Annotated in this window: 56 protein-coding genes and 1 pseudogene (2 of these 57 only partly in view); 29 read left to right on the top strand and 28 right to left on the bottom strand. The window is 60.9% G+C overall.

Annotation, left to right across the window (positions count from 1 at the left end; all coding sequences use genetic code 11):
* Positions 1-552: the 3' portion of a thioredoxin-disulfide reductase gene (gene trxB, locus BLW22_RS24485; RefSeq protein ID WP_025858049.1), read on the top strand. Its footprint begins 411 nt before the window's first position; only the last 552 of its 963 coding nucleotides appear in the window; its start codon lies beyond the left edge, outside the window; it ends in the stop codon at positions 550-552.
* Between the two features lie 96 nt (positions 553-648).
* Here the strand turns inward: trxB and BLW22_RS24480 are convergent, their stop codons facing one another.
* Genes BLW22_RS24480 through BLW22_RS24455 form a run of 6 tightly spaced genes read right to left on the bottom strand, consistent with a single transcriptional unit; the run spans position 649 to position 3,586 of the window.
* Positions 649-990, bottom strand: coding sequence for a HopJ type III effector protein (locus BLW22_RS24480; protein WP_065925976.1), 342 nt, complete (start codon positions 988-990; stop codon positions 649-651).
* Positions 983-1,279: a DUF1244 domain-containing protein gene (locus tag BLW22_RS24475; RefSeq protein ID WP_027607644.1), complete on the bottom strand. Its 297-nt coding sequence runs from the start codon at positions 1,277-1,279 to the stop codon at positions 983-985. The genes BLW22_RS24480 and BLW22_RS24475 overlap by 8 nt, the downstream gene beginning before the upstream one ends.
* 23 nt (positions 1,280-1,302) lie before the next feature.
* On the bottom strand, positions 1,303-1,674 hold the full coding sequence (gene folX / locus BLW22_RS24470) for a dihydroneopterin triphosphate 2'-epimerase (RefSeq protein WP_003194073.1): 372 nt from the start codon (positions 1,672-1,674) through the stop codon (positions 1,303-1,305).
* Between the two features lie 2 nt (positions 1,675-1,676).
* The gene (gene folE / locus BLW22_RS24465; protein ID WP_025858052.1) at positions 1,677-2,237 is read right to left on the bottom strand and encodes a GTP cyclohydrolase I FolE; all 561 of its coding nucleotides are present in this window, start codon (positions 2,235-2,237) and stop codon (positions 1,677-1,679) included.
* A 20-nt stretch (positions 2,238-2,257) separates the two neighbouring features.
* The gene (gene folM, locus BLW22_RS24460; protein ID WP_065925977.1) at positions 2,258-2,968 is read right to left on the bottom strand and encodes a dihydromonapterin reductase; all 711 of its coding nucleotides are present in this window, start codon (positions 2,966-2,968) and stop codon (positions 2,258-2,260) included.
* Between the two features lie 57 nt (positions 2,969-3,025).
* The gene (locus BLW22_RS24455) at positions 3,026-3,586 is read right to left on the bottom strand and encodes a putative antibiotic biosynthesis monooxygenase (RefSeq protein ID WP_065925978.1); all 561 of its coding nucleotides are present in this window, start codon (positions 3,584-3,586) and stop codon (positions 3,026-3,028) included.
* Positions 3,587-3,800: 214 nt separating this feature from the next.
* On the opposite strand from BLW22_RS24455, the gene BLW22_RS24450 reads away from it, so the two are divergent.
* A complete protein-coding gene (locus tag BLW22_RS24450) occupies positions 3,801-4,760 on the top strand; it encodes a MerR family transcriptional regulator (RefSeq protein WP_074847603.1) in 960 nt (319 codons plus the stop codon).
* A gap of 2 nt (positions 4,761-4,762) precedes the next feature.
* Here the strand turns inward: BLW22_RS24450 and BLW22_RS24445 are convergent, their stop codons facing one another.
* Both BLW22_RS24445 and BLW22_RS24440 read right to left on the bottom strand, forming a co-directional pair.
* On the bottom strand, positions 4,763-5,368 hold the full coding sequence (locus BLW22_RS24445; protein ID WP_065925980.1) for a hypothetical protein: 606 nt from the start codon (positions 5,366-5,368) through the stop codon (positions 4,763-4,765).
* A gap of 59 nt (positions 5,369-5,427) precedes the next feature.
* Positions 5,428-5,895 (bottom strand): PAS domain-containing protein, encoded by a 468-nt coding sequence (locus BLW22_RS24440; RefSeq protein ID WP_065925981.1) that lies wholly within the window; start codon positions 5,893-5,895, stop codon positions 5,428-5,430.
* A gap of 129 nt (positions 5,896-6,024) precedes the next feature.
* On the opposite strand from BLW22_RS24440, the gene BLW22_RS24435 reads away from it, so the two are divergent.
* Positions 6,025-6,480: a flavodoxin gene (locus BLW22_RS24435; protein ID WP_065925982.1), complete on the top strand. Its 456-nt coding sequence runs from the start codon at positions 6,025-6,027 to the stop codon at positions 6,478-6,480.
* Here BLW22_RS24435 and BLW22_RS24430 read toward each other — a convergent pair.
* Complete coding sequence (locus BLW22_RS24430) at positions 6,461-7,357, bottom strand: LysR family transcriptional regulator (protein ID WP_074847602.1); 897 nt, start codon at positions 7,355-7,357, stop codon at positions 6,461-6,463. The two genes, BLW22_RS24435 and BLW22_RS24430, sit on opposite strands and share 20 nt — an antisense overlap.
* Positions 7,358-7,455: 98 nt before the next feature.
* Here BLW22_RS24430 and BLW22_RS24425 point away from each other — a divergent pair, with 98 nt between their 5' ends.
* The 8 genes from BLW22_RS24425 to BLW22_RS24385 all read left to right on the top strand — a co-directional run bounded on the left by BLW22_RS24425 (position 7,456) and on the right by BLW22_RS24385 (position 17,821).
* Positions 7,456-7,842, top strand: a complete 387-nt coding sequence (locus tag BLW22_RS24425; protein ID WP_065926023.1) for a CidA/LrgA family protein — start codon at positions 7,456-7,458, stop codon at positions 7,840-7,842.
* Positions 7,832-8,518, top strand: coding sequence for an LrgB family protein (locus tag BLW22_RS24420; RefSeq protein WP_065947207.1), 687 nt, complete (start codon positions 7,832-7,834; stop codon positions 8,516-8,518). Before BLW22_RS24425 ends, BLW22_RS24420 begins: the two co-directional genes overlap by 11 nt.
* Positions 8,519-8,671: 153 nt before the next feature.
* On the top strand, positions 8,672-9,454 hold the full coding sequence (locus tag BLW22_RS24415) for a class II aldolase/adducin family protein (RefSeq protein ID WP_074847601.1): 783 nt from the start codon (positions 8,672-8,674) through the stop codon (positions 9,452-9,454).
* Positions 9,454-10,356, top strand: a complete 903-nt coding sequence (locus BLW22_RS24410) for an alpha/beta fold hydrolase (RefSeq protein ID WP_074847600.1) — start codon at positions 9,454-9,456, stop codon at positions 10,354-10,356. The genes BLW22_RS24415 and BLW22_RS24410 overlap by 1 nt, the downstream gene beginning before the upstream one ends.
* Before the next feature lie 237 nt (positions 10,357-10,593).
* Entirely contained in the window at positions 10,594-11,505 is a 912-nt protein-coding gene (locus BLW22_RS24400) for an SDR family oxidoreductase (RefSeq protein WP_074847598.1), read from the top strand.
* A 481-nt stretch (positions 11,506-11,986) separates the two neighbouring features.
* Complete coding sequence (locus BLW22_RS24395; protein WP_074847597.1) at positions 11,987-13,768, top strand: DUF1302 domain-containing protein; 1,782 nt, start codon at positions 11,987-11,989, stop codon at positions 13,766-13,768.
* Positions 13,769-13,794: 26 nt separating this feature from the next.
* The gene (locus BLW22_RS24390) at positions 13,795-15,153 is read left to right on the top strand and encodes a DUF1329 domain-containing protein (RefSeq protein ID WP_027607629.1); all 1,359 of its coding nucleotides are present in this window, start codon (positions 13,795-13,797) and stop codon (positions 15,151-15,153) included.
* Positions 15,154-15,319: 166 nt separating this feature from the next.
* On the top strand, positions 15,320-17,821 hold the full coding sequence (locus tag BLW22_RS24385; RefSeq protein ID WP_074847596.1) for a LuxR C-terminal-related transcriptional regulator: 2,502 nt from the start codon (positions 15,320-15,322) through the stop codon (positions 17,819-17,821).
* Here the strand turns inward: BLW22_RS24385 and BLW22_RS24380 are convergent.
* The gene (locus BLW22_RS24380) at positions 17,818-18,690 is read right to left on the bottom strand and encodes a helix-turn-helix domain-containing protein (protein WP_065947204.1); all 873 of its coding nucleotides are present in this window, start codon (positions 18,688-18,690) and stop codon (positions 17,818-17,820) included. The genes BLW22_RS24385 and BLW22_RS24380 overlap by 4 nt on opposite strands.
* A 138-nt stretch (positions 18,691-18,828) precedes the next feature.
* Here BLW22_RS24380 and BLW22_RS24375 point away from each other — a divergent pair, with 138 nt between their 5' ends.
* On the top strand, positions 18,829-19,740 hold the full coding sequence (locus tag BLW22_RS24375) for a DMT family transporter (RefSeq protein ID WP_065925991.1): 912 nt from the start codon (positions 18,829-18,831) through the stop codon (positions 19,738-19,740).
* A gap of 66 nt (positions 19,741-19,806) precedes the next feature.
* On the opposite strand, the gene norR is transcribed toward BLW22_RS24375, so the two are convergent.
* Positions 19,807-21,351, bottom strand: a complete 1,545-nt coding sequence (norR, locus tag BLW22_RS24370) for a nitric oxide reductase transcriptional regulator NorR (RefSeq protein ID WP_074847595.1) — start codon at positions 21,349-21,351, stop codon at positions 19,807-19,809.
* Positions 21,352-21,498: 147 nt separating this feature from the next.
* Between norR and hmpA the strand changes: the two genes are divergently transcribed.
* The 9 genes from hmpA to ptaA all read left to right on the top strand — a co-directional run bounded on the left by hmpA (position 21,499) and on the right by ptaA (position 31,057).
* The gene (gene hmpA, locus BLW22_RS24365; protein ID WP_065925993.1) at positions 21,499-22,680 is read left to right on the top strand and encodes an NO-inducible flavohemoprotein; all 1,182 of its coding nucleotides are present in this window, start codon (positions 21,499-21,501) and stop codon (positions 22,678-22,680) included.
* 198 nt (positions 22,681-22,878) lie between these two features.
* Positions 22,879-23,385, top strand: coding sequence for a disulfide bond formation protein B (locus BLW22_RS24360; protein ID WP_074847594.1), 507 nt, complete (start codon positions 22,879-22,881; stop codon positions 23,383-23,385).
* Positions 23,386-24,177: 792 nt separating this feature from the next.
* Complete coding sequence (cyoA, locus tag BLW22_RS24350; protein ID WP_027607622.1) at positions 24,178-25,119, top strand: ubiquinol oxidase subunit II; 942 nt, start codon at positions 24,178-24,180, stop codon at positions 25,117-25,119.
* Positions 25,120-25,122: 3 nt separating this feature from the next.
* Positions 25,123-27,141 carry a cytochrome o ubiquinol oxidase subunit I gene (gene cyoB, locus BLW22_RS24345; RefSeq protein ID WP_065925995.1) on the top strand — a complete coding sequence of 673 codons (2,019 nt, stop codon included), beginning with the start codon at positions 25,123-25,125 and terminating at the stop codon, positions 27,139-27,141.
* A 3-nt stretch (positions 27,142-27,144) separates the two neighbouring features.
* Positions 27,145-27,771, top strand: a complete 627-nt coding sequence (locus BLW22_RS24340) for a cytochrome o ubiquinol oxidase subunit III (RefSeq protein ID WP_010206435.1) — start codon at positions 27,145-27,147, stop codon at positions 27,769-27,771.
* Positions 27,771-28,112, top strand: coding sequence for a cytochrome o ubiquinol oxidase subunit IV (cyoD, locus tag BLW22_RS24335; protein ID WP_010206434.1), 342 nt, complete (start codon positions 27,771-27,773; stop codon positions 28,110-28,112). Before BLW22_RS24340 ends, cyoD begins: the two co-directional genes overlap by 1 nt.
* Positions 28,113-28,123: 11 nt before the next feature.
* Positions 28,124-29,011 (top strand): heme o synthase, encoded by an 888-nt coding sequence (gene cyoE / locus BLW22_RS24330; protein WP_027607620.1) that lies wholly within the window; start codon positions 28,124-28,126, stop codon positions 29,009-29,011.
* A gap of 104 nt (positions 29,012-29,115) precedes the next feature.
* Positions 29,116-29,814, top strand: a complete 699-nt coding sequence (queC, locus tag BLW22_RS24325; protein WP_065925997.1) for a 7-cyano-7-deazaguanine synthase QueC — start codon at positions 29,116-29,118, stop codon at positions 29,812-29,814.
* A 160-nt stretch (positions 29,815-29,974) separates the two neighbouring features.
* Positions 29,975-31,057 (top strand): pyoverdine biosynthesis transaminase PtaA, encoded by a 1,083-nt coding sequence (gene ptaA, locus BLW22_RS24320; RefSeq protein WP_074847593.1) that lies wholly within the window; start codon positions 29,975-29,977, stop codon positions 31,055-31,057.
* 50 nt (positions 31,058-31,107) lie between these two features.
* Here the strand turns inward: ptaA and BLW22_RS24315 are convergent, their stop codons facing one another.
* The 5 genes from BLW22_RS24315 to BLW22_RS24295 all read right to left on the bottom strand — a co-directional run bounded on the left by BLW22_RS24315 (position 31,108) and on the right by BLW22_RS24295 (position 37,602).
* Positions 31,108-31,824 (bottom strand): hypothetical protein, encoded by a 717-nt coding sequence (locus tag BLW22_RS24315; protein ID WP_065925999.1) that lies wholly within the window; start codon positions 31,822-31,824, stop codon positions 31,108-31,110.
* 101 nt (positions 31,825-31,925) lie between these two features.
* Complete coding sequence (locus tag BLW22_RS24310; protein ID WP_065947202.1) at positions 31,926-33,176, bottom strand: 2-aminoadipate transaminase; 1,251 nt, start codon at positions 33,174-33,176, stop codon at positions 31,926-31,928.
* A gap of 148 nt (positions 33,177-33,324) precedes the next feature.
* A complete protein-coding gene (locus BLW22_RS24305) occupies positions 33,325-34,326 on the bottom strand; it encodes a diguanylate cyclase domain-containing protein (RefSeq protein ID WP_074847592.1) in 1,002 nt (333 codons plus the stop codon).
* A 135-nt stretch (positions 34,327-34,461) separates the two neighbouring features.
* A complete protein-coding gene (locus BLW22_RS24300; RefSeq protein ID WP_065926002.1) occupies positions 34,462-36,360 on the bottom strand; it encodes an alkaline phosphatase D family protein in 1,899 nt (632 codons plus the stop codon).
* Positions 36,361-36,813: 453 nt separating this feature from the next.
* Positions 36,814-37,602, bottom strand: a complete 789-nt coding sequence (locus BLW22_RS24295) for an MlaA family lipoprotein (protein ID WP_065926004.1) — start codon at positions 37,600-37,602, stop codon at positions 36,814-36,816.
* A gap of 164 nt (positions 37,603-37,766) precedes the next feature.
* Here BLW22_RS24295 and BLW22_RS24290 point away from each other — a divergent pair, with 164 nt between their 5' ends.
* Together BLW22_RS24290 and BLW22_RS24285 are read left to right on the top strand one after the other, a co-directional pair.
* On the top strand, positions 37,767-38,477 hold the full coding sequence (locus BLW22_RS24290) for a response regulator (RefSeq protein WP_074847591.1): 711 nt from the start codon (positions 37,767-37,769) through the stop codon (positions 38,475-38,477).
* Positions 38,474-39,793, top strand: coding sequence for an ATP-binding protein (locus BLW22_RS24285; RefSeq protein ID WP_074847590.1), 1,320 nt, complete (start codon positions 38,474-38,476; stop codon positions 39,791-39,793). Before BLW22_RS24290 ends, BLW22_RS24285 begins: the two co-directional genes overlap by 4 nt.
* Positions 39,794-39,815: 22 nt before the next feature.
* On the opposite strand, the gene BLW22_RS24280 is transcribed toward BLW22_RS24285, so the two are convergent.
* The 3 genes from BLW22_RS24280 to BLW22_RS24270 all read right to left on the bottom strand — a co-directional run bounded on the left by BLW22_RS24280 (position 39,816) and on the right by BLW22_RS24270 (position 43,247).
* Entirely contained in the window at positions 39,816-42,059 is a 2,244-nt protein-coding gene (locus tag BLW22_RS24280; protein WP_074847589.1) for an ATP-binding protein, read from the bottom strand.
* Positions 42,056-42,670: a biliverdin-producing heme oxygenase gene (locus tag BLW22_RS24275; RefSeq protein WP_065926008.1), complete on the bottom strand. Its 615-nt coding sequence runs from the start codon at positions 42,668-42,670 to the stop codon at positions 42,056-42,058. The genes BLW22_RS24280 and BLW22_RS24275 overlap by 4 nt, the downstream gene beginning before the upstream one ends.
* Positions 42,671-42,866: 196 nt before the next feature.
* Positions 42,867-43,247 (bottom strand): response regulator, encoded by a 381-nt coding sequence (locus BLW22_RS24270; protein WP_065926009.1) that lies wholly within the window; start codon positions 43,245-43,247, stop codon positions 42,867-42,869.
* A gap of 198 nt (positions 43,248-43,445) precedes the next feature.
* On the opposite strand from BLW22_RS24270, the gene BLW22_RS24265 reads away from it, so the two are divergent.
* On the top strand, positions 43,446-43,988 hold the full coding sequence (locus BLW22_RS24265; RefSeq protein ID WP_235865605.1) for a 3-demethoxyubiquinol 3-hydroxylase: 543 nt from the start codon (positions 43,446-43,448) through the stop codon (positions 43,986-43,988).
* Positions 43,989-44,030: 42 nt separating this feature from the next.
* On the top strand, positions 44,031-44,405 hold the full coding sequence (locus tag BLW22_RS24260; protein ID WP_065926010.1) for a c-type cytochrome: 375 nt from the start codon (positions 44,031-44,033) through the stop codon (positions 44,403-44,405).
* Here BLW22_RS24260 and BLW22_RS24255 read toward each other — a convergent pair whose 3' ends face one another.
* Genes BLW22_RS24255 through BLW22_RS24235 form a run of 5 tightly spaced genes read right to left on the bottom strand, consistent with a single transcriptional unit; the run spans position 44,406 to position 49,128 of the window.
* The gene (locus tag BLW22_RS24255; protein WP_074848239.1) at positions 44,406-46,427 is read right to left on the bottom strand and encodes an LTA synthase family protein; all 2,022 of its coding nucleotides are present in this window, start codon (positions 46,425-46,427) and stop codon (positions 44,406-44,408) included.
* A complete protein-coding gene (locus tag BLW22_RS24250) occupies positions 46,427-47,026 on the bottom strand; it encodes a hypothetical protein (protein WP_065926011.1) in 600 nt (199 codons plus the stop codon). The genes BLW22_RS24255 and BLW22_RS24250 overlap by 1 nt, the downstream gene beginning before the upstream one ends.
* Positions 47,026-48,294, bottom strand: coding sequence for a sialidase family protein (locus BLW22_RS24245; protein ID WP_065926012.1), 1,269 nt, complete (start codon positions 48,292-48,294; stop codon positions 47,026-47,028). The genes BLW22_RS24250 and BLW22_RS24245 overlap by 1 nt, the downstream gene beginning before the upstream one ends.
* Positions 48,295-48,316: 22 nt before the next feature.
* Complete coding sequence (locus BLW22_RS24240) at positions 48,317-48,862, bottom strand: cytochrome b/b6 domain-containing protein (RefSeq protein WP_074847588.1); 546 nt, start codon at positions 48,860-48,862, stop codon at positions 48,317-48,319.
* Positions 48,862-49,128, bottom strand: a complete 267-nt coding sequence (locus tag BLW22_RS24235) for a PepSY domain-containing protein (RefSeq protein ID WP_065926014.1) — start codon at positions 49,126-49,128, stop codon at positions 48,862-48,864. Before BLW22_RS24235 ends, BLW22_RS24240 begins: the two co-directional genes overlap by 1 nt.
* 147 nt (positions 49,129-49,275) lie before the next feature.
* Here BLW22_RS24235 and BLW22_RS24230 point away from each other — a divergent pair, with 147 nt between their 5' ends.
* The 3 genes from BLW22_RS24230 to BLW22_RS24220 all read left to right on the top strand — a co-directional run bounded on the left by BLW22_RS24230 (position 49,276) and on the right by BLW22_RS24220 (position 51,978).
* On the top strand, positions 49,276-49,938 hold the full coding sequence (locus BLW22_RS24230) for a response regulator (protein ID WP_065926015.1): 663 nt from the start codon (positions 49,276-49,278) through the stop codon (positions 49,936-49,938).
* On the top strand, positions 49,935-51,287 hold the full coding sequence (locus tag BLW22_RS24225; protein ID WP_065947194.1) for a sensor histidine kinase: 1,353 nt from the start codon (positions 49,935-49,937) through the stop codon (positions 51,285-51,287). The genes BLW22_RS24230 and BLW22_RS24225 overlap by 4 nt, the downstream gene beginning before the upstream one ends.
* 124 nt (positions 51,288-51,411) lie before the next feature.
* Positions 51,412-51,978, top strand: coding sequence for a hypothetical protein (locus tag BLW22_RS24220; protein ID WP_074847587.1), 567 nt, complete (start codon positions 51,412-51,414; stop codon positions 51,976-51,978).
* Between the two features lie 228 nt (positions 51,979-52,206).
* Here BLW22_RS24220 and BLW22_RS24210 read toward each other — a convergent pair whose 3' ends face one another.
* The 3 genes and pseudogenes from BLW22_RS24210 to BLW22_RS24200 form a co-directional block, all read right to left on the bottom strand.
* On the bottom strand, positions 52,207-52,452 hold the full coding sequence (locus tag BLW22_RS24210; protein ID WP_370737660.1) for a colicin E3-like toxin immunity protein: 246 nt from the start codon (positions 52,450-52,452) through the stop codon (positions 52,207-52,209).
* A 19-nt stretch (positions 52,453-52,471) separates the two neighbouring features.
* Positions 52,472-53,626 (bottom strand): annotated as a pseudogene (locus BLW22_RS24205) (S-type pyocin domain-containing protein).
* A gap of 301 nt (positions 53,627-53,927) precedes the next feature.
* Positions 53,928-54,551 carry a hypothetical protein gene (locus BLW22_RS24200; protein WP_027607593.1) on the bottom strand — a complete coding sequence of 208 codons (624 nt, stop codon included), beginning with the start codon at positions 54,549-54,551 and terminating at the stop codon, positions 53,928-53,930.
* A gap of 214 nt (positions 54,552-54,765) precedes the next feature.
* Between BLW22_RS24200 and BLW22_RS24195 the strand changes: the two genes are divergently transcribed.
* On the top strand, positions 54,766-55,458 hold the full coding sequence (locus tag BLW22_RS24195) for an EndoU domain-containing protein (protein WP_065926018.1): 693 nt from the start codon (positions 54,766-54,768) through the stop codon (positions 55,456-55,458).
* Positions 55,459-55,520: 62 nt separating this feature from the next.
* Here the strand turns inward: BLW22_RS24195 and BLW22_RS24190 are convergent, their stop codons facing one another.
* Positions 55,521-55,615 carry the 3' end of an RNA polymerase sigma factor gene (locus BLW22_RS24190; protein WP_065926019.1) on the bottom strand. It continues 484 nt past the right edge of the window, so only the last 95 of its 579 coding nucleotides appear in the window; the start codon falls outside the window, past its right edge; it ends in the stop codon at positions 55,521-55,523.

Genomic DNA, 55,615 nt, shown 5'->3' with positions numbered 1-55,615 from the left:
ACCTGTGACGGGTTCTTCTACCGCAACAAGCCGGTCGCCGTGGTCGGTGGCGGCAACACGGCCGTGGAAGAGGCGCTGTACCTGGCCAACATCGCCAGCACCGTGACCCTGGTTCACCGTCGCGAGACGTTCCGCGCCGAGAAGATCCTGATCGACAAGCTGCACGCCCGTGTCGCCGAAGGCAAGATCATCCTCAAGCTCAACGCCACCCTGGATGAAGTCCTGGGCGACAACATGGGTGTGACCGGTGCTCGCCTGAAAAACAACGACGGCAGCTTCGACGAGCTGAAAGTCGACGGCGTGTTCATCGCCATCGGCCACACCCCGAACACATCGTTGTTCGAAGGCGTGCTGGAAGCCAAAGACGGTTACCTGGTGGTGCAAGGCGGTCGTGAAGGCAACGCCACCGCGACCAACATCGAAGGCATCTTCGCTGCCGGCGACGTGGCCGACCACGTCTACCGCCAGGCCATCACCTCGGCCGGCGCCGGTTGCATGGCGGCCCTGGACGCCGAGCGTTACCTCGACGGTTTGAAGGACGCTGCGTTCTAAATTGTTGAAATAAAAAAACCGGCTGCGAGGCCGGTTTTTTTATGGGTGCAATTTAAATCTGGGAGGGACAAGCCCTCTCTCACATTTGCATCTGACTCAGGATTTGCGGGTCAGTGGCTGGGCGGCGAATTTCACACCTGCCAACCCATGGGCAATCAACGCGCGGATATTGCCATGGTCACTGCCCTCAGGCGTGGCCACCACCGAGCGGTAATGCTCGCCAAACGCCAGCAGCGCTTCCTGGTCGCTCAAGCCTTCCAGCAGCGCCAGGCCCAAGGTCTTGCACGAACCTTCGTTCTGCCCGGCAGCGTTTTCCACATCGCCGTTGGTGAAGGCCTGCGGCTGGTAATCGTAACCGGCAGCGACAAACGCCAGGGTGTCGGCAAAAACGTGTGCGCCGCTGTCGAGGCTGGCGCGCAGGGTGTTCAAATCAGTCATGGGTCTTTCCTTTGGCGAACGCCGCCTGTTGTTCGGCGCTGGCTTCTTGCTGGTATTGGGCTTTCCACTCGGCGTACGGCATGCCGTACACCACTTCACGGGCGTCATCGAGGCTCAGCTCGATCTGGCGCTCGTCGGCCTCGGCCTTGTACCACTTGGACAGGCAGTTACGGCAGAAACCGGCGAGGTTCATCAGGTCGATGTTCTGCACATCCTTGCGGCTGTCCAGGTGCGCCACCAGGCGGCGGAAGGCGGCGGCTTCGAGTTCGAGGCGTTGTTGATCGTTCATAGGGCTCACTGACAATTCAGGGGTTAGCGGCTGGCCGCCAGGGTAATCGACACCGACTCGGCAAAGCGCAGCGCATGGGGCTTGTCCACTTCGACTTCGGCGTACAGCACCGATTCGTTGCTCATCACCAGGTCCAGCAGTTCCTGGGTCAGGCGCTCCAGCAAGGCAAAGCGGTTGCCTTCCACGTGGGCGATGATGGCCTTGGTGATGGTGCGGTAGTTCAGCGCGTGGTCGATGTCGTTGTCGCGCACGGCTTCCTGGGCGGCATACAGGATGGTCAGGTTGATCAGCACATCCTGCTTGTTGAGGATTTCGTCCTCATTGATACCGATGAAGGTGCGCAGGCACAGGTCCTTGACCCGGATGCGCGCCATGCCTGGTTGAAGTTGTGGCATTGCTACTTGCTCCGTCCAATCAGTTGCAGGAACTCCATGCGCGTGGTGTTCGACTCGCGGAACGCGCCGAGCATCACCGAGGTGTTCATGGTTGAATTCTGTTTTTCCACGCCGCGCATCATCATGCACATGTGCTTGGCTTCGATCACCACGGCCACACCGGCGGCCTGGGTCACGTCCTGGATGGCGTCGGCGATTTGCCGGGTGAGGTTTTCCTGGATCTGCAGGCGCCGGGCGAACATGTCGACGATACGCGCCAGCTTCGACAGGCCCAGCACCTTGCCGGTCGGAATATAGGCCACGTGGGCCTTGCCGATAAAGGGCAGCAGGTGATGCTCGCACAGCGAATACAGCTCGATGTCCTTGAGGATCACCATCTCGTCGTTGTCGGAGGCGAACAGTGCGCCATTGACGATTTCCTCGAGGTTCTGTTCATAGCCATGACACAGGTACTGCATGGCCTTGGCGGCACGCTTGGGGGTGTCGAGCAAGCCTTCGCGTTCCGGGTCTTCGCCCAGGCCCTTGAGGATCTCGCGGTAATGGTGGGGCAGAGATAAGGTCATACAACATCCTCACAAACGGCTTACTTGATATGCCGCCCGCCGTTGACGGTCAGGGTGGTACCGGTGACATAGGGGTTGTCCAGCAGGTAACGCACACTCTGGTAGATCACCTCGGGACCAGGCTCGATGCCCAGGGCCGACTTGGCCAGCACCTTGGTGCGATAGGCCGCGTCGTCGCCTTCGTTGAACATCACCATCGCCGGGGCGATGCCGTTGACCTTGATCAGCGGCGCAAACTGCGTGGCGAACGACAGCGTGAGGCTCTCGAGCCCGGCCTTGGTGGCGCAGTAGGCGATGTGCTGGCGGCTGCCCTTGCGCACCACGTCATCGCTGATATGCACGATGTCGGCAGGTGTCGAGCGTTGCAGCAAGGGTGAACAATGCAGGTTGATCAGGTACGGCGCAAGCATGTGCACGCTGAACATGTCGGTAAAGGCACGGCTTTCGTCGCCCGGCGCCTCTGCGACCCAGGCCGAAGCGTTGTGGATGATCGCACGCAGGCTTTGGGTTTGGCTGTTCAGTTCAGCGATAAACGCGAGAATTCCGGCTTCGGTGGAGAAGTCGGCAAACACGCCGACTGCGCCACGCTCACGCAGGGCCTGCACGCCGGGGCGTTCGCTGCGGTAGCTGAAAATCACCGGCTGGCCTTCGTCCAGCAGGCGCTCGGCGCAATGCAGGCCGACACGCTGGCCGGCGCCGGTGATCAGGATCGGGGCGTTCGTTGCAGTCATGGGAGGCTCGCGTCGCTGGCAGGCGCAAATCATACCAGCGACGGGCCGCCCCTGTACTCACGCCGCCGCTTCGGAGGCCTTGCGCGGGGCTGGCGCTGGGTGCAGCCAGTTCGCCAGCAGGTGGGTCGACAGCGGAATGAACCAGTACACCATCAAGGGCGTGAGTGCCATTGTGCTGACCAGCACACGTGGCCCCAGTTCGAATTCACTGAGCAGCGGCCCCAGGACGAAGTTGAACAGCAGCGACACCGGGAAAAACGCCAGCCAGATCGCCACCGCCTGCTTCCAGCGTGGCGGACGCGCACCCGCTGCGCCAAACCAGCCATCGATGCCCCGTACACGGTGCTCGGACGGGTCGGCGAACAAATCGCTGCCACGGCTCAACCACGCACTGCGTGAGGCGGAAAACTCCCAGGCGTGCAGGGTCTTCTCATCGGCGAAGCGGAAAATGATCTGGAATTCATCGTCATTGGGCGGTGGGGCCAGCACGCCGGAGCCCAGGTAACCGGGGAAGTCGGTGGCCAATTGCTCGCCTTCGCGCAGCCAGGCCATCAGTTCTTTATAGCGCCCTTTGGCCACGCGGCGCGCAACCATCAAGGTGACGGGAGAGGTAGACATTGTGTATCTCCAAATGTACGGGTGCACTGGACCGTGTAGGTGGCGCACAGACGAAGCTGCGGGGTGTTGCAGCGACGTGTAAAAAGCAGGCAAGGATTATTCCTGTTTTACCCGAATACACCAGCGACATTGGTCCGAAAAGCGGGAAACTTGAAAAAGACAGGTGTAAAGGGGTTAAATGAGCGCCCAGTTAACGTTGGTTTTTTGGTCAAAAATGCCCGTGATTACTGCTCCGCTTGAAAGTGTTTCGCATCTGGATTCCACTGATTCCGATGAGCTGTTTCCGATCCGTGAAGTCTCGAGATTGACAGGCGTCAACCCGGTCACCCTGCGTGCCTGGGAGCGCCGTTATGGGCTGATACAGCCCACGCGCACCGAAAGTGGGCATCGCCTCTATTCCAAGGCCGATATACAGACAGTCCATCGTATTCTCGATTGGATCGAGCGCGGCGTCGCCGTGAGCAAAGTGGGCAAGATCCTCGCTCGCGACGATCAGCAGGCCGAAGCCGTTCGTGCGCAGCGCGATGCGGTCGAGGAAAGCGAATGGCCGCAGTGGCAGGCGCGGTTGATGCAGGCCGTCAGCGACTTCGACGACCGTCAGATGGAACGTGTGTATGGGCAGGTCCTGGCGACCTACCCACTCGACGTGGTGTTCCAGGACATTCTGATGCCCCTGTGGAATGAGCTGTTGCGTCATCAGGGGCGTTTTGGCCAGGCCAGCGAGTGGTTGTTCTTCGACAACTTCCTGCGAGTACGTGCCTTGGAGCGCCTGCAACTGGCGTGTGCTTCACCCGTGCCGCGGGTATTGCTGGCGGCCATGGCGGGTGAGTGCCGCAAGTTGGAGTTGCTGGTGGCGGCGCTCTTGATGAGCCGGGATGACCTGGCCGTGAAAGTGCTGGGCATGGGACAGCCGTTTGACGAGTTGACGCTGGTCTGCGAGAAGACTCACCCACAGGCGCTGATCCTCTTCTCCAATTACTCGCATAACCATGATCTTGCGGGGCGCTTGAACCGCTTGGCGTTGACCCTGGATTGCCCGCTGCTGCTTGCAGGTGCGGCGTCGGATCTTGCCGAGGACGGCCTGGCCGGCACGTCCATCGGCTGCCTGGGCAATGAAGGTCGCTTGATGCGGCGGCGCTTGCAACAGTTTCTCAGCGGCGGGCTGGATACCTGATTTCAGGCATGCATGTGCGGGTGGACCAGGCGGTGCTGGTGCAGGATGAACTGACGCAGACGCTCGGTTTCATCCACGTCGCTTTGGCTCAAGCGGTAGGCAAACAAACCCCGCGCCGTTTCCCGCTCGAATGCGCCGCGCAGCGCGATGCGTTCGTAGCCCGACGGGCTGAACCACAGGGAAAAGGTTTTTGGCGGCTTGATCCGGCCGCGAATCTCCACCAGCACACCCTTGAATGACACTTCATGCACCCGCAGGGCGCCAGCAGCGCCACGGATATTCTCCAGCGCCACCGGCGTTTCAAGCGCCAGGCGCCACGGGCGTATCATTGGCCCGTCTTCGAAAATACTCGGCACGCCCAAACGCAGATGCACCGCATTGAACTCATCCTCTACCAGATGCAGGGGGAAGGTCAGTTGCTGGTTGTCGAACTGCGCCTGGATGGTGAGGTGGTCGTGGGCGGCCAGGCGGGTGAGCAAGTCGCGAATCTGTGCACCGCCGTTGACGGTCAGGCTCGACGAAGCATCCCGCAGGTTGAGTTGCGGGTTGTGCTGCATGCTCTGAATGAAATCCAGCTCATCCTGGGTCAGAAGCGCATTGCGTTGCATCGTGCTTGCTCAATGGAGGGGTGTTAAAGTGCCATTATCCGCTGTTATGGCCGCAGTTTCTAAATTTTGTTTAATCCGCTTGTCGCTTTGAGCGCTGCCAGCTCGGCCTTGACCTCGGCCAGTTCACTTTCCAGCTGCGCGACACGCTGCTGGGCCTTGACCTGGAGCGTGACGTCCTTTTGTACACCGACGAAATACGTCTGCTTGTCCGCGGCGTTGTAAACCGTTGAAAGGGACAGTTCGTTCCAGAAGTGGCTGCCGTCCTTGCGGTAATTACGCAGGGTTTCCCGGCAGGCACCGCCGTTCTCCAACGCGTCACGGATGGCCATCAGGGCCGGCTGGTCGCGGTCGCCGGATTGCAGGAAGCGGCAATCCTGGTAGAGGATTTCGTCGAGGGTGTAGCCGGTCAGCCGTTCGAATGCAGGGTTCACGTAGATCAGCGGCTTGTCCTTGCCTTCTCTTTCAGCGACGACGATGCCGTCGTTGGAAGCGTTGATCACCATTTGCATCAGCTTGGCGTTAATCATTGAGCGGTCCATGGCTTGTGATTGGAGTGGGCAGTTTAAGACATGCCTTGAATCTTGCACGGCGGGCGCCGAAATATTTGCGCCAGCTGCTAATATCCCAGGCTTTCGCTCAACTACAGGATCAGATTGATGAAAGTCGCCATCCTTTCCGGCTCGGTGTACGGCACGGCTGAAGAAGTCGCGCGCCACGCCGCCGACCTCCTCAACAAGGCCGGCTTTGAGGCCTGGCACAATCCCCGTGCGACCTTGGCGGATGTAATAGCCTTCAGTCCGCAAGCCTTTCTGGCGGTGACCTCCACCACCGGCATGGGCGAATTGCCCGACAACCTGCAACCCCTGTATTCAACCATTCGCGACCAACTGCCCGCCGCTTGGCGCGGCCTGCCCGGCGCAGTGATCGGCCTGGGCGATGCCAGCTACGGCGACACCTTCTGTGGCGGTGGCGAGCAAATGCGCGAGCTGTTCGGCGAGTTGGGTGTGCGTGAAGTGCTGCCGATGCTGCGCCTGGACGCCAGCGAAAGCGTCACCCCGGAAGCCGACGCCGAGCCATGGCTGGCCGAGCTGGTCACTGCACTGCGCGCTTGACCGGAAACTCGCGTAACAACGCCAGCCAGGCCTGGGCGGCTTTCGACAGGTAGGCGCCCTCACGCCAGATAAAGGCAATGTCCCAGCGCAGGTAGTCGGGCGCCTTCAACGTCAGGCGCACCACCCCAGGTCGCACCAGCCCACGGGCGACCACGCTGGGCAGCAGCACCACGCCTTGGCCGGCGGCCACCAAGGCTGCGAGGAAGTCCGCCTGGCCGCTGCGGCCGATTTCCTTCGGGGTAAAACCCAACTGCTGACACGCCTGCATCAGGCGGTCGTTAAGCACAAAGCTGCGCTGGTACATCAGGAACGGCGTGTCCGCCAATTCCTCAAGGCGCACCTGGGCGTTGTCCGCCAGGGGATGGTCAATCGGCAGCAGTGCGTCCAGGGGTTCATCGCAAAAGGCTTGCCAGGCAAACGCCGGGTCATTGGGTTTCAAGCTGCCGCCCACTTCCAGCTCACCGCTCAGGATGGCCTGTTCGATATTGCGGCTGCCACCCTCCAGCAACTGGATGATGACGTTCGGGTAGCGCCGGCGGTACTCGGCAAACAACCCGGCGAACAGCGTGTCACCCGCCAGCAGCGGCAGGCCCAGGCGCAACTCGCCGCGGGTGAGCTGCTGCATATCGTCCAGCTCGCTCAGCAGTTCGGCTTGCAGGCGCAACATGGCTTCGGCGCGTTGCAGTACGACCTGGCCGGCGGCGGTCAGGCGGGTCTGCGAGCCGATGCGGTCGAGCAGCGGCGTGCCCAGGCTTTGCTCCAATTGCGCGACTTGCTTGCTGACGGCGGACTGGCTGATATGCAGGGTTTTCCCTGCCTGGGTAAAGCCCCCTCGGTGGATCACTTCGACAAAGCTGCGCAGCTGTTTGAATTCCATCGGCCTGATTCCAGTTTGGAATGGTTGGCAGTCTAACAATTCGCTGTGGGGATGGAAGGCCGCGCTCTAAAATGGGGGCCTGCGAGGACCCAAAGCCCATGAAACGTTTTTCCTTCAAACACCTTGGCCGTTTGCTGACTGAATTGGTTGTGCTGCTCGCGATTTATCTGCTGGGCACCCAGTTGGCGACCTGGCTGGCCTGGCCCATTCCCGGTGGCGTGGTGGGCTTGGGCCTGTTGCTGGCAACGTTCGCCAGCGGCCTGGTCAAGCCGGCGGCACTGCAATTGGGCGCCGGGGTGTTGATGGCCGAGATGCTGCTGTTCTTCATCCCGGCCCTGATGAGCCTGCTCGATTACGGCGGCCTGCTGCGCAACGATGGCTGGCGCATCCTGTTGGTGATCGGCTTGAGCACGCTGGCGGTGATGCTGGTCACGGCATTTACGGTGGAAGCCGTGTGCCGCTGGAGGTTGCGCCATGAAGCTTGAACTGATGCCGGTGTTCTGGCTCGCCTTGACCCTGGGCGCCTACGTATTCAGCCGCTGGCTCTACCGGCGTACCGGGCGCTACCTGCTGTCGCCGCTGATCCTGGTGCCGGCACTGTTGTTGGCGGTGGCCGTGCCGATGCACACCGCCTATGCCGAATACGCCACCGACACCCACTGGCTGATGCTGGTGCTGGGCCCGGTGACCGTGGCGTTTGCCGTGCCGATCTGGCAGCAGCGCCGCTTGCTGGCGCGGCACTGGCCGGCGTTGCTGCTGGGTATGGTGGCGGGCAGTGTGGCGTCGATCGCGACTTCGTTCGGCCTGGCGAAGGCACTGGCGCTGGACGGTGCGGTGACGCTGTCGCTGGTGCCGCGCTCGATCACCACACCGTTCGCCATGCCGGTGTCTTCCGACCTGGGCGGCGTGCCGGAGCTGACGGCGGTGTTCGTGATGTTCACCGGTGTGTTCGGCGCCATGCTCGGTGGTGTATTGCTCAAATGGCTGCCGCTGCGGACACCCCTGGCACGTGGCGCGTTGTTTGGCGTGGGCGCCCACGGTGCAGGTGTCAGCCGCGCCCATGAAGTGGGCGGCGAAGAGGGCTCGGTCGCCGGCCTGGTGATGGTGTTGACGGGGTTGCTCAACCTGTTTGCCGTGCCTTTTCTGGCGGCACTTCTCTGACGCGCTTTAAACAAACCTCAACTATTCTCTGAACTGACCCGCTCGGTCATCAAGCTGGCTGCCAAGGCAACTCCGGCGGCCATGAGGTCTGACTAGACTGGCCCATCACACAAAAAAACAACAATAAGACAGTGCGCCAAGGAGGTCATCGCCGTGAGCCTAGCCCCCGTTCTATCGCCGCAGAATGTCAAAGACCAGGTCAGCGCTGCCGAATGGCAGACCCGCGTCGACCTGGCGGCCTGCTATCGCCTGGTGGCGCTGCATGGCTGGGATGACCTGATCTTCACCCATATCTCGGCCAAGGTGCCGGGCACCGATGATTTCCTGATCAACCCGTATGGGCTGATGTTCCACGAGATCACCGCGTCCAGCCTGGTCAAGGTCGATCAGGCCGGCAACAAACTGATGGACAGCCCCTACGAAATCAATCCGGCGGGCTACACCATTCACAGTGCCATCCATGAAGTTCGCCATGATGTGACGTGCGTGCTGCACACCCACACGGCCGCGGGGGTGGCCGTCGCTGCGCAGAAGCAGGGCGTGTTGCCCATCAGCCAGCAATCGCTATTCGTGCTGTCGAGCCTGGCCTATCACGCCTACGAAGGCGTGGCCTTGAACCACGAAGAAAAAGCCCGCTTGCAGGCCGACCTCGGGGATAGCAATTTCCTGATGCTGCACAACCATGGCCTGCTGACCTGCGGCAGTACCATTGCCGACACCTTTCTGATGATGTTCACCTTCCAGCGCGCCTGCGATATTCAGGTGCTGGCGCAGAGCGGCGGCGCCGAATTGATCGCCATCGGGCCGCAGATTCTTGCCGGTGCCAAGGCGATGGTGGCGGCTGTCACAAAGAGCGCCCAAGGCATGGGCGGCGCGCTGGCCTGGCCGGCCTTGCTGCGCAAATTGGACCTGCAAGACCCGGGGTATAACCGCTGATGCCACTCGCCGAAATCCCGCTCAGAGTCTGGCGCAAGCGTGGCCAGGATTTCGTCTTTCGCGGCCGTACCCTTCGCTATTGGGTGGCCGGGCAGGGCGAACCGCTGCTGCTGATCCATGGCTTCCCCACGGCCAGCTGGGACTGGCATTACCTGTGGCAGCCCCTGGCCCAGCGGCACTTGGTGATCGCCTGCGACATGCTCGGCTTCGGTGACTCGGCCAAGCCGCTGGACCACTATTACTGCCTGCTGGAACAGGCGGACTTGCAACAGGCCCTGCTCGAACACTTGCGAGTGGAACAGCCGGTGCATGTGTTGGCCCACGACTACGGTGATAGCGTCGCCCAGGAACTCCTGGCCCGGCACTACGAAGGCCGGTTTGAGATGGCCAGCTGTGTGTTCCTCAATGGCGGGTTGTTCCCCGAAACCCATCGCCTGGCGCTGGTGCAAAAACTCTTGCTCAGCCCCCTGGGCTGGATGATCGGCCGCGCCTTCGGGCGCAATGCCCTGGCGGACAACTTCAGCCAGATATTCGGCCCCGACACCCGCCCCAGTGAAAGTGCCCTGGATGATTTCTGGAGCCTGATCAACGTCAACGACGGCACGCGCATCCTGCACAAACTGATCGCCTACGTCCCCCAGCGCCGTCGCCTGCGTGATCGCTGGGTCGCCGCCATGCAGCGCGGCGAAGTGCCGTTGCGGGTGATCGACGGCGAAGTGGACCCGATCTCCGGCGCGCATATGGTCGAGCGTTACCAGCAACTGGTGCCCGACGCCGACACGGTGTTGCTGGCCAATATCGGCCACTACCCGCAGATCGAGGCGCCGGTGCAGGTGCTCAGGCACTACCAGGCCTTTCGTGATCGGCTCCGGCAGCCGGCCTCGCAAGTGGCCTATTCCTGATCCCGAATCCTTTTCTGTAGGAGCGAGCTTGCTCGCGAAAATCGTCAACGATAACGTGGGAATCCTGACACCACGCGGCGCTCTGGGATTTTTCGCGAGCAAGCTCGCTCCTACTGAGAGACGAGTCATCATCCCCCAGCCTTATCGAGCACCATTCAGCCTCCGCCGTATTTATTGTGACCGCAGGCGCGTTGCCGGACACTCGAACCATTCCCATTGTCGCCAGCGGAGTTCGGTATGAGTGAGTCAGTGCAGTTCCAGGATAAGGTCGTGATCGTCACCGGTGCCGGCGGCGGATTGGGCCGGGCCCATGCGCTGCTGTTCGCCAGGCACGGGGCCAAGGTCCTGGTCAACGACCTCGGCGGCTCTACCCAGGGCGAGGGCGCCAATGCGTCCGCCGCCGACCGAGTGGTGGCCGAGATTCGTGCTGCGGGCGGTGTCGCCGAGGCCAACCATGACTCTGTCACCGACGGTGACAAGATCGTCCAGAACGCCCTCGACGTCTTCGGCCGCATCGACGTGGTGGTCAACAACGCCGGCATCCTACGCGACAAAACCTTCCACAAAATGGACGACGCCGACTGGGACCTGGTTTACCGGGTGCATGTCGAAGGTGCCTACAAAGTCACCCGCGCCGCCTGGCCCCACCTGCGTGAGCAAGGCTACGGCCGGGTGATCTTCACCGCGTCCACCTCGGGCATCTACGGCAACTTCGGCCAGTCCAACTACGGCATGGCCAAGCTCGGACTGTACGGCCTGACCCGCACCCTGGCCCTGGAAGGGCGCAAGAACAACATCCTGGTCAATGCGATTGCCCCTACCGGCGGTACGCGCATGACCGAAGGCCTGATCCCGCCGCAAGTGTTCGAGCGCCTCAAGCCGGAACTGGTCAGCCCGCTGGTGGTGTACCTGGGCAGCGAAGCGTGCCAGGAAACGTCCGGGCTGTTCGAGGTCGGTGGCGGCTGGATCGGCAAGACCCGCTGGGAGCGCAGCCTGGGCGTGGGCTTCGACCCTGAAGCCGGGTTCTCCCCCGATGATGTGGCGGCGCATTGGGCGCAGATCTGCGACTTTGAAGGCGCAGCCCACCCCAACGACAACATCGAAGCGTTGAAGGAGATGATGGCGAACTTGCAGAAGTACAGCCTGTGATCGTTGCTTGAAAAAGCTTGAATCCCACGGGGCGCTGATGGCGCCCCGTTTTATTTCAGGCAAAAAAAAGCCGCTGCAAACGCAGCGGCTGAAGTCAGACGTTGGATCAAGGAGCGACAAATCAACGTCAGTGAACACGGGTAACAGATTGAAAACAGGCATCAATCCATTCGAGTCTGCTGTTCTTCCCGATGGGGAAACGGGCTGTTTGCCCTGAAAGCGAGGCAAGAATAGTCGGTTGTTACAAAATGAGTAATCCCGATTCATGACAAGGACTGTTACTGAAAGCGCAACAGTTTGAGGGCGAGCCATCCATTCCCCTGATAACCCGCCATCCACCCAATCCATGGGCCCGCCCACACCCCGGCCAGAGCGGCTTGTCATCCTTTCGAGCGATAGAGCGAATCCCTCCTTGGTGCGCTTATCGCTCCTGATGCGCGGCAGTAGGGTGAGGCCTTCTGTCACTCACCGGGGAAGACGCATGACAAAAACAACAATGCGCGCCATCTTCACGCCACAGGCGCTGGCCGCTGCGGTTGCGTTGGGTTGCTGTGCCCAGGCACAGGCTGTTTCCTTCAACATTGGCGAGATCGAAGGGCAATTCGACTCCTCGCTGTCGGTCGGCTCGAGCTGGGGCATGCGCGATGCCGATAAAAAGCTCGTGGGCACCGTCAATGGCGGCACGGGCCAGGCTTCCACGGGGGATGACGGGCGTCTCAACTTCAAGAAGGGCGAGACCTTCTCCAAGATCTTCAAAGGCCTGCATGACCTGGAGCTGAAATACGGCGATACCGGTGTGTTCGTGCGCGGCAAATACTGGTACGACTTCGAACTCAAGGACGAAGACCGCGAGTTCAAGCAGATCAGCGACCACAACCGCAAGGAAGGCGCCAAGTCCAGCGGCGCGCAGATCCTCGATGCGTTCGTCTACCACAACTACTCCCTGGGCGACCTGCCGGGCACCGTGCGTGCCGGCAAGCAGGTGGTCAGTTGGGGCGAAAGTACCTTCATCGGCAACTCCATCAACAGCATCAACCCGATTGACGTGTCGGCGTTCCGTCGGCCCGGTGCCGAGATCAAGGAAGGGCTGATCCCGGTCAACATGCTGTTCGCGTCCCAGAGCCTGACCAACCAACTGACCGTGGAAGGCTTCTACCAGCTGGAGTGGGACCAGACGGTGCTGGATAACTGCGGCACCTTCTTTGGCAATGACGTGGCGGCGGATGGCTGCACCGGCAACTACACGGTGGGTAGTCCGGCGATTGCTCCGCTCCAACCGATCGCAGCGGCTCGCGGCCAAGGCTTTGTGGTGACCCGCGAAGGTGTGGTGGTGCAGCGTGCCGGTGATCGCGATGCACGGGACTCCGGCCAATTCGGTGCAGCCTTGCGCTGGCTGGGCGATGACACGGAGTACGGCCTGTATTTCATGAACTACCACAGCCGTACGCCGACTGTGGGCACGATTACCGCCAACACCAATCTGGCGACCATCGGTGGTATCGCGGCGGCTGCTCCGGCGGGCTTCGGTTCGGCCCTGGCCCAGAGCACCATGCTCGGCCGCGGCCAGTACTATCTCGACTACCCGGAAGACATCCGCCTGTTCGGCGCGAGCTTCTCCACCACCTTGCCCACCGGCACCGCGTGGACCGGGGAAATCAGCTACCGGCCCAATGCCCCGGTGCAGTTGAACACCACCGACTTGACATTGGCTTTGATCAATCCGATCGCCGGCCAACTCGCTTCACCCATCCGCAGCAACTTCGGTGACGACAACAAGGGCTACCGCCGCAAGGAAATCACTCAGATCCAAAGCACCATGACCCAGTTCTTCGACCAGGTCCTCGGCGCCGAACGCCTGACCCTGGTAGGCGAGGCGGCCGTCGTGCACGTGGCGGGCCTGGAGGACAAATCCAAACTGCGTTACGGCCGTGATTCGGTCTATGGCGCCTACGGTTTCCAGGGTGACACCGACGGTTTTGTCACCTCCACCTCCTGGGGCTACCGCGCGCGGGCGATCCTCGACTACAACAACGCGCTCTTCGGGGTGAACCTCAAGCCCAACCTGTCCTGGTCCCATGACGTGGCCGGCTACGGGCCCAACGGGATCTTCAATAAAGGCGCCAAGGCCCTCAGCGTCGGCGTGGATGCGGACTATCGCAGCACCTACACCGCCAGCCTCAGCTACACCGACTTCTTTGGCGGCGACTACAACACCCTGACCGACCGCGACTTCCTCGCCCTCAGCTTCGGCGTGAACTTCTGATTTGGCTTAAAGAAGGACAAGAATCCATGCGTAAGACAATTGCAGTATTGGCCCTCAGCCTGTTGGCTTCCCACGTGATGGCGGCGGTGTCGCCGGAAGAGGCGGCCAAGCTGGGCACCACCCTGACACCGGTCGGCGCCGAAAAAGCCGGCAACGCCGATGGCTCGATCCCGGCGTGGACCGGCGGTATCCCGAAAAACGCCGGCGCGGTGGACAGCAAGGGCTTCCTCGCCGATCCGTTCGCCAATGAAAAACCGCTGTTCGTGATCACCGCCGCCACGGTGGACAAGTACAAGGACAAACTCTCCGACGGCCAGGTGGCGATGTTCAAGCGCTACCCCGAGACCTACAAGATCCCGGTGTACCCGAGCCACCGTACGGTCAACCTGCCACCGGACATCTACGAGTCGATCAAGCGCAGCGCGCTGAACGTCAAGACGATCAACGACGGCAACGGCCTGGAAAACTTCACCGGTAACCGTTACTACGCGTTCCCGATTCCCAAGAATGGCGTGGAAGTGCTGTGGAACCACATCACCCGCTACCACGGTGGCAACCTGCGCCGCATCATCACCCAGGCTACCCCGCAGACCAATGGCAGCTACACGCCGATCCGCTTCGAGGAGGAAGTGGCGGTGCCCCAGGCGATTCCCGATATCGACCAGGCCAAGGCGGCCAACGTGCTGAGCTATTTCAAGCAATCGGTGACCGCCCCGGCACGCCTGGCGGGTAACGTGCTGCTGGTGCACGAGACCCTCGACCAGGTGAAGGAGCCGCGCCTGGCCTGGATCTACAACGCCGGCCAGCGCCGCGTGCGCCGCGCGCCGCAAGTGTCCTATGACGGCCCGGGCACCGCGTCCGACGGCCTGCGCACCACCGACAATTTCGACATGTTCTCCGGCGCCCCTGACCGCTATGACTGGAAGCTGGTGGGCAAGAAAGAGATGTACATCCCCTACAACAGCTACAAGCTCGATTCGCCGTCGCTCAAATACGACGACATCATCAAGGCCGGTCACATCAACCAGGACCTGACCCGTTACGAACTGCACCGCGTGTGGGAAGTGGTCGGCACGGTCAAGCCGAGCGAGCGGCACATCTACGCCAAGCGCCACATGTACATCGACGAAGACAGCTGGCAAGTCGCGCTGGTGGATCACTACGACGGTCGTGGCCAACTGTGGCGCGTCGCCGAAGGCCATGCGCAGTTCTACTACGACCACCAGGTGCCGGCCTACACCGTCGAGACCCTGTACGACATCATTGCCGGGCGCTACATCGCACTGGGCATGAAGAACGAGGAGAAGAGCAGCTTCGTGTTCGGCTTTGCGGCCAAGGCAGCGGACTACACCCCGGCGGCGTTGAGGGCTGAAGGCGTACGCTGATCCCGGATCGAAGCGGAGTCAAAATGTGGGAGGAGGCTTGCCCTTTCCCACATTGGGTTTTGTGCATGGCCTTCAATCATTGTGCTGAATACTTCTTCAACAACCACCCGCCACAGGACTAGGGTAAGCACCAGGTTGCATAACAATAAAAAAGCAGGATGCAGCAATGACTGCCATGACACGCTGCCTGGACCGTCCTGGATTCATGCCCCGGCTGTCCGCTCACCATCTGCTGCGCCCACGCCTGGCCGAGCCGTTGCTGACGGACCAGGCCAGGGTCAAATTACTCTGCGCCCCCGGCGGCAGTGGCAAGAGCGCGCTGCTCGCCGAATGTGCGTTGCAGGCGCCTGCGGGTTGCCAGGTGTACTGGTTGCCGCTCAATGGCGCGGTGCTCAGCCCCCTCGACCTGTGCCTGCGGCTGGCGCAAAACCTGGGCCTGACGTTTACCGATGAAATCACCTTGCTGCTCGACCTCAGCCGCTGGCAGGCCTCGGCGTGGCTGTTCCTCGATGATTTTTGCCGCTTGCCCACGCCCGACACCGACGCCTTGCTCGACCGCCTGCTCACCGCCAGCAGCCCGGCCCTGACCTGGTGGCTGGGCGCGCGGCGGCGACCGACGTGCAACTGGCCGCGCCTGCTGCTCGACGATGAGTTGCTCGAATGTGGCGCCGAACTGGCCTTCAGCCCTGGGGAAATCCAGCAACTGCTCAGCCATGCACCCGGGCATTCGGTCGACAGCGTGCAGCAGTTCAGCGCCGGTTGGTGTGCGGGCGTGCGCATCGCCCTGCTGGGGGATGGGCACCCCGACAAGACCTTGCTCGACTACCTGCGACACGAACTGTTCAGCACACTGCCGCCGGAGCTGGCGGAGGCCTGGCGCGTACTGGCTCATCTGCCGCGCTTCAACGCCGGCTTGTGCGAGCACTTGTTCGGCGCGGGGGACGGTGACCAGTACCTGAGGGATCTGCAGGTGCTCGGCGCCTTTATCCAGCCGTGGGAAGACACCGACTGGCTGCAGGTTTTTCCGCCCCTGGCGCAGCTGATGCAAAACGAGCCCTGGCCGGCCAAACGCTCCTGGCATCGCCGCGCCTGCCAATGGTTCTGCGCCGAACAGGACTGGCAGGCCGCCTTCGAACAGGCGCTGCTGGCCGAAGAATATGAAATGGCGGTGAGCCTGTTGCAGCATTTCAGTTTCGAGGACCTGTTCCGCCAGCAGAACGCCGTCTTGCTGTTGCACCTGCATGAGCAACATGGCGATGAGTTGATGCTCGGCTCGGCACAACTGGTGGGGCTGGTGACGGCGGCGTTGCTGTTTGCCGGGCGTTTCGAGCAGGCAGCGGTGTGCATCGATCAACTGGCCCGGTTTGCCCCGCAACCGACGGCGGCGCAACAGCGGTATTTGTTGGCGCGCTGGCAGGCGCAATGGGGCTGGCTGCTGCACCTGGGCGGCGATGCCGAGGGCTCGCGCCTGCATTTTCTGGAGGCGCTGCAAGCCTTGCCCGACAGCGCGTGGACCTCGCGGCTGATGTGCCTGTCTGGCCTGACCCAGCAAGCCTTGTTGCGCGGCGAATTGGACGTGGCCCAAAGCCTGAACCGCGAAGCGCTGTGCCTGGCGCGCGCCCATGGTTCGTTGCTGCTGGAGGCGCTGCTAGAGCTGGATCACGCTCAACTGCTGGAACAGCGCGGGGCACCGTACCGGGCCCAGAGCCTGCTGGAAAATGTACAGGCCATGTTACTTGAACAGCGGCTCAAGGCCGGCCCCTTGGTGGGGCGTATCGCCTTGCGACGCGGGCACCTGGCCTTGCGCCAGGGCCAGGACAGCCTGGCCGCCGAGTGTTTCGACACGGGCTTGAAGATGTGCCTGCACAGCCAGGACAAGCGCGTGCTCTACGGCTTTCTCGGCCTGGCGCTGTTGGCTGCCAACCGTGGCGATTACGCCCAGGCCTTTGTCCAGTTGCGTGAGGCCGAGCGGCTGATGCAGCAACGCCAGGTGCCGGACACGGTGTACCGCGCGGTGCTGCTGTTGGTCAGCGGGCACTTCTGGTTGCAGCAGGGGCGCGCCGAATTGACCGTGGAAGCGGTGCGTCGCGTGCTGCGTCACTTCCGTGGGCCCCAGGGCAAGCAGGCGCCGCCGGCCACCCTGGAACTGATCCCGCGTCTTGAATACCTGTTGGTGCTGGCGGAGGTGAAGCTGGGCTGCGCCGAGCAACCGCTGGAACGGCTCAACGCCTTGCTGCAAGCCATCCATCAGCGCGGCATGCTGTGCCTGGAAATCGAACTGCACCTGGTGCTGGGCGAAGTCGCCTGGCAGCTGGGTGATCAGGCCTTGGCGCGCCGCTCGCTGCAAGCCGGCCTGGAGTTGGCCGGGCGTTGCCAGGTGCAGCAAGCGATTCGCGAACTGCGTCTGCGCGCGCCGGGACTGCTGAGTGAGCTGGGCCTGGAACCTCAGGCATCAACCCCCGGCACGGTGGAAAACCCCTTGAGCCAGCGCGAACTGGAAGTGCTGCAACTGATCGCCCTCGGCAGTTCCAACCTGGAGATCGCCGACCGGCTGTTTATCTCCCTGCACACCGTCAAGACCCACGCGCGGCGCATTCACAGCAAGCTCGGCGTAGAGCGGCGTACCCAGGCGGTGGCCAAGGCCAAGACCTTGGGCCTGATGGTTTAGATGAACGCCTGACGGTATTCGCCGGGCGTGGCGCCCATGGCCTGGCGGAAGCGATGGGTAAAGTGGCTGGCGCTGGAAAAACCGCACAGCAGGGCAATCTCGCCCAACGGCAGGGCGCCGCCACGCAGCAGGTTTTGCGCGCGTGTCAGCCGGCGCGCCAGCAGGTACTGATGGGGCGGCAGTCCGAAGCTTTGGCGAAACATCCGTGCGAAATGGTACTCCGACAACGCACACAACCCAGCCAGTTGCCCAAGGCTGATGGGCTCCTCCAAGTGCTGGTCGATGTAGTCCACCAGCAACCGTCGTTGGTAGGCGGCCAGCCCGCCTTTCAACCGCAGGCCTTCGCGGGCGCCCACCTGGCTGAGCAGGGTGTGGCTGAGCATTTCATGGGCGAGGCTGCTGGTAAGCAGGCGTTCGGCGGGCTCGTGCCAGTTGAGGGCGATCAGTTGGTGGAAGCGTTGGGCCAGGCGCTGGTCTTCCAGAAAGGTACTTTCCCGCAGCTCCAGCGTGCGCGGTTCGCGGTCAAGCAGGGTGACGCAGCCCAGGGCAAATTGCTCCGGGCTGAAATACACGTGGGCCAGGCGGATCTCACCGTTGATCACCCAGGCCGATTGGTGCTCGGCAGGCAGGATGCACAGCTTGTCGGGGCCGCCCTTGGTGCCCGGCCGGTCACGCCGAAACGTGCCGGTGCCGCCACCGACATAGCAGGACAAGGTGTGATGGCTGGGCGCCTGGTAGTCCTGGGAATCATGATGGTTGCTCCACAAGGCCGCGGACAAGCCGTCACCGAGCTCGGCGCAGGCTTCCAGGCGTGCGTTGGGCGAGCGGTTAAGGGCTTGGAAGACTTGCAGGGATTCCAGGTCTGGCATGGTGTGTGTTCTCCGACGCCTTGCATCCTACTCCGCGAGGCTGGCGCTGTGATCCCATCGCCCGACAAAAGCGCAAGATTGTGCAAGAGCCTTGCCCGGGTTGAAGGCGACACTGTGGCTCAATCGATGGAGCCCGCTATGAACCTTTCCCTGTATCTACTCACCGTGCTGATCTGGGGCACCACCTGGATCGCCCTCAAATGGCAATTGGGCGTGGTGGCGATTCCCGTGTCCATCGTCTACCGCTTCGGCCTGGCGGCCCTGGTGTTGTTTGCGTTGCTGCTGGTCAGTCGCAAGTTGCAGGTGATGAATCGGCGTGGGCACCTTATCTGCCTGGCCCAGGGGTTGTGCCTGTTCTGTGTCAACTTCATGTGCTTTCTCACCGCCAGCCAATGGATCCCCAGCGGCCTGGTGGCGGTGGTGTTTTCCACGGCCACGCTGTGGAATGCGCTGAACGCCCGGGTGTTTTTCGGCCAGCGGGTGGCACGCACTGTGTTGATGGGAGGCGGCCTCGGGCTGGCGGGCTTGGGCCTGCTGTTCTGGCCGGAACTGGTGGGGCATACCGCCAGCCCGCAGACCTTGCTGGGGTTGGGGTTGGCGTTGCTGGGGACGATGTGTTTCTCGGCGGGCAATATGCTCTCGAGCCTGCAGCAGAAGGCCGGTCTGAGGCCGCTGACCACGAATGCCTGGGGCATGTTGTATGGTTCGTTGATGCTGGCGACCTACTGCGTGGTGCGCGGTATTCCGTTTGAGATGGACTGGAGCGCACGGTACATCGGTGCGTTGTGGTACCTGGTGATTCCGGGTTCGGTGATCGGGTTTACTGCGTACCTGACCTTGGTCGGGCGCATGGGGCCGGAGCGTGCGGCGTATTGCACGGTGCTGTTCCCGGTGGTGGCGCTGAATGTGTCGGCGTTTGCCGAAGGCTACCAGTGGACCGCGCCGGCGTTGGCGGGGTTGGTACTGGTGATGCTGGGGAATGTGTTGGTGTTTCGTAAGCCCAAGGTGGCTCAGCCGGTGAATCCGATCCTCCAGGCAAAGCAGGTCTAGTGTGGGAGGAGGCAAGCCCCCCTCCCACATTTCCTGCATTTCTCACATTTGACCGAGTTGTCTGGTTTATTTGAGCCCTAAACGCTTGGCCATCCGGCCGAGGTTGGCGCGGTCCAGGCCCAGTTCGCGGGCGGCGCTGGCCCAGTTGTGCTGGTGGCGTTCCAGGCAGGCGTTGATGACTTGGCGCTGGTAGTGCTCGGTGGCCTGGCGCAGGTCACCGGTGACGGCCAGGGCGGTTTCTGCCGGTGCTTCGATCACCGGCGTGCTGACGTCGGGCAAATCCAGGTCCTGGGCACTCAGGCTCAGAATCTTCGGGCGTTCGCGACAGTTACCCAGTGCCTTCAACGCACTGCGCCCGATCAAATGTTCCAGCTCCCGCACATTGCCCGGCCAGTTATAGGCCAGCAGCGCCGCCTGGGCATCGCTGGTCAGGCGCAGGCTGCCCAGGCCCATGCGTGAGCGGTTCTGCTCGAGGAAGAAGCCGGCCAGCAGCAACACATCACGCCCGCGCTCGCGCAGGGCCGGCACTTGCAGCGGGTACACGCTCAGGCGATGGTAGAAGTCGGCGCGGTAGCGGCCGTTGCGCACTTCATCGGCGAGGTCGCGGTTGGTGGCGGCGATCAAGCGCACATCCACCTGGTGTTCCTTGTCCGAGCCCAGGCGCTGCAACTGGCCGCTTTGCAGCACCCGCAGCAGCTTGGCCTGCACGCTCAGGGACAACTCGCCCACTTCGTCCAGAAACAGCGTGCCGCCATTGGCCAGCTCGAACTTGCCGCGCCGTTCATTCAGCGCGCCGGTGAAGGCGCCACGCACATGGCCGAACAACTCGCTTTCCACCAGGGTTTCCGGCAGGGCCGCGCAGTTGAGGCTGATCAGTGGTTTGTCCGCGCGGGACGACGCCGCGTGAATGGCCTGGGCCACCAGTTCCTTGCCCACCCCGGTTTCGCCGGTGATCAGTACCGTGAGGTCGCTGCCACCCACCAGCTTGATTTCCTCCACCAGGCGCTTGTGGGTTTTACTCTGGCCGATCATTTCCTTGTGCTGCTGGCCGCTGGCCTGGCGGTAGATTTCGGCCCGCTGGTGTTCGTCTTCGGCCCGCAGGGCCAGGCGTTCGATGCGTTCGGCAACATTCACCGTTGCGGCAGCGAGGCTGGCGAAGGCTTGCAGCGCGTCCAGTTCCACGCGTTCGAAGCGTTCGGTGTCCAGCGCGTCCAGGGTCAACAGGCCCCAGGGCAGATCGTCGACAAACAGCGGGCAGCCCATGCAGTCGTGGACTTCCAGGTGGCCGTGCACGCCATCGACCAGGCCGTCGTAGGGATCGGGCAGTTCGCTGTCACTGTCAAAGCGTGTGGGCCCAGGGCTGCTGAGCAGCACGGCGAAGCGCGGATGTTCGCTGACCTTGAAGCGGCGGCCCAGGGTGTCTGCGCTCAAGCCATCCACCGCCAGCGGCACCAGCGATTCGCCGTCCAGGCGCAGCAGGGCGGCCGCATCACACGGCAACAGGGCGCGCATGGCTTGCAGCAGGCGTCGATAGCGTTCGCCTTCGGGCAGTTCCCGCGACAGGTCGGCGACCAGCGGCAGCAGGGTGGTGAGCAGTGAGTGTGCAGTCATAATGACTCCTTGTGGTCCGTATGACTATAAGGTGTAGGAGGTCATACTGACTACATATCGCTCAAGCTATTGAAATTAAATGATTTATTAGTTGGCATGAATACTGAGTAGCTAAGGGCAATCAGTAAAGAAGCCCAGGAGGCTCCCATGCTTAGTGCCCAAGACCGTGCCATCGTCAAATCCACCGTGCCCCTGCTGGAAAGCGGCGGCGAAGCGCTGATCACCCATTTCTACCGCATGATGCTCTCCGAGTACCCTGAGGTTCGCCCGCTGTTCAACCAGGCCCACCAGGCCAGCGGTGACCAGCCCCGGGCCCTGGCCAATGGCGTATTGATGTACGCGCGGCATATCGACCAGCTCGACCAACTGGGCGACCTCGTGGCGAAGATCATCAACAAGCACGTCGCCTTGCAGATCCTGCCGGAGCATTACCCGATCGTGGGCGCTTGCCTGCTGCGGGCGATTTCCGAGGTGCTGGGCAGTGAGATCGCCACCCCTGAGGTGATGAATGCCTGGGGCGCCGCGTACGGCCAACTGGCGGATATCCTGATCGGTGCCGAGGCCGCTATCTATACAGAGAAAGCCCAGGCCCCCGGCGGCTGGCGCGGTGCGCGGGCGTTTACCCTGGTCAAGCGTGTGGAGGAGAGCGCCGAGATCACTTCCTTCTATTTCGCGCCGGCGGACAACGGGGCGATCCTCGCTGCCGCGCCGGGCCAATACATCGGCATGAAGCTGGTGCTCGACGGTGAGGAAGTGCGCCGCAATTATTCACTGTCGGCGCTGAGTGATGCAGGTCAGTACCGCATCAGCGTCAAGCGCGAGGCCGGTGGGCGGGTTTCCAACTACCTGCATGACCAGTTGCAGGTCGGTGCGACGATTGACCTGTTTCCACCATCGGGCGAGTTCACCCTGGCGGCCAGCGATAAGCCGTTGGTGCTGATCAGCGGCGGGGTAGGGATCACCCCGACCTTGCCGATGCTGGAGGCTGCGCTGGCCACTGAGCGTCCGGTGCACTTTATCCACTGCGCGCGTAATGGCGGGGTGCATGCGTTCCGCGATTGGGTGGATGCACTGGCGGCCAAGCACCCGCAGCTCAAGCGCTTTTATTGCTATGCCGAGGACGACGGCGTGAGCCCTGCGGCGGATAAGGTCGGCCTGCTGAGCCAGGAGCAACTGGCCGCATGGTTGCCGAAGCAGCGTGACCTGGACGCGTACTTCCTCGGCCCCAAAGGTTTCATGGCGGCGATCAAGCGCCACCTCAAGGCCCTGGGCGTACCCGAGAAACAAAGCCGCTACGAATTCTTCGGCCCGGCTGCCGCGTTGGAGTAACCGCCGTTGGGGGAGTAGGAAGCTTTAAGCCGCAAGCTTCAAGTAAAGGCCGCATCGAAGCCCGCTTTTTACTTGAGGCTTGCAGCTTGCAGCCTGTCGCTATCCCCCAATTAATCCCCTGTTAACCCCTCTCTGTTTAAACCACTCTCTGTGTGTAAACTTGCGGCCATTGGCACAACCAAACAAAGGGATACGGGGATGAGTGACGAATTGCGTTTAGGCAGGGAGCGGCGCTTTCTGGTGTTGCTGGGCATCATCTGCCTGGCGCTGATCGGTGGGGCGTTGTACATGCAGGTGGTTTTGGGCGAGGCGCCGTGCCCGTTGTGCATCCTGCAACGCTATGCCTTGCTGTTGATTGCGATCTTCGCGTTCATCGGTGCCGCCATGCGCACCAAGGGCGCCCTCACGCTGTTCGAAGGCCTGGTGGTAGTCAGCGCTCTCGGTGGGGTGGCCGCGGCCGGTCACCATGTGTACACCCAGTTCTTCCCGCAGGTGAGCTGCGGCGTCGATGTACTGCAACCTATCGTCGACGACCTGCCCCTGGCCAAGGTCTTCCCACTGGGCTTCCAGGTCGACGGCTTCTGCAGCACCCCTTACCCGCCGGTGCTCGGCCTGTCCCTGGCGCAATGGGCACTGGTGGCGTTCGTGCTGACGGTCATCCTGGTGCCCCTGGGCATCTATCGCAATCGCCGCCACAAAGGCTGAACCCATCAGTGAAACGCCCCGGTCTTTCTTCAAGGAAGGCCGGGGCGTTTTTGCATGTAGGCTTTTGTGAACAGAGCGTGACGCCGGACAATTTTGGGTGCGCGCAATGTGCGACATGTTGTCACACGGAAGCCGCCGCAGGACGTTTCTGACCCGCCAAACCAGCGCTTAAATTTGCAAAAAGCCTCCAGGATGTGCTGTCAGTTCGTGGTTTGGACGCCGCCACGTACCTCACGTCGTACAAGGCTTTGAGTGATGTCCGAATGCCTTGTTTTATGGGGGGTTGCATAGGTTTCGTAGGGCCTTACGGGGTGTAAGGGCTGTGACGGTTTGCCCTATAACACGGCAATTTTTGTGGTTTTTGTTGAGAATCGAACGCGATAAGATCGCGAACCATTGCAATATTGGTGAAGGATTATTGCTGTAATCGATAAAAATTATTTCTTTATAAGACATGGTTTATACATCGCTAGCTAACTACAATCGCCCGCACTGAATGTCCGGTGCTGCTCAATCTTTGAGCACTGGAGCGGTCGAGGGGCAGATGGACGGCTCTGTGCGACCCCAAGGTTCCGGCAGCCTTTCAACTATCCGCACCAAAGGGAATTGGTCTGTAACAAGGCCTTTAACCACGAAATCGAATAAGAACTCACCGCAGGCTCGTGAAGCGTACCTATATGACGTGACGGGCAGGCTCTTATTCAATCGAAGAGAAATGCCAACCCTTGGCAGGGTGAAGTGTTGGCGATCAAAACCCAACTGCATTGCGCAAGCTGCTTTAGAGGTCGTGAGATGAGTAAAAACAGGTACCCCCGATTACTAGGCTTTTTGCCGCTGCTTGGCATGATGTTAATGCTGGGAGGCTGCAAGTGGACCTTGATGGACCCAAAAGGACAGATCGGTCTGGATCAACGAAACCTGATCATCACTGCCACCCTGCTGATGCTGTTGGTCGTGGTGCCTGTGATCATCATGACCTTTGCCTTCGCCTGGAAATACCGCGCGTCGAACACCAGCGCGACCTACGCGCCTAAGTGGTCGCACTCCACCAAGATCGAAATCGCGGTGTGGCTGGTCCCGATCCTCATCATCATCGCCCTGGGTTACATCACCTATAAGTCGACCCACGAGCTGGACCCATACCGTCCGCTGGAGTCCGACGTCAAGCCGATCAACATCGAAGTGGTCGCGCTGGACTGGAAGTGGCTGTTCATCTACCCGGACTTGGGTATCGCCACGGTTAACCAGATTCGCTTCCCTGAGAACACCCCGCTTAACTTCCGGATCACCTCCGACGCCGTGATGAACTCGTTCTTCATCCCTGCCCTGGGCGGTCAGATCTACGCGATGGCAGGCATGCAGACCCGACTGCACCTGATCGCCAACGAAAAAGCTGAAATGGAAGGCATCTCCGCGAACTACAGCGGCGCTGGCTTCACCGGCATGAAATTCAAAGCGATCTCGACGAGCCAGGAAGATTTCAACGCCTGGGTAGCCGAAGTCAAGGCCGCACCTAAACAGCTTGATCAAGCTGAATACGACGCCCTGACCAAACCAAGCCAGAACAACCCTGTCGCCCTGTACTCCGCGTATGAGCCGAACCTGTTTCAGAAAATCGTCGACAAGTACGAAGGTATGAAGCCAGGCAAGCCGGTCAAGCACGAGAAGAAAGAAGTGGCCGCGGTTGAAGGTTCTGACACGGGCTCGCATTCAACTGCTGGGGCAGAGGAGTAAACGATGTTTGGTAAATTAAGTTGGGATGCGGTCCCGTTCCACGAGCCGATTGTGATGATTACCATCGCCATGATCGCGCTGGGTGGTCTGGCACTGTTTGCAGCAATCACTTATTTCAAGAAGTGGACCTACCTGTGGACCGAGTGGCTGACGTCGGTCGACCACAAGAAAATCGGCGTGATGTACATCATCGTTGCCATGGTCATGCTGCTGCGTGGTTTTGCCGACGCCATCATGATGCGTACCCAGTTGGCCATGGCCACCGAAGGTTCGCCTGGCTACCTGCCGCCTGAACACTATGACCAGATCTTCACCGCCCACGGTGTGATCATGATCATCTTCATGGCGATGCCTTTCTTCACCGGCCTGATGAACCTTGCAGTGCCGCTGCAGATCGGTGCGCGTGACGTTGCCTACCCGTTCCTGAACTCCCTGAGCTTCTGGCTGCTGGTTTCCGGCGTGGTGCTGATCAACGTGTCCCTGGGTGTCGGCGAATTCGCCAAGACCGGTTGGGTTGCGTATCCGCCATTGTCGGGCATCCAGTACAGCCCTGGCGTGGGTGTGGACTACTACATCTGGGCGCTACAGTTATCAGGACTCGGGACGACGCTGACGGGGGTCAACTTCCTGGCCACCGTCCTGAAAATGCGCGCCCCTGGCATGAAACTGATGGACATGCCGATCTTCACCTGGACCTGCACCTGGGCCAACGTCCTGATCGTGGCTTCGTTCCCGATCCTGGCCGCTACCATGGCGCTGCTGTCGCTTGACCGTTACCTGGATTTCCACATTTTCACCAATGAACTTGGTGGCAATCCAATGATGTACGTGAACCTGTTCTGGGCATGGGGTCACCCTGAGGTGTACATCCTGATCCTGCCAGCGTTCGGTATCTTCTCCGAAGTGATCTCGACCTTTACCGGCAAGCGCCTGTTCGGTCACCACTCGATGGTCTACGCATCGGGCGCAATCTCCGTGCTGGGCTTCATGGTGTGGCTGCACCACTTCTTCACCATGGGTTCGGGGGCCAGCGTCAACGCCTTCTTCGGCCTGGCGACGATGCTGATTTCCATCCCGACGGGGGTGAAGCTATTCAACTGGCTGTTCACCATCTACCACGGCCGTCTGCGTATCACCAGCCAGGTCCTGTGGACCCTGGGCTTCATGGTGACCTTCGCCATCGGCGGCATGACCGGCGTACTGCTGGCCATCCCGGGTGCTGACTTCGTACTGCACAACAGCCTGTTCGTGATCGCTCACTTCCACAACGTGATCATCGGTGGTGCTGTATTCGGCTACATCGCTGGTTTCAGCTTCTACTTCCCGAAAGCGTTCGGCTTCAAGCTGCACGAAGGTTGGGGCAAGGCTGCATTCTGGTTCTGGATCTCGGGCTTCTTCGTTGCGTTCATGCCGCTCTATGCACTGGGCTTCATGGGCATGACCCGTCGTCTGAACGCCACTACCAACCCTGAGTGGGTGCCGTACCTGTACGTCGCCATGTTCGGTGCAATCATGATCGCTGTGGGTATCGCCTGCCAGTTGATCCAACTGTACGTGAGCATCCGTGACCGTAAGCAGAACGCTTGCGAATCCGGCGACCCATGGAATGGCCACACCCTGGAATGGTCGACCTCGTCGCCACCACCGTTCTACAACTTCGCGGTGATCCCGACTGCGAACACCATCGATGCGTTCACCGAAGCCAAGGAAGACGGTACTGCGTACCAGCAACCTAAGCACTACGAACCGATCCACATGCCAAGCAACACCGCCACTGGCGTGGTGATGGGTGCGCTGTTGACCGTGTTCGGTTTCGCGATGATCTGGCACATCTGGTGGCTGGCAATCGTGAGCCTGGTGGGCACCATCGGCTACTTCATTGTCCACGCAGCACGTGATGATCAAGGCTACATGGTGCCGGTCGAAACGATCGAGCGCATCGAAGCCGAGCAGCACGCTCGCCTGGTCGCCGAGAAGAAAATCCCGGCCAACCGTGTAGAAACCTCGTTGGAACAGGCTTAAACCATGTCGAACTTAGTGACCAATGCTGGACACGCCCATGTCGATGACCATGGGCACGATGACCATCACCACGACTCGGGGCCGATGACCGTTTTCGGTTTCTGGCTCTACCTGATGACCGACTGCATCTTGTTTGCGTCGATCTTCGCGGTGTACGCGGTACTGGTAAACAACGTAGCGGGTGGCCCGTCGGGCCACGACATCTTCGAACTGCCTTACGTGCTCGGCGAAACCGCCTTGCTGTTGTTCAGTTCGATCACCTACGGCTTCGCCATGTTGGCCTTCTACAAGGGCAACAAGAAAGGCGTCCTGAGCTGGTTGGCACTGACCTTCCTGTTCGGCCTGGGCTTCATCGGCATGGAGATCAACGAGTTCCACCTGCTGATCTCCGAAGGCTACGGCCCGCACCGTTCCGGCTTCCTGTCGGCGTTCTTCACGCTGGTAGGTACCCACGGTCTGCACGTAACGGCCGGCCTGCTGTGGATGGCGGTGATGATGTATCAGGTCAATAAACACGGCCTGACCAACACCAACAAGACTCGCCTGAGCTGCCTGAGCCTGTTCTGGCACTTCCTGGACGTGGTCTGGATCTGCGTCTTCACCGTTGTTTACCTGATGGGGACTCTGTAATGGCTAATGCACACTCCCATGACCATGACAGCCATGATGCGAGCCACGGCAGCGTTAAGTCGTACGCCATCGGCTTCATCCTGTCGGTAATCCTGACGCTTATCCCGTTCGGTCTGGTGATGTACCCGACCCTGCCGAAGTCGATCACCTTGATGATCGTGTTGGCGTTCGCAGTGATTCAGGTGCTGGTTCACCTGGTGTACTTCCTGCACCTGGATCGCTCGAAAGAGCAGCGCGATAACGTGATTGCGTTTGTGTTCGCAGGTCTTGTGATCCTGCTGCTGGTTGGCCTGTCGATATGGATCATGTTCAGCATCCATACGTTCATGATGGCGAAGTGAGGTAAGACCCGATGTCGCTTAAGCACTTTATCCAAATCACCAAACCGGGGATCATTTTCGGTAACGTGCTTTCTGTGGCGGGCGGTTTCTTCCTGGCCTCCAAGGGACATGTCGATCTGGCCATCTTCCTGGCTGCGATGATCGGTACGTCCCTGGTGGTAGCTTCCGGTTGTGTGTTCAACAACTGCATCGACCGTGACATCGATATCAAGATGGAGCGCACCAAGAATCGCGTGCTGGTCCAGGGCCTGATCTCCCTGAAACTGGCGCTGATCTTCGCGACCGTCCTGGGTGTTGCCGGTGTGGCCCTGTTGTACCAGGTGGCCAACCCGTTGGCGGCGTTGTTTGCCGTGATCGGTTTTGTCATCTACGTCGGCCTCTACAGCCTGTACCTCAAGCGCAAGTCGGTGCACGGCACGCTGGTGGGCAGTCTGTCGGGGGCGATGCCGCCGGTGATTGGTTATGTGGCTGTGACCAATAGCTTCGATATGGCTGCGCTGGTGCTGCTGGTGATGTTCAGCCTGTGGCAGATGCCGCATTCCTACGCCATCGCGATCTTCCGCTTCAACGACTACCTGGCTGCTTCGATTCCGGTGTTGCCGGTCAAGCGTGGCATCCAGGTCGCCAAGAAACACATCCTGCTCTACATCCTGGCCTTCCTCGTGGCGACCTTGATGTTGACCTTCAGTGGCTACGCCGGCATGAGCTACCTTGCCGTCGCCGCCGCCATGGGCATGTACTGGTTGTACATGGCCTGGACCGGCTACAAGGCGGTGGACGACACCGTCTGGGCGCGCAAGCTGTTCGTGTTCTCGATCTTCACCATCACCGCGCTGAGCGTGATGATGTCCCTGGATTTCCAAGTACCGAAAGAGCTGTTGCTGACCTACGCCCACTGAGTGTCTGAGTAATAAAAAGGCCCCGCCTTCGAAAGAAGCGCGGGGTTTTTTATTGAGTGACCTTTAAACTACGACCAAACCCTACCCCTGCAGGAAGCAAAGTGATGAGTAAAAAAGCCGTTATGGTGTTCAGTGGCGGTCAGGATTCGACGACCTGCCTGATCCAGGCGCTGCCGCTGTATGACGAAGTGCACTGCATCACCTTCGATTACGGTCAGCGCCATGTCGCGGAAATCGAAGTCGCCCGGAAGCTGGCCAAGCAACTGGGGGCCACCGTTCACAAAGTGATGGACGTGTCGCTGCTCAACGAACTGGCGATCAGCAGCCTGACCCGCGACAACATTCCAGTGCCGACCGTGAACAGCTCCGGCGAAAGCCTGCCGAGCACCTTCGTGCCGGGCCGCAATATTCTGTTTTTAACCCTGGCGGCTATCTACGCGTATCAGGTCAAGGCCGGGACGGTCATCACCGGCGTGTGTGAAACCGACTTCTCCGGCTACCCCGATTGCCGCGATGAGTTCGTCAAAGCCTTGAACCAGGCGCTCAAGCTGGGCATGGAGTACGACGTACGCCTGGAAACCCCGTTGATGTGGCTGAACAAGGCTGAGACCTGGGCACTGGCGGATTACCACCGGCAACTGGACCTGGTCCGCGAGCAGACACTGACCTGCTACAACGGCATTATCGGCACCGGCTGTGGCGAATGCGATGCGTGCAACCTGCGTGCACGTGGCTTGAATGACTACCTGCAGAATAAGGCAGTGGTCATGCAGAGCCTGAAGCAGAAATTGCAGCTGAACTGACCCCAATACGTAGCAGACCCTGGCCAGAAAAAAGCCCCGTCTTCGCAAGTCGTACGGGTTTTTTTTATGGCGGGTCGGTTAAATCATTTGTTCCTTGTCTCGTCATACCCTTCTATACGAGCTGTGCGAATTCCTCACCCGTCTACAAGGAGTAGTCACCATGGTCAGCGTTAGTCGTCGATCCCTTCTCGCTCTTGGCGCCGCCCTGCCTTTGCTCGGGCGCCTGGATTGGGCGCTCGCCGCACCCGCGCCGACCAAGGCTGACAAGGTACTGCTCAACTACAACGAAAGCCCCTACGGGCCTTCGACGGCGGCCCGCGAAGCGATGCAGCGCGGCATCGCGACAGCCGGGCGGTATCCGTACAAACATATGTACGCCTTGGCCGGCTTGTTTGCCCAGCAGCACGGGATTGCCGAAGAGCAGGTGGCGGTGTTCGCCGGCTCCATGGCCGCGCTGCGCTACGCGGTGCTGGCGTTCACCAGCGAAACCCGCGGCCTGGTGATGGCCACGCCGTCCTACGAAGTACCGCGCCAGGCCGCCGAGTCCCGTAAGGCGCCGGTGCGCGAAGTGGACCTTGACGCCGATCACGCCCACGACGTTCCCGCCATGCTCGCCGCCGATCCCCAGGCGGGGATGCTCTATGTCTGCAATCCCAACAATCCGACGGGCACCATCACCTCCACCGAGGCTATTCGCCAGGCGCTGGCGAACAAGCCCAAAGGCAGCGTATTGGTGGTGGACGAGGCCTACATCGACTTCGCCGACACCCCAAGCGTGGTGAGCTGGGTCAAGGACCATGACGACCTGTTGGTGTTGCGCACCTTCTCGAAAATCTACGGTATGGCCGGCGCCCGTCTGGGCCTGGCGATCGGCCACCCGGCGCTGCTGGAACGGCTGGCGGTGTTCGGCGGTGACAATGTCCCGGCGGGTTCCTCCCTGCTCGGCGGCATCGCCAGCCTGGAAGACGTGAAGCTGCTGCCACAACGCAAGGCGCTCAATGCCCAGCTGCGCGATGAAACAATCACCTGGCTCAAGGGCCGTGGCTTCACCTGCACGGCGTCCCAGGCCAACTGCTTCATGATCGATGTGAAGCAACCGGCCGAGCAGGTCATCGACAAGCTTGCCGCACAGGGCGTGTTCATCGGGCGGGTGTGGAAAAACTGGCCGCAGTGGGTGCGCGTGACGGTGGGGAACAAGCGGGAGATGGAGCGGTTTCGCGAGGTGTTTGCGGCGACGGTCTAACGCCGATGTGGGAGGGGGGCTTTCTCCCTCCCACATTCAGTTCAGGGGTGTCACTGCTGCGCGATGCTGTAGCCCTCAAACGCCGTCTGCTGTTGCAGCGCAGTAATCACGCTCTTGCGGCTCAGCGGCTGTTCGACGCCGGCGTTATCCACAAAGCTTTCAACCTCCAACTCGGCTTCGTCGCCTTCGCCTACAAAGCTGAAGCCCAGGAACTCAAACGCCTCACGGTCGACGTTCAACCGCGAGCGTGGCGTGCGCAGCGGCAGGGTGACGCTGATGCCGTCCTTGCTGATCACAAACACTTCGGCTTCTTTCTTGGGGCGAGCGGCCTTACCTTTGCCGGCGCTTGGGTTGCTGATGGCCTGGTGAGACTGGTTCAGCACTTTGAGGGCCAGCCCGTAGACCAGCTCCTGAAACTCTGGATCATCCTTGAAGCTCGACAGGATGCGGCTGATGGAGAACTTGCCGCTCAGGTCTTCAAGGGCGAGGTTGTCAGCGGCTTCGGCGTCCTTGAGCTGCTTGAGCTGGCCCATCAGGTCGTAGGCCTTGTCGTCGTCGAAGGCGTCGTGGGCCTGGCGAATGGCCACGCGCAGTTCGCGGATCTGGTCGCTTTCCTTGGAGGTGTGAAAGGCGTCCAGCACCATCTCGCTGATGATCTTGGCGGCTGGCACATGCTGTGAAAGATTGATGGCGTTTTCGTATTCAGCCTTGGCGTGCAAGGCGACTACGGATTCTTCGGCGGAGTGTTCGGTGTAAGAATCGGACATTGAAATTTCACTACTTCAGTAAACGGAAGACAAAAAAGCGTCGCGCATTTTCAGCGGGGAGGGGGATCAGGTCAAGGCTGCCGACCGGCGAATGCAGGGCGTCAAACCAACTGCTTCAGGCACGCCTGGAGAATATCCAGTCCTTCTTCCAGCACCGCAGGCTCGATGGTCAGCGGTGCCAGCAAGCGCACGATGTGCCGCGACTTGCCGCTGGGCATCAACAACAGCCCGGCGTCTCGCGCCAGGCTCAGCAATTGGCTCAGTTGCCGGGGCGCGGGCGTGCCGTCGGCGTTGGCCAGTTCGATGCCGCGCATGGCACCGACGCCGGTCAGGCGGCCCAGGTACGGCGACAGGTGCTGCGAACGCCAGGCGGCATAGCGGCCAACGATCGCTTCTTCCTGTTGCGAGCCCCAGACCTGCAAGTGTTCATCCGTCATCGCATCGAGGGTGGCCAATGCTGCCGCGCAAGCGATGGGGTTACCCGAGTAAGTACCACCGAGGCCGCCTTTGGGCAGGTTGTCCATCAAGGCCTTGCGCCCGACCACCGCGCCCAGCGGCACGCCGCCGGCGATGCTTTTGCCCAGCAGGATCAGATCCGGTTCGATGCCCAGGCGTGAGAAGGCGAAACGCTGTCCGGTGCGACCGAAGCCCGACTGGATTTCATCGGCAATCAACAGGATGTTGTGTTCATCGCAAAAGCGCCGCAGGGCGTGGGCAAACTCGATATCCAGCGCGAGGAAACCGCCTTCGCCCTGCACCGGCTCGATGATGAAACAGGCGACGTCACCGACGTCGATTTCCACGCTGAACAAGCGGTCCATGGCTTTCAGCGCTTCAGCGCAGCCCACGCCGTTATCAGCGCTGGGGTAGGGCAGGTGATACACCGGGCCGGGCAGGACGCCGACCTTCTGTTTGTAGGGCGCCACCTTGCCATTGAGGTTGAGGGTGGCCAGGGTGCGGCCGTGGAAGGCTCCGTCAAAGGCGATCACCGCCGTGCGGCCGGTGGCGCCGCGCACGATCTTCAAGGCGTTTTCTGCCGCTTCCGCACCGCTGTTGGTGAGCATGCCGCTGACGGGGTAGTCCACCGGGATAAACCCGGCCAGGCGATCCATCAGTTCGATGTAGGGTGTGTGCGGTGCAGCGTTGAACGCATAGTGGGTCAACTTCGTCGCCTGTTCACGAATCGCCGCCACCACGCCCGGGTGGCAATGGCCAAGGTTGAGCACGCCGATCCCGCCGACAAAATCGATATAGCGTTTGCCCGTGGTGTCCCAGACCTCGGCGTTGCTGCCATGGCTGAGGCTGATGGGATGAACGATGGAAATCGACTGGCTGATGGTTTCGCGGCTCATGAATCTCGGACTCGGCAGTGGCGGGCGTGCTTTTATCTAAGCCGTGGGCCAGGCCCTGCCGCAAACGAAATAAAGTCGCCGGGTCATTCCAAATCGGAAGAGCTGTTGCCAAAAGCTCGTTTTTGGCAACGCCGTAGCCCCGTCGATGCTACGCCGACACCCCATCCTTGCCCGCCGCCTTGGCGCGATACAACGCCTGGTCGGCACGCGTCATAAGCGCGCTGGGGGATTCATCCATACGGCGCTCGGCCACGCCCACGCTCAGGGTGACGTGGAGGCCGCCGCGCATCGGGATCTTGCGCATCTTTTGGCAGATTTTCTCGGCCAGCTCCCTGGCGGTTTCCAGTGCGCTTTTGGGCAGGACCGCGATGAACTCATCGCCACCCCAGCGGGCGAGCAGGTCGCCTGGGCGCAGGCAGCTTTCCAGGCATTCCACTACCTGCAAAAGGGTTTGGTCGCCCATGCCGTGACCATGCTGGTCATTGATCGGCTTGAAGTCATCGATATCCATCGCAATCAATGCCAGCGGCAGGCGAAAACGCTGGGCGCGGTCGCACTCTTCCAGCAGGACTTTTTCCAAGCGGTAGCGGTTGGCAACGAGGGTCAGGGCATCCCGTTCGGCCAGGGAGCGATTTTCGTCCAGCTGCAATTGCAACTGTTGATTGACTCGCGACAGTTCGCGCGTGCGCTCGGCCACCAGCGCCTCAAGCGATTGGTTGCGCCGCTCCAGCTGTTCGACGGAGCACTTGCGCATATGAATATCGCGATGGGCGCCGACCATCCGCGCCACCGAGCCATCGGGGTTACGGGCAATCACGTAGCCCCGGTCTTCGATCCACAGGTAGCTGCCATCTTTTTTGCGGCAACGGTATTCGATTTGATAATGGGGGGCGCGACGGTGGATGTAGTCATCGAACAGCGTCATCACGTGGGGGTAGTCTTCCGGGTGGATGACGGTCTCCCAGGTGAACACGCTGTTTTCCAGGGAGTGGCGGGGGTAGCCCAGCATTTCGTACCAGCCTGGGTTGCGGTAGACGAACCCGGTATTGGCGTTCCAGTCCCAGATCCCGTCGCTGACCAGCTCCAGCACGGTATGCAGCATGTCGGCATTGAGGTGGGAGAAATTGCCGTTGTCGGAGATATCGTCCATCTGCGCGCTCCTTGCATGGGCTGGCGTCCAAGGCCAGTCATATTGATGCCGATACTCCGTGGCTGGAGCTACTGTACAACGGAGCTTGTGCGCTTTGAATAGGGCGGATGGACGGTTACAGGAGCGGGCCATGGGCTATTGCTTCGGCGCGATCATCCTCGTACGCGCCTTCCCGTCGGCGTTGTGCTGGTAGATCTTGTCAGGCTGCCCCCGCTCGTTGAAGAACACTTGGCCGATGCCTGCCGAATTCCATAACCGTTCACCGGCCTCGGCATGCTCCGGGATATGCGGCACCACCTGCATGGTGCGGCGGCGAGTGAACCAGTTGAGAGGCGAGCGCGGCGAGTACAGCCAGCGGTTGAGGCGGTCGAACCATTCCAGCAATCGCGGTGGAAATTCGTTCTTGATGCCGCTGCTGGTGATCTGCCAGATCCTGGGACCGGCGTTGCGATGGCGGATCAGCACTTCATAGACGAACGAGTAGTGCACATCGCCCGAGAGGATCACGTAGTTACCCGGTGTGCGCGAGTGGCGAAAGATGTTGAGGATCACTTGGGCTGCACCGCGATGGGCCATCCAGTTTTCCGCGTCCACCAGCAAAGGGTGCCCGCACCAACTGAAGATCTTCTGCACGGTCTCGATCAGCTTGACGCCAAACACAGGCGCAGGGGAGACGATGATGGCCGAGGGGTGGTCGAGCAGTTCCTGTTGCAGTTCGCTCAAGGCTTCCCAGTCCAGCAGGCCGGACGGTTGCTTGAGGGTGAATTCGCTGCGCCAGCGCCGGGTGCGGGTGTCGAGCACTACCAGGGCCGGCGTGGTGGGCAGCACGTAGTGCCACTGCTGGAACTTCAGCAGCGCCGCGAGCAAAGCATCCTGTGCCTGGGCGTCCAAGTGATTGCTCTGCGCCTGGCTGGCCAGTGCCTGGGTGTGGCCCACCAGCTCATCAAAGGCGTCCGGGTTATTGCCCCAGCCCTGGCACAGCAGGTACGCCAGCAGGGCGTTACCGATGATGCGTCTGGAGAACGGATGGCCGTAGGCGGTTTCTTCCCATTGCGCGCTGAGGTTCCAGTCGTCGGTGATGTCGTGATCGTCAAAGATCATCAAGGTGGGTAGATGGGCGAATACCCGCGCCACGCCCGGCAGGCCGTCGCGAAATTTATCCACCTGCACCTGTTCGCGGGCATAGCGCGCAGCTTCATCGGCGCTCAGTTGCGGTGGCTGTACGGTGAGCAGGGACCAGGGGACGGGCGACCACACCAGCAGGTACATCGCCATGACTTCGGCGAACGTCACCAGGTGATTGTCGGCGGTGCTGCTGGTGAAAATCGGCTTTTTCACGCCGCCAAAGAAACGTTCGCGCAGGGTCTCATTGCTGTCCAGCGCGGGTAGCAGGTCTGCGCGGTGGTAGTAGCTGGCGTGATGCCCGTAGAGGCTGGCGCTGTCGTCTACCACCGCGCCTTCCAGGTACTCATCGAACAGGCCCAGGCGCGCAATCAGCCCATGGATCGCCCGCAACATCGGCCCGGCCACATCGTCGGCGTACACCTGGTCGCCGCTCATCATCAGCAAGGCTGGGCGGTCGGCCGGGGTCTGTGCATCGGCCAGCAGCCGATCAACGCAGAGCAGGCCTTCGTCGGCGCTGTGGTGAGGTTTGCGGCAGGAGCCGTGTACCAGCTGATGGATGTGGCTGTGCAGTACGAAACTTGGGCAGTGTGTGTCGGTGTACAGCAGGTGCGGTGCCCATTCGGCAATGCCGGCATCGTCGACCAGCAGATCATAGTGGATGACTACGTCCTGGGGCAGCGCCTCGTCCAGGCGTACATCAATCAGATGGATGTACGCCTGGCGCCCCACTGGCACGACCTGGCACCGGTCCTGGCCCAGCGGTATGTCCAGGCACTGGTCGGCACAGTGCAGTTTCAGGCTCAGGGGCAATGCCCGGCTCCCCACCAGCCACAGCACCAGGCGCCGGGGTTCCAGGCGCCGCAGCAGAGGGCCGGCGAGTACGGCGGGCAAGGTGTCGGGATGTGGCATGCGGTAACAGGCTCCGGCCAGGGTTGAACCGGCAAGGTTAGCGCAACGGATGTCAGTGTTTTGTTAAGGCGGGGCGGTCTGTAAAAAAGAAGAAGGGCAATACGCTGCCCTTCTTCCTGCGGTTCAGAGCAAGTTCCCCTTGCCCAGGCTATCCAGGCCGCCACTTCTGGGGCGGTTGCGCGATGAACCGTCAGCTTCCTGAGGCTCCAGTTGCAACTGAGGGTCTTCAATGCTGCGTTTCTTGCGTTGCAGGGCTGTGTCGTCCTGCGGCGTAGTGGGGGAGGAGGGGGGAGCGGTGTCGCGTTGATGGAGCTGAGCATGGCAGTGTCCTTTTATCTATTAGTCGAGTGTTACTTCACCCCTTGGAGCGAAGTGCCGCCAAACTTATAGAGCAGGGCGCTGGCGAGCTATAAACGTCCTGCTGCAAGATATGACGACCTTTGGCTACTCGGCTCAGAAGTCATCAGCGGCGCCGTTCGCGCAACCCCCGGTCGCGGGAGTGGTCGCGCCGTCCTTGCCATCCAGCACAAACGCCGCACGGTTTTGTGCCACGACATTACGTATTGCGCTGTAATAGTCCGGCAATTTTTGCAGGCTGTCGGTGAGCGGCAACAGTGATGCCCGGGTATCCACGGTGCCACCTACCAGGCTGAGGGTGCCCAGGGTCTGCACGGTGTCACTGTCTCCCAACGGCGAGACCAGGAAACTCAAGACTTTGCCTGCCGCATCGCGGCTGTTGCTGGTGCCCAGCAGTGGCAGTTCGACAATCGGCCCGTTGCCGATGCCCCACACGCCGAATGTCTGGCCGAAGTCGGCGCTATGGCGCGGGATGCCCACGCGGTCTGATACATCGATCAGCCCCACCACGCCCACTGTGGTATTCAGCGCAAAACGGCCAAGGGTATTGACCGAGCGCCTTGGGTTGCCTTGCAACAGGTCATTGATAAACACCTTCGGCTCGCTGAAGTTGCTCGCAAAGTTATGCACACCCTGCTGGAAAAAATCCGGCAGGTAGCGGTAGCCACGTGCTACCGGCGCCAGGGCGTAGTTATCCACCGTCCGGTTGAAGGCAAACACCCCGCGATTGAGCGGTTCGGCCGGGTCATACACCGGGTAATTCACCTGTGCGCAGCGGGTGGTGGTGCCCGAGGGGGCCGGGCTGGCGCAGCCCGTGAGGTAAGACACGGTCAACAACAGCACGACCTGGCGAGCCAGGTGCCGGGGGTAGGTCAGTGAGCGCATAAGCACGGTCTCCGCAAAAGGGAGGCCGATGCTGGCAGCCGTCCCTTGCGCAAAGATGTCTGGTTTATTGCGGCGCTGACGCTTTATTGCACGATTGAAATATATGACGGGCTGCGTCGAATGGTTTTAGATGGCGCATCGACAACACCCAGTGATGCCCGCCTGTGAGCAACCTTTTGATCGTGGACGATGACCTTGAAGTCCTCGCGCTGCTGAAGAAATTCTTTATGCAACATGGCTATGCGGTCGAGACCGTCGCCGGTGGCACCGAGCTGTGGGCCGCCATGGAGCGTCATCCCGCCGACCTGATCATTCTTGACCTGATGCTGCCGGGGGAGAACGGCTTGTTGCTGTGCCAGCGCCTGCGCCAGCAGCACGCAACACCGGTGATCATGCTCACCGCCATGGGCGAACTCAGTGACCGCGTGGTAGGCCTGGAAATGGGCGCCGATGACTACTTGAGCAAGCCCTTCGACGCCCGTGAACTGCTGGCGCGGGTGCGTGCGGTATTGCGTCGGGCAGGCGAGGGGCGGCCGGTGTTGGGCGAGTCTGCTCGTCCCTTGATTCGCTTTGCGGGCTGGCAACTGGACGTTACGCGCCGTGAACTGCGCTCCCCCGACGAGGTGATGATCCCGCTGTCATCCGGTGAGTTCGACCTGCTGCTGGTCTTCGTCGAACACCCCCAGCGCGTGCTGACCCGCGAACAACTGCTGAACCTGGCGCGGGGCCATAGCCATGACGCGTTCGACCGCAGCATCGACGTGCAGGTCAGCCGCCTGCGCCGCAAGCTGGAGTTCGATACCAAGCGCCCGGCCATGATCCGCACCGTGCGCAATGGCGGTTATCAATTCACCGCCAGCGTGAGCCGTTCATGAGCCGCCGCCCGCGTGACACGGTGGCCCGCTGGATCGCCCTGACCATCCTGGTGGCGATGCTGACTGCGTTGGCGTTCAACGCCCTGTTTGTGCAATTGGCGGGCGTGTGGGCACGGCCGCCGTTGGCCGAAACCGGGCTGCTGGAAAAAATCGCCGTGGTGGTGCGCGTGGTTGAAGGTTCGCAACCGGCGCAACGCGCGCACCTTGCGCAGGTTGTAGGCGACGAATCCTTCAGTGTGACGTGGGCGGCGCAGCGGGAAGCCTTTGAGCTGCCTGTGCTCGCCGACCCGGATTTTCATTCGGGCGAACAGGCCTTCAAGAACCTGCTCCAGGGGCCGGTGCGTCCCATGGAAGCCTACGAACCCTCCGATTGGCCGGGCGGCGATGGCCACTATGTGCTGCTGATGCAACTGGCCGATCAGTCCTGGCTGATGTTCAGCGCCCGTGCCCGCAGTTGGGGGCTGGACGAGGGCGCGCGCAGCGTGATTGTGGTGCTGCTGGTGCTGATCTCGACTGCGCTGGTTACCCTGGTCGCGACCCGTCGCCTGGCTCGCCCCCTGCAACACTTCGCCCAGGGCGCGCGGCGCTTTGGCGCCGACTTCCGCGCGCCGCCCATCGAGCCGGTCGGGCCCCACGAAATCCGCCAGGCGATCCTCGCGTTCAACGGCATGCAGGCGCAGTTGCGGCACTTTATCCAGGACCGCACGCAAATGCTCGCGGCCATCTCCCACGACCTGCGTGCGCCCCTGACCCGCCTGCGCCTGCGCGGTGAATTCATCGAAGATGCCGACCAGCAACGCCGGCTGTTCAATGATGTCGATGAAATGCAGGCCATGATCAACACGGCCCTGGCGTTCTTCCGCGACGACGCACGCCTGGAGCAGGCCACCCAGCTGGACCTGGCGGAACTGCTGCAAACCCTGATCGACGACTACCGCGACCAGGCGATTGAACTGGCTTTCAGCGGACCGCCGCGCCTGGTGTACTTTGGCCGGCCCTTGGGCCTCAAGCGGGTGATGACCAACCTGATGGACAATGCCATCCACTACGGTCGGGCGCCGGAAATCGAACTGCAACAAGGGCCGGCCGAAGTGGTGATCCGCGTGCTGGATCGCGGCCCGGGGATTGCGGCGCAGTATCGCGAACAGGTGTTCCTGCCGTTCTACCGCCTCGAAAATTCACGCAACAAGAGCACCGGCGGCGTCGGACTTGGGCTGTCTACCGCCCGTGCGATTGTGCTGGAACACGGCGGCACACTCACCCTGTCGGAGCGCCAGGGTGGCGGGTTGGAGGCGGTGGTGGTATTGCCGGTGTAACCGGTGCTCGCCACAGAGGCGGTCAGGTATGGGAGTCCTCAATCACCTTCGGCACCGTAAACCGGAACTCACTGCCACGCCCCACTTCACTTTCAGCCATGATCTTGCCGCCATGGGCGTGGACAATCCCTTGGGTGATATACAGCCCCAGGCCGGTGCCGGTGGGATTGTTTTCCGACTGGGTCCAGTAGCGATCAAACACGTGGGGCAGTTGATCAGGCGCAATACCTTCGCCTGAGTCACGCACCGAAAACACGATCTCTTCACCATTGGTCATCGCACTGATGCCGATATTGCCCTGGCGCGGAGTGAACTTGATGGCATTGCCGATCAGGTTCGACAGCACCTGGAACAGCCGCTCCGGGTCGCCGTTGATCTGCAGGCCAGGCTCGGCGTTGAACGACAGGTCGATGCCTTTTTCCATCGCCAACGGCGCGAGCAGGGAATAGGCCTCTTCGAACATTTGGCTGACGTCCAGGGCAACGGGTTTGACCACGTAGCGCCCGGCCTCGATTTTCGAGGTGTCGAGCAAGTCTTCCAGCAAGACGTTCATGCGTCCGGCGGCCTGTTGCATGGTGTCGATGGCGGAGGAAATGCGTCGCGAGGTGTGCGGGCCGTCGGAGCTGAAGGCCTTTTGCATCATGCCGCAGAGCATGGAGATCACCGTCATCGGGTTGCGCAGGTCGTGGGACACCACCGCCACCAGGTCATCACGGGCGCGCACGGCCTGTTGCTCGCGCAGCACCTGGCGAGCCAGGTCGTTTTCCAGGGCAGAACGACGCAGGTCGTTGGCGGCGAACAGGTCGCCATGGCTCCACTTGGTGGAAATACCGGCCATCTCCACCTTCCAGATTTCAAACGAGGTACGCGGGCGAAGGCGCAGGCCGGCGTCGGAGTTTTCCAGGTCGAGCGGCTTTTTCGGGTCACCACTCCAGTTAATGTTTTCTTTCACTTCCGGGCGGAACCACAGTACGCCGTTATCCACAGGCTTTGGCAGGCTCATGGCCAGGACACCGCTGGCCACCTGTTGGAACTCGGCGCCTGGCGGGTAGATCGACACCAGGTTATGGCTGGAGAACACCGGCTCGCCGCTGTCCTGCAGCCACTTGTGCAAGGCCCGGATCTGCGCCGGTTCCGGGCAGTTGCCGTAGCGGTGCAGTTGCTTGTCTTCGATGATCGCCACGCCGCCGGACAAGGTCAGGTCCATCAGCACCTGGCCGCGCTGGGCCAGGCCGTCGAACACGTTTTCTTCGGAGGCCTTCATGGCTTTATCCAGCAACGCCAGGGCCTCGACTTTTTCTTCTCGCTGACGGCTCAGGTCCAGGGCTTCCATGGCGCTGATCTGCAATGACAGCACCTGACCGATGGTCTGGCAGGTGATACGCAGGTCATTGGGCACCAGCAGCGGCTCGCGGTTGCCGCAACTGATCAGGCCCCAGAGCTTGTCGCCCTTCATCAGCGAAATGCTCATGGACGACAGCACGCCCATGTTTTGCATGTACTGGCAGTGAATCGGCGACACGCTGCGCAGGGTGGCAAAGCTCAAATCCAGCGGCTCACCGGTATCCGGGCGCAGCTTGGGCAGCAGGGGCACCGGCTCGTAGGCAGCATTCGGGATGATGCGCAGCCAGTTGGTGCGATACAGCTCGCGGGCCTGCTCCGGGATATCGGACGCGGGGAAGAACAGTCCGTTGAACAGCTCCATGGACGGTGCCGACGCTTCCGCGATCACCTGGCCATGGCCTTCTTCTTCGAAACGGTAGATCAACACCCGGTCGTAACCGGTCATGGCCTGGATTTCAGTCACGCTGATTTCGTACAGCGCTTGCAGGGTTTTCGCTGATTGCAAACGTTGCAGCATCTTGCCCAAGTCACTGCTGCGGCCTTTCAGGGCCCGTGGCCGGAAGTCCTTGAGCCGCGGTTCGAATTCCAGCACCAGCACGTCCTGATGGCGGTGCAACAGGCCTTCGAACTCGGCGCCGTTGAGGGTGACGTGCAAAGGCGGCGCATCAAGGAAGCTGTTGTGTTCGGCCATGGCCTGCACGGCCTGGGCGTGCTCGGCACCGATCAGCGCGTGCAGTGGCCGGCCCAGCAACGACTCGGGGGCGCGGTTGAACAGGCTGGCGACGTTAGTGCTGACTTGAATGATGTTCAGGTCGGGCTCCGACAGCGTCAGCAGCACGCCGTGGGGTTGGATCGCCCCCGGAAAGCGGATGGGCTCGTCGGCACAGTTGGCAAGCAGCTCTTCAAAATCTTCGGGTTTCATAGCAGTACCTCCTGGCTGTCGAGCCATTGCTCAAAGCAGCTGAATGTCGAGCGGGCCGCGTGCACCGCGCGCTGTTTGGCTGGCGTGTCCAGCGGCAGGCGGCCCAGGTAGTCGAGAAAATCTTTCCAGCGCCGACCGGTTTCGGCACCGTACACATCGAGGAACGCCCCTCCGTTGTCGGCGTCCAGCGCCAGGCGTCGAGCCATTTCCCGACGCAGTACCTGGCCGCCCAGGGTTGCGCCTTCAAGCACATACAAGGCGCCGAGGCAGGCGGCGGGGGTATCAAAAGCGGGCAATTGCACACAGTGCGGCAAGGCGTTGATCGCGGAGGCGTCCAGACCAAGGGCGTGAAGATCGTTGATCAGCGTCGGCGTTTTCATACGCAGCGTCGGGTCGAAGCCTTCAGGGATAAACTCACAGCCGTACAGCGCTGCTTCAATCGGCCGGTAAAACCCGTAATACGCCTGGATCAGGCGCTGATACCAGCCGGCATCCAAATGTTCGGAAAAAAACGGCAGTCGTTTTTCCAACGCCACGTGCAATAGGCCGGTGCCTGCGCGCAACGCGTCCAGCAATGAGGGCGCACCACCTTCATGGGCCTGTGAATGCATTCAATGAGCTCGAACTGTGGGCCTTTCGGCCATGAATGACGCGTTGAAAAAGGCGACGATTCTACACAACACATAAGCATCAGCTGAACGCACAAGGCGAAAAGGCTGACCAGCGGATCAGAAAAGTCGCTCCCTGCTTAAGTAAGTGACCATAAGGGCTGCTGCGAAGTTCGGCATCAATGATATCGCGACGCTATCAATGCATGGACGCCCCCTGCTGGGTCAATGCCGTTTGCACGCACTCAAGTAAATGCTCGGTGCTCCACGGTTTGGGCAGGAACCGCACGGAGCCACCCAATTGCTCCGCGAGTCTGGCGTTGCCCGAGGTGAGCAGCACCGGCACTGATGGCCAACGGTGCGCCACCACCCGGCTCAAGTCATAGCCGTTGAGCAAACCCGGCATCTGCACATCGCTGACAATCAAGTCCACCGGATCATCGCCGCGTTCCAGGTAAATCATTCCTTCATCGGCTGAAGGAAAAGACGTCACAACCGCGCCGAAATCCTCCAGTACATCCACCATCAACGACCGAATGATCTCGTCGTCTTCCAATACCAAAATCGATGGCTGAGCCATGATCCTTACTCCACCATCAGGGTTCAGTAAGGTGGAGTGGAACGGGGCCGGTTAGGTTCGATTGGATGCGTATGGGGCGATGGGTGGTCAGTTTCGAGGGTCTAGGTTGCGCATTTGCGCGGAGGTACGGCAGGATACCGGCGCTCTGCAATCAGGATCGGCCCGAATCCCGTGGGCCCTCGCACAAGGTCGTCAACCGTGAACGCTTCCGCAGCCCCCTTGATCGACCCTGACCTGGGCAATCGCATGATCAAAGTCGACCACGCCGGCGAGCATGGCGCGATCTGTATCTACAGCGGCCAGCTGTTTATGGCGCGATTGTTTGTACCCGGCATGGTGGGTGAGCTCGAGGAATTCCTGTCCCACGAACGTCGCCATCGCGCGGTGTTCCAGGCCGAGTTGCAACGACGGGGTTACCGACGCTGCCGCAGCTACTGGCTTTGCGGCCTTGGCGGGCTGGTGCTGGGCCTGCTCACCGGGGTGTGCGGGCGCAAGGCTATTGTTGCCACCACCGTCGCGGTGGAAAGCGTGGTGCTCAAGCACCTGGCTCATCAGCTTCATGCGTTACGCGAAATCGACCCACTGGCCGTGACGGCCATTGCTTCCATCGTTGAAGAAGAGCAACACCACCATGACCACTCGGCTGCGCAGATCGATGTGCAGGATCCCTGGTTTCGTGCGCTGACGCCGGTGGTGACGGCGTGGACCGAAGCGGTGATCTGGATGGGCATGCGCTCCTGACAAACAGGCATAATCGCCGCCAACACCGATGTGGAGTCACCCATGAAGTACGTCCTGCTGACCCTTGCGCTGATTCTCAACACCAGCGCCGCCAATGCCGCCGGCGATGCCGAGGCCGGCGGCAAACTCTTCACCAAGACCTGCGGCGGCTGCCACAGCGTCGGCGAAGGCGCACGCGGTGGCTTTGGCCCGGAGCTCAACGGCATCATCGGCCGACCTGCCGGCACCACCGCCGACTATCAATATTCGGACGCGATGAAAAACTCCGGTGTGGTCTGGACCCGCGACAAGCTCGCGGCCTACATCGAAGCGCCCAAAAAGGTGGTGAGTGGTACGCGCATGATTTTCTGGGGCATCAGCGACCCGGAAAAAATCGACAATATCCTGGCGTACCTCGAGACATTCCAATCCAAGTAATCACTCACGCACATTCCTGAACAGCATCAATCGCGCACTCTCGTGCAGCCCACGGGTCAGTGCCTGCAGGCGCTGGAATTCCTCGGGGTGCTGCGCGGCCACATCGTCACGCGGGGTGAGTGATGCCAGGTCATGCAAGGTGGGTGAGCTGCCGTCGTGCTGCATCTGCAGCAAAAAGTGCCGGGTCACGCCGCCGATGATCGGGAAGGTGCCTTCGCGCAATACCAGCGGCACCACGCGTTCGCCCTCGGGCGCCGGTTGCTGGATGTCCCGGCCCATCGCACCGTTGCGAAACGGTACGCCTGCCATGCCGGCCACGGTGGGCAGCAGGTCGGCCAGCCCTACAGCTTCCTCGATCACCCGAGGCGCAAGGCCGGGAGCGTGGATCAGCAGCGGCACGTTGTTACTTTCCAGGCCCAGCTGTTCGAAGGCCGGCGCCATGTGCGGGATCTGGCTGATGCGGGTGTTGTGGTCGCCGAAGAACACAAAGATGCTGTTGTCGTAGTAGCCACCGGACTTGGCGATTTCCATCAGCCGGCCGATGTTGTAGTCCAGCAGGCGTACGGCGTTGTACTGCTCGACACTGCGGGAGCCCGCGGCCTGGGCCTGTTCCAGCGTCACGTGGCTGAGCTGGAAGCCATCGTTGTGTTTGGGGATGGTGAAGGGGCGATGGTTGCCGGAGGTTTGCAGGTAGGCAAAGAACGGTTGGTCCTTGGGAAGCGTGCTCAACAGATCGTCAGCTTCCTTGAACAGGTCCAGGTCGGAAATCCCCCACACGTCTACCCGTGGCGATTGCCAGTCGCTCTCCTCGAACAGTTGCACATCGTCGATGCTCTGGCGGATCAGTGCATTGATATTCGCCCAGCCGGCGTTGCCGCCGATCATGTAGAACTTCTGGTAGCCCTCGAATGCATTGATCAACGTGTGTTGCCGCGTGATCAACGGGTTGCGCGTGGCGGTCTCCTGGCGGGTGACGTCGGGCACGCCGGTGATGCTGGCCCACACGGTTTTCGCGGTGCCGGTGACGGGGACGTAGAAGTGTTTGAAGAACCAGCTTTGCGTCGCCAGTTTGTCCAGGTTCGGCGTGGGGTTGAGCGGGTTGCCATAGGCACCCACGGCACTGGTGCCGAGGGATTCGAGCATCACGAAAATCACGTTGGGCGGGCGCTCGCCGGCCAGTCGATAGGGCTGCACGCCTTGTTCGCGGATGAAGTCCAGGGACTGGGCATCGGGTTGGGGCACGCCCAGGTATTCGGCGACTTGCGGGTAATACTGGCGGACCTGGGCCTCATCGAACTGCGATTGGCCGACCTTGAGCGTGTCATACAAAAACAGCACCGGGTTCAGGCCCACGGCGGCCAGTTGGCTGTTGCCGGCAAAGAAGGCATCGCTCCAGCGCAGGGGCACCGGGTTTTCCAGGTTGAGATGGGCGACACGGCCCAGCAGGGCCAGCAGCACCGCGACGACGCCCATCACACTCACCAGCGCCAGTGCCGGTTTGCTGATGGCGGTGGGCGCTCGATCCAGGGTCAACCGCTCCAGGCAGACCAACGCCCAGACCCAAAGCGCCACCGCCGCGAGCCAGCAGGCGGTTATCCACAGTACCGGGTAGGTTTCCCACACCATCTGCTGGGAAATCTGCGCATCCTGCAGGTAACGCAGCACCGTCGCATTGATACGCACGCCGAGGTAGGCGTAGTGGCCGAAGTCGATGATGTACATCAGCCCCACCCCCGCCAGCGCGATGACCAGATAACCGCGCGCCAGCCAGCGCAGGGCCGGCAGGGTGGTGAGGTTCCAGCGCGGCAACCACGCCAGCACGGCCAGCGGCAGCAGGATCAACACCGCCAGGCGCAGGTCGAAACGCAGGCCGATTCCCAGGGTTTCCAGCAGCCCCGGGGTGTTCAAGTCCAGGCCGGAAAAAACCAGCACAAACACCAGCCGCAACGCAGCCAGCAACACAAATACCAACCCGATCGCGCCCAGGCCGTAGCGCAGGCGGCGTGATTGCAACGCACTCATCATTGACCCCGGTGCCATTTCAAAAGAGGGCGCCAGGCGGCGCTGATCAGCAGCCCCGCGCCGGCGATCAGGCAGTAACCGGTCAGCAACGGGTCGACCAGATAATCCCAATAGTTTTCCGACGCCTTGAGCCGTAACGCAAAAGCCAACGTGCCCATCGCCAGCATCCACACCGCCAGCGTATTACGCAGCCACAGCATCAACAGTGCGGCCGCCGCCATCAGGGCGATCATCGGTCGCGGGTTGAAGCCCCAACGGTACGGGTCGAAGTAGGTCAGGCCCAACGTGGCCGGGTACAGCACCAGGCTCAGCAGGCCAAACAGCAGCAACGTCTGCACTTGATGCCGACGAGCGAGCGGTTGCACTAAGCCCAGGCGGCTGAGCATGACCCACGCCAACAGCACCAATGTGCAGATGGCCAGGTCATCGGTAAAACTGCGCACATACGCCGCCAGCGGCAGCTCGTTGACCGGGATAAAACTGACCGCTACCAGCACCGGCAGCAGCCATGGCCGCCAGGGAGCGGTAAACCTGAGCGCGCTCAACAGCACAAACCCCAGCAGCACAAAACTCAAATGGGCCTGCCACACAGAAACCATCACAGACGCTCTGCCAGCCAGGCTTCGTTGAAGCTGACATGTTTGATGAAGGTGTTATTCCACGAGTACACCACGTGGTACATGCCGTCCGGACTGCGGCTGAAGTACGGGTACTCGTATTCGAAATCGCAGCCTTGGGGTTTGCATACGCGGTAATCGAGGTTGCTGAGAAAGCGCTGTTCCAGCGGCAGGCGTTTGGCGCCGCTGGAGGCGCGGAAGCCTTCGCCGATGATTGCTTTATAGGCCTCGGGGGAGAACGGTTGGCCGAGCGGGTCGGGTGACTCATCCAGTTGCACCACGGTGCGCCATTGGCTGAGCTGGGCGTCGGTGCCGTAGAGGCTGAGCTTGAAGCGGCCGTCCTGCAGGTCGTTGAGGGCCACGAGCAGCCCGTCGTCCTCGGTACCCACCGCCGCCAACGATGAATTGGGATTTGCCGGTTCCAGCGGGTACGGCTCGCTCCAGGTTTGCCCCGCATCTTCGGTGCGGCTGGCCAGGACGCGGTGGTGGGTGTCGCCGGCGTAGCGCAACATCGCCACCGCGCGCTTGCCATCCAGCGGCACGATAGTGGGTTGCAGGGAATTCTTGCCTCGGCTGATGCGGAATTTGTCGATTACCGCGCCGTCGGCACTCAAGTACAGGTACTCGGCAAACTTGCCCATGAACTCGTGGTACACCGGCAGGCCGATGGAGCCGTCGGCGTGGAACACCGGCGCGGCGCGTACCAGGGTACTGATGTTGAAAAACGGTGAGGTCACCAACTGCCGGGGCGCGGACCAGTTGGCGCCGAGGTCGTCGGACACCATCAGGTTGATTGCACTGGTGGCCCAGCCACCGACCGACACCGACACATAAAACATCCACAGGCGTTTATCCGGCCCCAGGGCAATCACCGGATTGCCGAGCTTGCGGATATAACGCTGGGTGCCGTCGCGGGTGCTTTCCCGCGTGGCCAGCACCTGCTCGGCACCCCATTCGCCACTGCGGGCATCGAAGCGTGCGGTGCGCACCTGCACATCGGCGGCGCCTTCACGCGAACCGGCAAACCACACGGCCATCAAGTCGCCGCCGGGCAGGGCGGTGACCGAGGAAGCGTGGACAAAGTCAGTGAGCTGCGAGGACACAAAACGGCTGGTGTATTGCGGGGCCGCCGCCACCTTCGAGGTGTTCGGCGCCACTTGGGCAAAGTGTGCCAGTACATGGGGCGGATGGCTTAGCCATGCGGCCAGGAACACGCCGAGCAGGCTGCAGATCAGTAAGGCGGAGCGCATAGAGAACCTGTCGAGAAAAGGATTACTGCGCAGGCTCATCCGGCAGGCGCTTCCTGCGACCGGTGAGCATGGATAACGGCAGGTTGTCCCGCACCTGGATACTTTCAAACACCGCGGCCAGCACATGGATGCACACCAGGCCCAACAGCACATTGGCGGCGGTCTCATGGATTTTCAGGGGCCAATCGGCGCCCCACAGGGCATCCACTTCCTGCATCAAAAAGCCGCTGATGCCGACGACCAGCAACGCCAGCAACATCAACAGCATCACCAGCGCGCCGAGGGGCGAGTGGCCCAGGCGATGCTGCGGGCGGCGGTTGAGCAGCGAGCGCAGATGGTTTTTCAAGCGTTTCGGGGTCGGCCAGAAATCCGCCCAACGTGCACTGCGCGGCCCGATGAATCCCCACACCACGCGCACCAGCAGCCAGGCCATGGCGTAATAGCCCAGCCAGACATGCCAGTCGTCGCCTGCTTCGTTAAAGAAGTAATTGGCGACAAAGACCCCGGCGATCGACAGATGAAACAGCCTCACCAGCGGGTCCCACAGGCGTAGGGATTCGCCTGGCATCAGCCTTTGATCTCAGTCTTCACGGCCTTGCCGGTGACCGGATCGTGGTAGATCTCTACCTTGCGCTTGTCCTTGTCGAAACCGTAGATTTCGTAGCAGTTGCCGTCGGTGACCTTGAACTTGCTGATCTCGTAGCCTTCGGCCTTGAGCTTGTCCTGGAAGGCTTTTTCGTCTTGCCATTGCGAGCGTTCGGCGGTGGTGCATTGCGGACCGGCAAGGGCCAGGGGGCTGGCGATAATCAGGGACAGCAGGAGAATTTTGCGCATGGAAAAGCTCTCAGCAGATGTGGGAGATTTCACAGTGCAAAATCAACCTTAGCGCAACCTTAGTTGGCAACGCGCGGTAACATCTTTGCCGAAATAGCCTCGGCCAGAACCCGGCATGATGCCGCCGATTCCTACAGAGGTTTTGCTATGCGCCTACTCCTTGTCGAAGATGATCGTGCCCTTGGCCAAGGGATTCGCGTGGCATTGGGCGTTGAAGGCTACACCCTGGATTGGTTGCAGGATGGCGTTGCGGCCCTGCATGCCCTGCGCATGGAAAGCTTCGACTTGTTGCTGCTCGACCTCGGCCTGCCGCGCCTCGATGGCCTGGACCTGTTGCAGCAACTGCGCGCCGAGCAGCACGACCTGCCGGTGCTGATCCTCACTGCCCGCGACGGCACCGCCGAGCGCATCGCCGGCCTGGACGCCGGTGCCGACGACTACCTGGTCAAACCCTTCGATGTGGAAGAACTCAAGGCCCGCGTGCGCGCCTTGTTGCGCCGCAGTCAGGGCCGCGCGCAACCGATGCTGGAACATGCCGGCGTCAGCCTCGATCCAGCTACCCAGCAAGTGCGGTACCTGGACGCGGACATCATCGTCACCCCGATGGAATACCAATTGCTGCACCAACTGATGGTACGCCCCGGCAAAGTGGTGACCCGCGAGCGCCTGTCCCGCGCGTTGTATGGCTGGCAGGACCGGGTCGAGAGCAACACCTTGGAAGTGTTGATCCACAACCTGCGTAAAAAGTTATCCACCGAGCTGATCCGCACCGTGCGCGGCGTTGGCTATGTACTGGCGCTTAAACCATGACCTCCGTGCGTGCTCGTATCCTCATCCCTGTCCTGGTGCTGATCCTGTTGGGCGACGCGCTGATCAGCTGGCTGGTGCTGCGCGACAGCCACCATGAAATCGAAGAAGTCTACGACGCTCAACTCGCCCAAAGCGCACGCCTGTTGCAAGGCGTATTGCGCCAGCGCGACCCTGGCGAAGCCGACTGGGACCGCCTGTACCAGGCCTTCGATCAGGCCATGAGCCGTGTCGGCGAAGACGGCGTTGCCCACCCTTATGAAACCCGGTTGACCTTCCAGGTGTGGCGCAGCGACGGCCAATTACTCGTACGCTCCGCCGAAGCGCCAGTGTTGGCCGCACCGCCGGCTACCCTGGGCTCCCACGACATCATGGACAACGGCAACGACTGGTGCGCCTTTCTCCTTGCCGACCCGCAGCAAGGCCTGCTGATATGGGTGGGCGAGCGCGACGATATTCGTCAGGACGTGATCCAGCGCATCATGCGCCACACCCTCTGGCCCACCTTGATCGGCGTGCCGCTGCTCACGGTGTTGATCTGGCTGGTGATCGGCTGGGGCCTCAAACCCTTGCGCGCCATGGCCCGTAAAATTCGCGGGCGAACCGCCGAGACTTTGCAACCGCTGCACCTCAAGCCGCTGCCCAGTGACCTGGAGCCGATGCAAACCGCGCTCAACCGACTGTTGGTTCAAGTGGATGATCTATTGGAACGCGAACGCCGTTTTATCGCCGACGCCGCCCACGAACTGCGCACCCCCCTGGCGATCCTGCGCATCCACGCGCAGAACGCCCAAAGCGCCGGTACCGAGGCCCAGCGGCGCGAAGCGTTGGACTTCCTGGTCAACGGCGTCGACCGCGCCACCCGCATTGGCAGCCAACTGCTGACCATGGCGCGTATCGAACCGCAGTTGAACAATCCCAAGCGCAGCCGCGTACAACTCACCGAGCTGGTGCGCGAAGAACTCGCCGAACTGACACCGCTGGCCATGGAAAAAGGCGTGGAGTTGGTGTTGGAAGGGGATGAAGACTGCTGGATCGAAACCGAGCCTGTAGCACTGGCCATCGCCCTGCAAAACCTGGTGACCAACGCCCTCAACTTCTCCCCGCCGGGCAGCGAAGTGAAAGTGGTGATTGGTGCCCATTGCCTTAGCGTGGAGGACCAGGGGCCGGGCATTGATGAGGCGGAAATGGGGCGTTTGTTCGAGCGGTTCTACAGCCGTGGCAATGCCAATGGCGCAGGGCTGGGGCTGGCGATTGTGGAGATGATCGTGGGCAAGATCGGCAGCCGGTTGGCGTTGCATAACCGTGAGCAGGGCGGGTTGTGCGCGCGGTTGGTGTTCAGCGAGGCCTGAAGCGATCACGGCTCAAATGTGGGCGCTGTCGAGCCCCTGCATCGCGGTCGCTCCACTGCGGAACATTCTGTTTAATCACTGGTCCAGTCATCATCATCTGTCACCCTGATAAGGACATCCTCCCGTGAAGCGAATCGCACTGCTCTCCCTGGCCCTGGCGCTGTGTGCCTGCCAATCCAACCCACGTGACTCATCGCCCAGCCTGCTCAAGGACGGCATCCAGCTGCGCCAGAAAACCGTGGCTGTCGATGCTGAGCACGCCAAAGTCATCATGAAAGCCTACGGCGGCACCGCCCCCGTCGAGTTCTCGATACGTCGCGAAGGCGACTCCGATCAACGCATGGAAACCCTGGGCACGGTGATGGATACAGGTGAAGGCCGCGTCTTCAACTGGATTGCAAAGCTCAACCAGACGGTGGCCAGCGCTGGGTTCAAGCGCTTCCCGCAGTTGGAGATCCAGGCAGATCCTGGCAAGAAGTTGACCGTTGCCAGTTCGTCCACCGACTCACGCCCTGGCATCTACGCCATTTGCGGGCCTCTGCTAAGTAGCTTCCAGCCTGAAAAGGGCAAGGTGTATCTGGTGGAGTTCCAGTTCAAACCTTCGGCGTGTGCGCAGCAGGTGTTTGATATTACGGATCCGGGGAAACGGGTTCTGATTGGGGGGGAGGGGAGTGAGGCGAAAGAGGGTTAGTTGGACGGCCGAACAAATGCGGATGCTGCGCTTGGAAGGACCTGAAGGTTTGATACTTCCAGCGCTCTCCGCCAGGGTCTTCATCGGTCGTGCTGACTTCGCCGAAGTACCAATGCTCTGATTCGAAAACGTTTCCTTTTTCGTCCTCGTGGATGAAGTGAAAGCCAACTTCGTGGAGGCCTGCCTGAACGACAGTCTGCGCATGAAGATGAATTCTCTAAGTCTGTGTTATTCGTTTGCACCTTCGTAATCAAACGCGATGAAGTAGTCGCTTTCTGAAAGAGCAATTTCATGAGAGAAGTGTGTCTGTATCTGTGATAGCCATTCCCGCCGCAGTTCAAACATACCGTTATTGACGTCCTCGTCTATCGACAGTCCAAGTTTAGAAATCACGGAGTAGTCGTTTCCTAGGTCCGCTGAGTCCTCCGTTCCGCGTAGCCGCTCTGTGGTTCTGTCGAACCATTCCAATCTCATTTTTAGTCCCATGTGTCCCTCATAGATATTTTTTGATGTTTCGTTTTTTCTTCGGCTCTTTTAGCTGCTCGCCGGTTATGTGACTGAACGCACCTAAATGGCTCCCATCACTTGCAAGATAAACTTCCAACTCTCCATGTTGGGAATCCCATTCATAAACTCTCCTGCCTTTTTCCTCAATCCAACGCTCTCTCAGCCCGGCACCGCCCTATCTGGGAGTCATGGGTTTTGCTTTTATCAGGTTTCCAAAGCCAGTTATTTGTTCAGTATTTGGAGCCCTGTAGTACTTGTGATCCCCAGCCTTAACACTAACCACCACATACAGTGGTCGAACCCCCGACTCCACCGGGAACACCAGGATAAAATCCCGATACTCCGGCGGATAAATCGGGTTTACCAGAATCTGCGCCGCTTTCTCCGTCGGTGGGTAAATCCAGATCACCGGTGCTTGCGGCGCAGCCTCCAGGGTCGGAATACCCAGCGTGTCACTTGGATCAACGGCGGGCGTCCAGATCAGCTCGACACCCTCACCCAAATCCGCCACAAATTGATCGCCACGGCTTTGGAACTGCACCACATCAATCATTTGCCAATCAGGATTATTGCCGGTGTAAAACCCATACCCCTTGAGCGTGCCGTCCTCGCGTTGCTCGATATGCAAACGCATCTGCGAACGCGCCCTTTGCATCGAACGCAATTGCGCCTCGCTGTAGAGCGCGCTATCTCCCAACTCTGATGGCCAGGCCAACGCCACCAAACCCGTCAACAGGCCACCGGCGACGGATCCGACTGCAGTGGCTGCCGACTCAAAAAACGCCGAACGCAACGCCAACTGTCCTAGACCCGCCGGTAGTGCACTGCCACCGATCTTGCGCAAGGCAACTGCGCGCCGACCGTCTACCTCACGCCCACCCAGCAGGCTTAAATTGCCGTACTCTTTGATCAGCTCCAACGGGACATAATCGGCGGGGTTGAAGTAATGGGTGATGCCGTCAGGCAGTTGGCAGGGCTTGATGAAGACGCAGCCGGGAGGTTTGGCTGGCGTGGGTGCCGGAGCAGGGGATGGCTCGTAAAAATCAACAGATGGCGAATACGGCGCCCGCGACGGCTGTGGGGTCAGGATTCGCTGTTTGAGTAACTCTTCTTCGGTGGGGGGGTAAAAGCGTTCTGACATGGATGGCTCACTTCCTTGTGCGAGGGAGTGAGGCTACGAGGGGGGATCAGAAGCTGATATCGGCTTAATTCGTTGGCTAGTGTCGGAAAAGTAGACTGATGTTTGAGTCAGTCGCGCTGCTTCGATTATTTCGATTTTCGTTTGTTTCGTTCAGTGACTCAAATGTGGGAATTATCGGTGAAGGCCGGGTTTTCAACTGGCATGACACTCTCCGTATCCAACCCGGCGAGACGCCACGCAGCGAGGGGACGGGTGTGGTCAGGTAAGGCACGCGGCGATTTGCTCGCCGCGTGGTTCAACGTTACATCGGCGCGAAATCGAACGACCACAGGCCGCTGGCACGGCTTACCGTCACGTTCACCTCAGTGGCGGTGATGGGGGCGATGAACTGGGTCATGTCCGAGAAGTTCTGCACGATATAGGTTTGCCCGACCATCGGAGGCGTTGCCACCATGAAGTAAAAGTTGGGCTCGTATTCAAAGCTTACGGTCATGCTCGAGTCCACTTTTGGCATGGTCACTACAGGCCGACCGTTGACGTACCAGTTGCTGTCGAACTGCAGGTACGGGTTGGTTTTGTTGATGATGCCGCACTGCTGCGGTGTGAGTTTCTCCTTGGCCAGTGAAAGCGCCGCCGGCTCAAGGTACGGCGACAATCCGTTAGGGCTGACCGCCTGAAGCAAGGTACCAGGGTTAAGCGTGCGACGGCCCGAGATGATGGTATTGCTGTCTTTTTCACCAAGGGTGGTGACATCGGTTTCAATAATGGCCTCGTAGTCGAACGACTCCGTGGCACCGGCAGAGCCGGTCAGGATCTGCCAGGCGTGAATCCGATAATCGCGCTGAGGCTGTTGGGGTTTGAGAAATACCAGAACGGTCTTGCCTTCCATATCATCGACAGCAAAGTTCACATTGAATGTGGTCATTGTCCTTCTCCTTGTTCCCTGTTCAAGCCGGAGCAACATGCCTTGGCTTATCCCTCCTGACGTACCGAGTCACCGCTTGTGAAGATCTGTTTCAACTTCTTCCTCGCGGTGCAAGAAAGCCGTGCAGACGCGGTCATGTACGCTTCACAACTGTAGTCGCGTTGCGTCCTGACGAAGGGACATTCCGTCCCGATTGTCAGAAAGGAGTATTGTCATGCACGCACTTACCGTCGTTGCCACGGGTGTGGCCAGCGCACTATTGAGCCTGTCGGCTGCTGCGCAGATGGACTGCGCTGCGGCTTCAGCCGCGGTGATCCCGCTACCGGTGCAGGTCAGCAACGTGGCTATCCCTAACAGCCGTAGCAACCCGCAGATAAACCAACGGCATATCTTCTGTGGCGAGATCAACGCCGCTGGCAATGCGGTGGGGTTTCACTCTCGGCCCGGTAACCATGATCCGCAGGTGGGGCCACTGGCGCTTGACCCGGTTGCCGCTCGTACCATCGGTCCTCGTACATACATGGTGCCTTACGGGCTTAATCCACCTAACGATTACCGTTATGCAAACGCCAACGTAGAAGTGCTTAACGTGGCGACGGGGACGTGGGTGGCCAAGGCAGGGCCTTCCACGTTCTTCCCCGACAGTTGCACGCAACAGCAGGTTGTCACGTCGATTCGCTATGCCTTCATGCACCTGAGCTCTGGCCTGGTGATGGGTGGGGGAAACAGCCAGATTTTCTTCGGGCCTTCCGCGCCGACGGTGATCGCCGTCGTTCCCAATCCTTATTGTGTTGATGAGCAAGGGCTGGCATTTACAGTTGGCGGCTATCTCAACGGTATTCCCCCTGCACCTGGTGCTGCCTTGGTTTGGTGGGTGAATTCCGCCTTCCCGATCGCGGCTTTCTGAGTATGGAAAAGCCTGCCCCAATGATTTGGGGCAGGCTTGTTCTTGCGGGGCTTGCCAATGGATCAAGTGCCGCAAATCGGACCGAGTAAACCCCGTAATTGCTGCCGTGCCAGTTGCACACGCTTTCGGGCGTTGGACTCACTGATCAGCAACGTGC

The organism is Pseudomonas marginalis, assembly GCF_900105325.1.
Taxonomy (GTDB): domain Bacteria; phylum Pseudomonadota; class Gammaproteobacteria; order Pseudomonadales; family Pseudomonadaceae; genus Aquipseudomonas; species Aquipseudomonas marginalis.
This window is presented reverse-complemented; position numbering and strand designations above follow the sequence as displayed.

Coding starts and splice junctions, on each gene's coding strand:
- BLW22_RS24240 (WP_074847588.1), bottom strand. CDS start 48,862: ATGCCAGGCGAATCCCTACGCCTGTGGGACCCGCTGGTGAGGCTGTTT.
- hmpA (WP_065925993.1), top strand. CDS start 21,499: ATGCTTAGTGCCCAAGACCGTGCCATCGTCAAATCCACCGTGCCCCTG.
- folM (WP_065925977.1), bottom strand. CDS start 2,968: ATGACTGCAACGAACGCCCCGATCCTGATCACCGGCGCCGGCCAGCGT.
- queC (WP_065925997.1), top strand. CDS start 29,116: ATGAGTAAAAAAGCCGTTATGGTGTTCAGTGGCGGTCAGGATTCGACG.
- BLW22_RS24310 (WP_065947202.1), bottom strand. CDS start 33,176: ATGAGCCGCGAAACCATCAGCCAGTCGATTTCCATCGTTCATCCCATC.
- BLW22_RS24395 (WP_074847597.1), top strand. CDS start 11,987: ATGACAAAAACAACAATGCGCGCCATCTTCACGCCACAGGCGCTGGCC.
- cyoD (WP_010206434.1), top strand. CDS start 27,771: ATGGCTAATGCACACTCCCATGACCATGACAGCCATGATGCGAGCCAC.
- BLW22_RS24375 (WP_065925991.1), top strand. CDS start 18,829: ATGAACCTTTCCCTGTATCTACTCACCGTGCTGATCTGGGGCACCACC.
- BLW22_RS24340 (WP_010206435.1), top strand. CDS start 27,145: ATGTCGAACTTAGTGACCAATGCTGGACACGCCCATGTCGATGACCAT.
- ptaA (WP_074847593.1), top strand. CDS start 29,975: ATGGTCAGCGTTAGTCGTCGATCCCTTCTCGCTCTTGGCGCCGCCCTG.
- BLW22_RS24260 (WP_065926010.1), top strand. CDS start 44,031: ATGAAGTACGTCCTGCTGACCCTTGCGCTGATTCTCAACACCAGCGCC.
- BLW22_RS24455 (WP_065925978.1), bottom strand. CDS start 3,586: ATGTCTACCTCTCCCGTCACCTTGATGGTTGCGCGCCGCGTGGCCAAA.
- BLW22_RS24305 (WP_074847592.1), bottom strand. CDS start 34,326: ATGGACGATATCTCCGACAACGGCAATTTCTCCCACCTCAATGCCGAC.
- cyoE (WP_027607620.1), top strand. CDS start 28,124: ATGTCGCTTAAGCACTTTATCCAAATCACCAAACCGGGGATCATTTTC.
- BLW22_RS24225 (WP_065947194.1), top strand. CDS start 49,935: ATGACCTCCGTGCGTGCTCGTATCCTCATCCCTGTCCTGGTGCTGATC.
- BLW22_RS24295 (WP_065926004.1), bottom strand. CDS start 37,602: ATGCGCTCACTGACCTACCCCCGGCACCTGGCTCGCCAGGTCGTGCTG.
- BLW22_RS24380 (WP_065947204.1), bottom strand. CDS start 18,690: ATGCCAGACCTGGAATCCCTGCAAGTCTTCCAAGCCCTTAACCGCTCG.
- BLW22_RS24385 (WP_074847596.1), top strand. CDS start 15,320: ATGACTGCCATGACACGCTGCCTGGACCGTCCTGGATTCATGCCCCGG.
- BLW22_RS24275 (WP_065926008.1), bottom strand. CDS start 42,670: ATGCATTCACAGGCCCATGAAGGTGGTGCGCCCTCATTGCTGGACGCG.
- BLW22_RS24425 (WP_065926023.1), top strand. CDS start 7,456: ATGAAACGTTTTTCCTTCAAACACCTTGGCCGTTTGCTGACTGAATTG.
- BLW22_RS24435 (WP_065925982.1), top strand. CDS start 6,025: ATGAAAGTCGCCATCCTTTCCGGCTCGGTGTACGGCACGGCTGAAGAA.
- BLW22_RS24280 (WP_074847589.1), bottom strand. CDS start 42,059: ATGAAACCCGAAGATTTTGAAGAGCTGCTTGCCAACTGTGCCGACGAG.
- BLW22_RS24210 (WP_370737660.1), bottom strand. CDS start 52,452: ATGAGATTGGAATGGTTCGACAGAACCACAGAGCGGCTACGCGGAACG.
- folX (WP_003194073.1), bottom strand. CDS start 1,674: ATGCCACAACTTCAACCAGGCATGGCGCGCATCCGGGTCAAGGACCTG.
- BLW22_RS24475 (WP_027607644.1), bottom strand. CDS start 1,279: ATGAACGATCAACAACGCCTCGAACTCGAAGCCGCCGCCTTCCGCCGC.
- BLW22_RS24440 (WP_065925981.1), bottom strand. CDS start 5,895: ATGATTAACGCCAAGCTGATGCAAATGGTGATCAACGCTTCCAACGAC.
- BLW22_RS24270 (WP_065926009.1), bottom strand. CDS start 43,247: ATGGCTCAGCCATCGATTTTGGTATTGGAAGACGACGAGATCATTCGG.
- BLW22_RS24430 (WP_074847602.1), bottom strand. CDS start 7,357: ATGGAATTCAAACAGCTGCGCAGCTTTGTCGAAGTGATCCACCGAGGG.
- BLW22_RS24300 (WP_065926002.1), bottom strand. CDS start 36,360: ATGCCACATCCCGACACCTTGCCCGCCGTACTCGCCGGCCCTCTGCTG.
- BLW22_RS24250 (WP_065926011.1), bottom strand. CDS start 47,026: ATGGTTTCTGTGTGGCAGGCCCATTTGAGTTTTGTGCTGCTGGGGTTT.
- BLW22_RS24400 (WP_074847598.1), top strand. CDS start 10,594: ATGAGTGAGTCAGTGCAGTTCCAGGATAAGGTCGTGATCGTCACCGGT.
- norR (WP_074847595.1), bottom strand. CDS start 21,351: ATGACTGCACACTCACTGCTCACCACCCTGCTGCCGCTGGTCGCCGAC.
- BLW22_RS24445 (WP_065925980.1), bottom strand. CDS start 5,368: ATGCAACGCAATGCGCTTCTGACCCAGGATGAGCTGGATTTCATTCAG.
- BLW22_RS24450 (WP_074847603.1), top strand. CDS start 3,801: ATGCCCGTGATTACTGCTCCGCTTGAAAGTGTTTCGCATCTGGATTCC.
- BLW22_RS24255 (WP_074848239.1), bottom strand. CDS start 46,427: ATGAGTGCGTTGCAATCACGCCGCCTGCGCTACGGCCTGGGCGCGATC.
- BLW22_RS24390 (WP_027607629.1), top strand. CDS start 13,795: ATGCGTAAGACAATTGCAGTATTGGCCCTCAGCCTGTTGGCTTCCCAC.
- BLW22_RS24200 (WP_027607593.1), bottom strand. CDS start 54,551: ATGACCACATTCAATGTGAACTTTGCTGTCGATGATATGGAAGGCAAG.
- BLW22_RS24230 (WP_065926015.1), top strand. CDS start 49,276: ATGCGCCTACTCCTTGTCGAAGATGATCGTGCCCTTGGCCAAGGGATT.
- cyoB (WP_065925995.1), top strand. CDS start 25,123: ATGTTTGGTAAATTAAGTTGGGATGCGGTCCCGTTCCACGAGCCGATT.
- BLW22_RS24235 (WP_065926014.1), bottom strand. CDS start 49,128: ATGCGCAAAATTCTCCTGCTGTCCCTGATTATCGCCAGCCCCCTGGCC.
- BLW22_RS24285 (WP_074847590.1), top strand. CDS start 38,474: ATGAGCCGCCGCCCGCGTGACACGGTGGCCCGCTGGATCGCCCTGACC.
- BLW22_RS24480 (WP_065925976.1), bottom strand. CDS start 990: ATGACTGATTTGAACACCCTGCGCGCCAGCCTCGACAGCGGCGCACAC.
- BLW22_RS24420 (WP_065947207.1), top strand. CDS start 7,832: ATGAAGCTTGAACTGATGCCGGTGTTCTGGCTCGCCTTGACCCTGGGC.
- cyoA (WP_027607622.1), top strand. CDS start 24,178: ATGAGTAAAAACAGGTACCCCCGATTACTAGGCTTTTTGCCGCTGCTT.
- BLW22_RS24360 (WP_074847594.1), top strand. CDS start 22,879: ATGAGTGACGAATTGCGTTTAGGCAGGGAGCGGCGCTTTCTGGTGTTG.
- BLW22_RS24315 (WP_065925999.1), bottom strand. CDS start 31,824: ATGTCCGATTCTTACACCGAACACTCCGCCGAAGAATCCGTAGTCGCC.
- BLW22_RS24195 (WP_065926018.1), top strand. CDS start 54,766: ATGCACGCACTTACCGTCGTTGCCACGGGTGTGGCCAGCGCACTATTG.
- BLW22_RS24410 (WP_074847600.1), top strand. CDS start 9,454: ATGCCACTCGCCGAAATCCCGCTCAGAGTCTGGCGCAAGCGTGGCCAG.
- folE (WP_025858052.1), bottom strand. CDS start 2,237: ATGACCTTATCTCTGCCCCACCATTACCGCGAGATCCTCAAGGGCCTG.
- BLW22_RS24245 (WP_065926012.1), bottom strand. CDS start 48,294: ATGCGCTCCGCCTTACTGATCTGCAGCCTGCTCGGCGTGTTCCTGGCC.